Below are 56,925 nucleotides of genomic sequence, written 5' to 3' on the forward strand. Positions count from 1 at the left end.
AGGCAGCCTGTCAAGGTATTCGAAGAGTACCGTCAGGCGGCATAGGCGAGTGTCGCACTTCGAAGTTGAATTCGCGCTCTGCTTCCTCTGGCGGGTATTGATTTTGGCAGCCAGACCATCAAGGCCGTGACCATTACCGGTCGTCCCGGCAAGCTGCATCTCGAATCGGTGGCCGAAGTCGCCACTCCCAAAGGCACTCTGGTCGATTATCAGTTGCAGGATATCGAGCGGGTCAGCCAGTCTCTCAAGGCCCTCAAGCGCCTCATCTCGGGCAGCAGTCAATATGCTGCAACCGCCGTTACCGGCTCCAACGTGATCACCAAAGTCATTCTCGTTGATACCCGTCTTAGCGACAGCGAGCTGGAGAATCAGGTTCAGCTCGAGGCCGAGCAACTCATCCCCTTTCCCCTTGATGAAGTGAGCCTGGATTTCGAGATCTTGGGCAAGGTGACCGATCAGGAGCGTCAGGAAGTATTGCTGAGTGCGGCCCGCACCGAGAGCGTAAACGGGCGGGTGACCGCGCTGGCGGAGGCCGGCATGACCACCAAGGTAGTGGATGTGGGTGCCCATGCGCTGGGGCGTGCCGTGCTTGCCTGCTTACCGGAGCTACAGGAGTGGGAGAAACCGGTCGGCGTGATCGATATCGGGGCGAGTACCATGACGTTTGTTGCATTGGTCAAGGGGCAAACCATTTACTCCAGAATTCAAAATTTTGGCGGTGATCAATATAGCCATGCTTTAGCTTCTTTCTACGGCATGACGCAAGAAGAAGCAGAGATTGCTAAAACCAAGAACTCATTGCCTGCAGACTATGAACTCGATGTTTTAATGCCCCATATGAATACTTTGTTGCAGCATGTTCGACGCAATGTACAGCTGTTTTGCAGCTCCTCCGGGCACAGAGAGCTTTCCAGGCTGGTGCTCACCGGCGGTGGCAGCCTGCTGCCTGGGCTGGTGGCCCAGATTGGCAACGAGTTGAATTGTGAGGTATTGCATCCTGATCCCTTTGCTCTGTTCGGCAAGCCAAAAGGGGAGGGGGCGATCCACGGTGCCAAGTTCATGACGGCGCTGGGTCTGGCATTGAGGAGCTTCACTCCATGTCAAATATAAACCTCCTGCCCTGGCGTGAGGCCAGGGCCCAGCGGCAGAAGAAGCAATTCGGGGTCATGTTGGGCATCTTCATGGCCATCACGGCTTCTCTCGGCTTTGCCGCCGACTGGCTGGTGGAGCAGCAGATAGGCCATCAGCAGCAGCGCAACCAGCGTTTGCAGCAGGAGATGACCATTCTCGATGCCCAGCTTGGCGAGATCCGCCTGCTCAAGGAGCGACGCAAGGAGCTGATCGATCGCATGCAATTGATCGAGCACCTGCAGATGCGCCGCAATCTGCCGGTTCGTCTGTTCAACCAGTTGCCTTCGCTGGTTCCCAACGGGGTTTACCTCAATACGCTTGCCTTGCAGAACAACCAAATAGATGTGAATGGCAAGACCGAGGCCTATGGCAGGGTAGCCAGCATGATGCGTCGCATCGACGGCTCCGGCTGGCTGGGGCAGTCGCAGATCAGCACGATTTTTGCGGCCGATGTGGCGCCCGTTTCGCTCAGCCAGTTCTCCATGATGTTCCAGGTCGCGGGTGCGGCAGGTGCCACGGTCGATGTGGCTAAGGGGCAGCAATGAATCTACAACAGCTCAACGAACTGGATCTCAACAACATTGCCAGTTGGCCCAAGCTGGCCAAGGGGATTTTTATCCTGTTCTTCTGTGCCTTGCTGGGGGGAGCCATCTATTACTACGTGATTGCCAACTCACTGACCCTGTTGACCCAGGAGACCAACAAGGAGGCCGAGCTCAAGGCGCAGTTCGAGAGCAAGGCGATGCTGGCTGCTAACCTCGGTGCCTACAAGACTCAGATGGTGCAGCTCGAACAGCTGGTGGATACCCAGCTCAAGCAGTTGCCCAATACTCATGAAGTGGCCGGATTGCTGGATGACATCAGTTTCATTGCTACCGACAATGGGCTCAAATTGAATCGCATCAATTGGGAACCCGAGATCAAACACGAGTTCTCCACCGAGCTGCCCATGCGAATCGAAGTGGTGGGCACTTATCATGAGATAGGCAAGTTCACGGCCGACATGGCGGCCTTGCCGCGTATCGTCATCCTGGAATCGTTCACGCTGGGACAGGGCAAGGAACAGGGTGACATGATTGCCATGTCGATGCTGGCCAAAACCTACAAATACAATGGTAAAACCGTGGGGCAGACCAAATGAAGCTACTCTGCGTGCTGTTGCCTGCCCTGTTGTTGACCGCCTGCGGTGGGCAGGACGACATGGACAACTATGTGGCCGCAACCAAGGCCAGAAAACCAGTACCCATCGAGCCTCTTCCCGAAATCAAACCCTTTTCCCCGATGGCTTATCACCTCAGCGATCAGCGCAGCCCCTTCATCGCTCCCCAGCCTGAAACCAGCAGTGTCAAGGTGGATGCCAAGGTGAAGCCGGATTGCGCCCAGATCGTGGCCAACAGAGAGAAAGAAGTGCTGGAGCGCTATTCACTGGCCAGCCTGAGCATGCAGGGCTCACTTGGCAAGCAGGGACAGTTGTGGGCCTTGATCAGGACTCCTGATGGTCAATCCATCCGGGTGGGTCTCAATCAACACATGGGACTGGATCAGGGACGGGTGATCAGGATCACTGACACCTACGTGGATTTGATTGAGACTATACCGGATGGCAAAGGATGCTGGGTGACCCGAGAAACTCAGCTGGGCATGGCCAATCTTGAAGCAAAACGATAATCAGGGATGATGCGATGAAAACAACAATAGGTATGGTAGCCCGAGTTACCCTGCTGTTTTGCGCCGGAGCATGGAGCCAGGCTTGGGCCGTGGCAACCCTGCAGGAGGTCAAGGTCAATCCGCTGATGGCGGACCAGCTGTTGCTGGAGCTGAGTTTCAGCGAACCGGTCAGTGGATTTACCGATCGTCTCTCCTATGAACCCAATCAGCTGCTGCTGCACGTGCCGGGGGCAGTGGGGGCGCTCAATGTGAACCCGTTGCCCATCAAGCAGCAAGGGGTGGACAACCTCAAGGTCGAGGGCAAGGGGGCAGGTCTCGATATCAAGATCGCCCTCGATCAACTGACCCCCTATCAGGTGCATCAGCAGGACAACAAGTTGTTGGTGGCACTGGGAGAAAAAGCAGCCATGCCGCTGCCAGCCACCACAGCATCCTCCGGGCTGGTGGCCCCCCAGCCGACCTCCTCTGCACTTATCAATACCCAGCCGGCAGCCTCGTCCGCCCTGCTCAACAGTCAGCAGCTTGCTCGTCAGAGCGCCTCGGTGGCTGCGCCCGTGGCCAGCAAGCCGGTCTTGCCATCACCACAGACGGCGGCCAGTGGGGCCTACTTCAATTCCGTGAAGGGGGTCGACTTCCGGCGTGGCAAGGATGGGCAGGGGGAATTTCTGGTGACGCTGGATAACAGCTCCGCCGCCGTTGACGTCAGCAACCGTGGTCAGACCGTACTTGCCAAGTTTCACGGCACCCGGGTACCGGACGATTTGCTGAACCTGATCAACGTGCAGGATTTTGCGACCCCTGTCTCTCAGGTTGAGGTGTTCCGCCAGGGTAACGACACCCTGTTCGAACTCTCGGTCAACGGGCAGTTTGATTACCGTTACGATCAGGCGGACAGGATGTTCATCATCGAGGTGAAAAAGCGCACCGCGGCGACTGCTGGCAAGCAGTATCAGGGCAAACCCATCTCTCTCAACTTCCAGGATATCCCGGTGAGAACCGTGCTGCAGCTCATCGCGGATTTCAACAACCTCAATCTGGTGACCACGGACTCGGTGTCGGGCAACATCACCCTGCGGCTGGACGGGGTGCCCTGGGAGCAGGCACTCGACATCATCTTGAAGGTACGGGGGCTCGACAAGCGGCTGGATAACAACATCCTGCTGGTCGCGCCGGCCGAAGAGATTGCCGCTCGCGAGAAACAGCAGCTGGAGAGCCGCAACCAGGTCGCCGATCTGGCACCGCTTTATACCGAGTATCTGCAGATCAACTATGCCAAGGCATCCGAAGTGGCTACGTTGCTCTCGTCCAAGAGCACCAAACTGCTCTCTTCCAAGGGGGCGGTGAGCGTCGATGAGCGGACCAACGTGCTGGTGGTCAAGGACACTGCCGACGTCATCAGCAATATCAAGCGCATGCTGGATATCCTGGATATTCCGGTCAAGCAGGTGGTGATCGAGGCGCGGATGGTGACAATTGATGACGGCTTTGACGAGGCGCTCGGGGTGCGTTGGGGGGTAACCAAAAACGACGGTCACGGCAACAGTACTTCGGGCACCATCGAGGGCAATGACGGTTCCGGCAACAACAATGGCGGTTCGACCATCACCCGACCTGGGGTGGACGATCGGCTTAACGTCAATCTGCCGGTGACCAATGCGGCCGGTACCTTGGCCTTCCAGGTGGCGAGGCTGGCGGATGGTACTTTGCTGGATCTCGAGCTGTCGGCACTGGAGAAAGAGAGCAAGGCCGAGATCATCGCCAGTCCCCGGGTCACCACGGCCAACCAGAAACCGGCGCTGATTGAGCAGGGTACCGAGATCCCCTATGTGGAGTCCTCTTCCAGCGGGGCAACCTCGGTCACCTTCAAGAAGGCGGTGCTGAGCCTCAAAGTGACGCCGCAGATCACGCCTGACAACAGGGTGATCCTGGATTTGACCGTGACCCAGGATACCAAGGGTGAAACCGTGCCGACCGGTACCGGTGATGCCGTCTCCATCAACGCCCAGTCCATCACCACCCAGGTGCTGGTCAACAATGGCGAGACCCTGGTGCTTGGTGGCATCTATCAACAGACCATCAAGAGCGACGTCAGCAAGGTGCCCCTGCTGGGCGACATCCCGGGTCTGGGCGTGTTGTTTCGCAAGACAACCAGCGAGAACAAAAAGCGCGAGCTGCTGATTTTCGTGACGCCGAAGATAGTCACCGACGCCTTCTGAATACTTTACATGTGAAGGTAAAACACATATAACCTTACGCCCCAATGAGGCTGGGGCGTAAGGGCTGCGGTTGCCAGTCCTGATTTCTATTGAGATAATCCCCCTCCTGATCCATCGCAAGATAAGGTTCATAGGTACCCCGATCGAGAGTTTGTCGGGGTCGTACAGTTTGTAATTACTAACGAAAAGACATGGCTGAGAAACGCAATATTTTCCTGATAGGTCCCATGGGTGCGGGCAAGAGCACCATAGGTAGACATCTGGCAGAACAACTGCATATGGAGTTTTTCGACTCAGATCATGAGATTGAGCGCCGCAGTGGTGCCGATATCGGCTGGGTGTTCGATGTTGAAGGCGAAGAAGGTTTCCGGATCCGCGAAGAGAAGGTCATCGGTGACCTTTCCGAACAGCAGGGTATCGTGCTGGCGACGGGTGGCGGTGCCATCAAGAGCCGTGAAACACGCAACAAGCTCTCTGCTCGCGGCATCGTGGTGTACCTCGAAACCACCATTGAGAAGCAACTGGCACGTACGCAAAGAGACAAGCGTCGCCCCTTGCTGCAAACCGAAGAGCCGCCGCGCGAAGTACTCGAGCGTCTGGCACAAGAACGCAACGCCCTGTATGAAGAAGTGGCTGACTTTGTCATCCAGACTGATGACCAGAGCGCTAAAGTTGTTGCCAATCAAATCGTTAAGTTGATCGGCATGTAATATAGAGGACGTCCATGGAAAGGTTGAAGGTCGAACTGGGTGAACGCAGCTATCCCATCGAGATAGCCGCAGGTCTGTTACAGCACGCAGAGGTGCTGACGCAAACCATCAAGGGCAAGCGGGTCATGATTGTGACCAACACAGTGGTTGCGCCCTTGTATCTTGAGCGGATTGTCCAGTTGCTGTCGGGCTATCAGGTTGAACACCTGATCCTGCCGGATGGCGAGGCCTACAAGACCCTGGCTACCTTTGAGCGGATCATGTCCGCTCTGCTGGAAACCAACCATGGTCGTGATACCACTCTGATTGCCCTGGGTGGTGGTGTGATAGGGGACGTTGTCGGCTTCGCTGCTGCAAGCTATCAACGTGGCATTCCGTTCATTCAAGTGCCTACCACACTGCTCTCCCAGGTTGATTCCTCCGTTGGTGGCAAGACTGCCGTCAACCATCCCCTCGGCAAGAACATGATCGGGGCCTTCTATCAGCCCAGACACGTCGTGATCGATACCGAGTGCCTCCAGACCCTGCCTGCCCGCGAATTTGCCGCCGGCATGGCCGAGGTGATCAAATACGGCATCATCTGGGATGTCGAATTCTTCTGCTGGCTCGAAGCCAACATGTCCCGTCTGCAGGCGCAGGAGCCGGCCGCGCTGGCCTATGCCATCCGCCGCTGCTGCGAAATCAAGGCCGATGTGGTTGGCCAGGACGAGACCGAACACGGTGTACGTGCCCTGCTTAATCTGGGTCACACCTTTGGCCATGCCATTGAAGCCGAGAAGGGCTATGGCAACTGGCTGCACGGCGAAGCCGTGGCGGCAGGCACCATGCTGGCCGCCAATACCGCCCTGGCCCGTGGGGACGTGACCGAGCAACAGGTAGATCGTATCCGGGCCTTGCTGCTGGCAGCCAATCTGCCGGTGCAGGCGCCGCCAGAGATGGATTTTGCTGCCTTCATTCGTCACATGCGCCGCGACAAGAAGGTGCTGGAAGGCAAACTGCGTCTGGTGCTGCCGGTCGGCATAGGTCATGCCCAGGTGGTGGCCGATGTCTCCGATGCTGAACTGCTGGCGGTGATCGAGTCTGGTCGTGACGAATAAACTGCTGAAATTTCCTTCCCAGCGGCAGCTGGTTGACCGGCTGCTGCATCTGATTGAATTCAATCACCCTTTTATCTTTCTCTCCGGCAAACCCGGCAGTGGCCGTGGCACTTTGTGCGAATCCCTGCTGGGAGCGTTGCCGGAAAAAGTGCGGGTGGTCAGCCTGATCGGCAGTCCCGCCATGAAGATGGTGGACGTGCGCCAGCTGTTGCTGCCCCAGGTGGTGGCCCGGCCGTTGTTCAATCCGCAGGATGCGCTGGCAGACAGCTTTTTCCGCATGCTGGAAGGCAAACCCGCCACCCTGCTGCTGCTCATTGAGCGGGCCGACGAGCTGCCTGCCGAGCTGGTCGGCGAGTTGTGGAGCCTGTGTCGTCACAACGATACCCTGAAGATCCCCCATCAGTTGGCCATCGTGCTCTCCGGCAGTGACGTCTGGTGTCGCAATCAGAAGGCGCTGCTGAAAGGGCGGGCCATGCCCGCGCTGGAGCTGGAAGTTGCGCCGCTTGGCGCGCCCGAACAACGCATCTTCTTGTATGAGAAGGCCAAAGAGCTCAAGATCCCGACAGCCCTCTTGCCCAAGCCGAAAGTGGAAGAGATCCTGAAAGTGGCAAATGGACATCCGTCCACCATCATGCAGTTACTGGAGGATATCATGACCGACAGAAGGCCCAAGAAACGTCAGGCCGAGTTGCCCGTCAAGAAGATTGCGACCCTGCTGGCCCTGCTGGCCGGCGGTCTGCTGGCGCTGAGTTATCTGTTGCCGGCCCTGTTTGGCGGCGACAGCAAGAGCACCGCCCCCGAGCCCACCCAAACCACAGCGTTGCCCATCCCCGTCTCGGGTGGCGATCCGCTGACCATCGGTGGCAGCAACACCAGCCAGAATGGCAGCCAGAGTACGGCCAGTGATGGCGCCGCCAGCAATCCCGGCGGTGTGGTACGCGACTGGCAGCCGGATGCCAAGGTATTGCCCAAGGCGGTGGAGAGCGACACCGTGACCACCGAATCGACCAACTACGAAGGACGCCGGGTGGTGATCTCCGACGAGGTGGTCGAGAAGCTGATGAAGCAGCCCAACGTCAGCGGCGCCCTGCCCACTGCGGTGGTGGATGAGCTGACCGGCGCCGATTCGCAAGCAGCGGCCACTCAGGGGACCTCTGCCGAGAAGGCTGTCACACCCAATACCACCGCTCAGACTGCCCAGCCGGCAAACACCGCCAAGGCCCAACCCACGCCAGCGGCGAGCAAGCCGGTGGCCAAGCCAGTCGCGGTTGAACCGGTAGCGGCACCTGCTCCCAAGGTGGCGCTGACTCCCGCCGCCACTCTGAACAAGAAGCCCAGGAACCACTACAGCATCCAGCTGATGGGGGCGAGCAACACCAAGGCGGTCGACAAGTTCGTGGCCGAAAATGGTCTGGCCGGCAAGATCTGGGTCTATCAGACCAAGTTCCGCGGCAGCCCCTGGTACGTGGTGCTGCAGGGGGACTATGCCAGCAGCAACCAGGCCAAGGCCGCCATTCGCAAGCTGTCGCCCGCCTTGCTGAAGGGTCAACCCTGGCCCAAGTCGTTTGCGCAGGTACAAAAAGAGTTGAAGCAATAGCCATTTTGGCCGGGAAGGGGGTAGAATCGTCCCCCTTTTTTGGTCGATGCCTTCTTAACACCGGATTTCCATGAAAAAAACACGCGCTTTTTTAAAATGGGCCGGGGGAAAATACTCCCTGGTTGAAGAGATTGCCGAGCGTTTGCCGGCCGGGCGTGTGTTGCTGGAGCCCTTCGTCGGGGCCGGGTCCGTGTTTCTCAACACCGACTACGACGCCTATGTGCTCAACGACATCAATCCGGACCTGATCGGTCTTTACAATCATCTCAAGTTGACGCCGGATCGGTTCATCGCTGAGTCGCGCAAGCTGTTCGTGACCGAGCACAACCACAAGGCCGCCTACTACCGACTGCGCACCCAGTTCAACCAGACCGACACCAGCTTCGAGCGCGCCCTGCTGTTCCTGTTTCTGAATCGACACGGTTTCAACGGCCTGTGCCGGTACAACAAGAAGGGGGGCTTCAACGTCCCGTTCGGTTCCTACAAGAAGCCCTATTTCCCGGAAAAAGAGCTGTGGGCCTTCGCCGAGAAGGCGCAGAAGGCGACCTTCATCTGTGAAAGCTATGCCGATGCCATCCAGCGCGCGGAAGAGGATTGGGTGATCTATTGCGATCCCCCCTATGCGCCCCTCTCCACTACCGCGAGCTTTACCACCTATTCGGCCGGCGGTTTCACTCTGGACGATCAGGCCGTGCTGGCCAGGCTGGCCCGCCACACCGCGGCGCGCAAAGGGGTGCCCGTGCTCATCAGCAACCACGACATCGAGCTGACCCGCGAGCTTTATCGCGGCGCCCGTCTCGACGAGATCCTGGTCAAGCGCACCATCAGCCGCAACGGCGGCACCCGCAACAAGGTGGCCGAGTTGCTGGCGCTCTATCCGCCCGGCATCGAGCCGGAGCAGGGTTACTACCCGAGCGACGCTGAACTGGCGCCACTCGGCTGACACAGACGGCACCTCGAGGTGCCGTTTTTTATATCTGCCGCGGCCGATAATGGAGTTCGCTTTTTCCGTACCGAGTGCGGGTCGTTTTCAGCGTCCGTTTGCGGTGATGATGGCGTTCGCTTTTTCCGTACCGTGTGCGGGTCGTTTTCAGCGTCTGTTTGCGGTGATGATGGTGTTCGCTTTTTCCTACCCTGTGCGGGTCGTTTTCAGCGCCTGTTTGCGGTGATGGTGGCGTTCGGTTTTTCCGTACCCTGTGCGGGTCGTTTTCGGCGTCCGTTTGCGGTGATGATGGTGTTCGCTTTTTCCGTACCGTGTGCGGGTCGTTTTCAGCGTCCGTTTGCGGTGATGAAGGCGCTCGCTTTTTCCGTACCGTGTGCGGGTCGTTTTCAGCGTCCGTTTGCGGTGATGAAGGCGCTCGCTTTTTCCGTACCCTGTGCGGATCGTTTTCAGTGCCCGTTTGCGGTGATGATGGTGTTCGCTTTTTCCATACCCTGTGCGGGCCGTTTTTAGTGCCTGTTTGCGGTGATGATGACGTTAGCTTTTTCCGTACCGTGTGCGGGTCGTTTTCAGCGTCCATTTGCGGTAAAATTGCGCCGCTTTTTCTGCCACGCTGCCAATGGATGACGCTGATGAAAGACTTTCTGATTGCCCCCTCGATCCTCTCCGCCGACTTTGCCCGTCTGGGGGACGATGTCGCCAAGGTGCTGGCCGCCGGTGCCGACGTGGTCCATTTCGACGTGATGGACAACCATTATGTGCCCAACCTGACCATAGGCCCCATGGTCTGCCAGGCCCTGCGTGACTACGGTATCGAAGCCCCCATCGACGTGCACCTGATGGTCAAGCCGGTGGATCGCATCATTCCCGATTTTGCCAAGGCGGGTGCCTCCCTCATCACCTTTCACCCGGAAGCGTCTGACCACGTTGACCGCTCCCTGGGCCTCATCAAGGAGATGGGTTGCCAGGCCGGTCTGGTGCTGAACCCGGCCACGCCACTCACCTGCCTGGAGTACGTGATGGACAAGCTGGACGTGATCCTGCTGATGTCGGTCAACCCGGGCTTTGGTGGCCAGAGCTTCATCCCCGGCACCCTCGACAAGCTGCGCCAGGTGCGTCGCCTCATCGACGAGAGCGGCCGCGACATTCGCCTCGAGATAGACGGTGGGGTCAAGGTCGACAACATTCGCGAAATTGCCCAGGCTGGCGCCGACATGTTCGTGGCCGGCTCGGCCATCTTCAGTCGCCCGGACTACAAGGCGGTGATCGACGAGATGCGGGCGGAGCTCTCTCATGTCAAACGCTGAACGTGATTTTGACCTGGTGCTGTTCGATCTGGACGGCACCCTGATCGACAGCGCCCCACAACTGGCGCTGGCGGTCAACCGTACGCTGACCGAACTCGGGCTGGCCGAGGCCGACGAGGCCGTGGTGCGGACCTGGGTCGGCAACGGTGCCGACAAGCTGATCCAGCGTGCGCTGGACTATCGCGCGGCGCCCGAGCTGTTTGCCAGCGCCCGTTCGCTGTTTGATCGCCACTATCAGGCCTGCCTGCTGGAAGGGCTGGCCATGTATGACGGGGTTGAACAGAGCCTGCGCCGCCTGCAGGCGCTGGGTTACCAGCAGGCGATCGTGACCAACAAGCCGAGTCACTTCGTGCAGCCGATCCTCGATGCCCTCGGCATCGCCGATTGCTTTGCGCTCTGGCTGGGGGGCAACTGCGTGCCCGTCAAGAAACCGAGCCCGGAGCCGCTGCTGCTGGCCTGCCACGAGCTGGGTGTCAGCCCGTCGCGCACCCTGATGGTGGGCGACTCCGAAAATGACGTGCTGGCTGCTCAGGCTGCCGGCATGAAGGTGGTGGGACTGACCTATGGCTACAACTACGGCCGTCCCATCGCAGATTCCCGCCCGGACTGGGTATGCGAACAGTTTGCCCAGCTCGACGCGCTGCTGGCCGAATAAGCTGGCCAGGCAGGCCGAATAACAAGGATCAACACTCTGATGACTAAACCTATCGTATTGAGCGGGGCCCAACCGTCGGGCCAGCTGACCATCGGCAACTACATGGGGGCCCTGCGTCAGTGGGTCAACATGCAGGATGACTTCGACTGCCTCTACTGTATCGTCGATCTGCACGCCATCACCACCCGCCAGGATCCGGTTGCCCTGCGCAAGGCCTGCCTGGACGCCGCCGCCCTCTATCTGGCGGTCGGCATCGATCCGGCCAAGAGCACCGTGTTCATCCAGTCCCACGTGCCGCAGCACGCGGAGCTCGGCTGGATCCTGAACTGCTACACCCAGATGGGCGAGCTGTCGCGCATGACCCAGTTCAAGGACAAGTCCGCCCGCTTCGAGAACAACGTCAACGTCGGCCTGTTCGGTTATCCGGTGCTGATGGCGGCCGACATCCTGCTCTATCAGGCCAATCAGGTGCCGGTGGGCAACGATCAGAAGCAGCACCTGGAGTTGACCCGCGACATCTGCACCCGCTTCAACAACATCTACGGTGAGGTGTTCACCCTGCCGGAGCCCTTCATTCCGACCGAAGGCGCCCGGGTGATGAGCCTGCAGGATCCGACCAAGAAGATGTCCAAGTCGGACGACAACGAGGCCAACTTCATCGGCCTGCTGGAAGATCCCAAGCAGATCGTCAAGAAGATCAAGCGTGCGGTGACCGACTCCGACGAGCCGGCGGTGGTGCGTTTCGATCCGGAAAACAAGCCGGGGGTCTCCAACCTGCTGACCCTGATGTCCGGGGTGACCGGCCGTTCCATCCCCGAGCTGGAGCAGCATTTCGAAGGCAAGATGTACGGTCACCTCAAGACCGAAACCGCCGAGGCCGTGGTCGCCCTGCTGGAGCCGATTCAGGCCCGCTTCCACGAGCTGCGTCAGGATGAGGCTCATCTGCAGGCCATTTTGGCGGCCGGTGCACAAAAGGCGCGGGAAAGGGCTGAAAAAACCCTGGCCAGCGTATATGATGTAGTCGGCTTCGTTCCTCGAGCCTGACATACTGGGAAGGTGTAGTAGAAGAGAGCTGGGTATTTGCCTGGCTTTCTTTGTTTTACCCGACCTGCTATTCGTTATTTCATCTTCCAATTTCAAACGCGGGCGTCTGCCCCAAGAGTTAGCATGTCTGTCGAATCAAATACCACGATTGAAGAGTTGGGTGACAAGGGTCACTGGCTGCGCAAGTTTCGCAAGGCCAAAAACCTCAATACCCTGCAACTGATGGTCTCCAATGCCATCGACAAGCACCACAAAACCCCTGCCATCGCCGCCGCCATCTACCTGGCCGAGTGCCAGCGCGAGCGTGAAATGGAACAGGGTCGCTATCTGGATCGTTAATTCTCTGCTCTGGTTGACCCATGCTGTTGTTGATCGATAACTACGACTCCTTTACCTGGAATCTGGTGCAATATTTTGGCGCCCTGGGACAGGAGGTAGTGGTGAAGCGCAATGACGAGCTGACGCTGGACGCCATTGCCCGGCTCTCTCCCCGCTATCTGGTGATCTCTCCCGGTCCCTGCACCCCCAATGAGGCGGGTATCTCGCTGGCGGCCATCTCCCGTTTTGCCGGCCAGCTCCCCATTCTCGGCGTCTGTCTCGGCCACCAGTCGCTGGCGCAAGCCTTTGGTGCCAGGGTGGTACGTGCCCGTCAGGTGATGCACGGCAAGACTTCGCTCATTCGCCATCGCGGCGAGGGGGTATTCAAGGGGCTCAACGACCCGCTGCGGGTCACTCGTTACCATTCGCTCATCGTGGAGCGCGATACCTTGCCCGATTGCCTCGAGATCACCGCCTGGAGCGAACATGCCGATGGCAGCCCGGACGAGATCATGGGACTGCGCCATAAGCAGTTGAATATAGAGGGTGTTCAGTTCCATCCGGAGAGCATTCTGAGCGAGCAAGGTCATCAGTTGCTGGCCAATTTTTTGGCTAATCCCTGAATAGTTGTGATCGGCCTCCCAGAATTGAAAGGAGGCCAAAAATATTTTCCCTGACACTTTATTCACCTCCCTCCCTGTCCAAATTATCTCTTGCCAACACCCCCTGAGCCGTTATGCAATGCGGTTGCCTAAAATCTCACGGGCAGTCGAACATTGTTCCCTGTAACGCGCTTTGTTGCAGACTTTTAGCTTTTTTTCTGTGACAATGCCGATGTGTTTACATGGATTTAACTTTTGGGCGGTGGATTATTCTGTCGCCAGATCGAAGGAGAGCAATATGTCAGAGTTGTTGGCAGTGACACGTGAAGTGTTTGATGAAGTGATGGTTCCCAACTATGCGCCCGCCAAGATCATCCCGGTGCGTGGTGAAGGATCACGTGTCTGGGATCAGGAAGGCCGTGAGTATGTGGATTTCGCTGGCGGGATCGCCGTCAATGGCCTGGGCCATTGCCATCCCAAGCTGGTCGAGGCCCTGAAAACCCAGGGCGAGAAGCTGTGGCACCTCTCCAACGTGATGACCAACGAGCCGGCCCTGCGCCTGGCCAAGAAGCTGGTCGCCGCGACCTTCGCCGACAAGGTCTATTTCTGCAACTCCGGTGCCGAAGCCAACGAAGCCGCCCTCAAGCTGGCCCGTCGCTACGCCATCGAGAAATTCGGTGCCCACAAGACCCAGATCATCGCCTTCCACCAGGGCTTCCACGGTCGTACCTTCTTTACCGTCAGCGTCGGCGGCCAGGCTGCCTACTCCGATGGTTTCGGTCCCAAGCCCGCGGACATCACCCACGTGGCTTACAACGATCTGGCGGAGCTGGCTGCCGTCATCTCCGACAATACCTGCGCCGTGGTGATGGAGCCGCTGCAGGGCGAGGGCGGCATCATTCGTCCCACCGACGAGTTTGCCAAAGGGGTGCGCGAGCTGTGCGACAAGCACAACGCCCTGCTGATCTATGACGAAGTGCAATCCGGCGTCGGTCGTACCGGCGATCTGTTTGCCTACATGGGTCTGGGCGTCACGCCGGATATCCTCACCAGCGCCAAGGCGCTGGGCGGCGGCTTCCCCATCGGCGCCATGCTGACCACCACCGAGATCGCCTCCCATCTGAAAGTGGGCACTCACGGCTCCACCTACGGCGGCAACCCGCTGGCCTGCGCGGTGGCCGAGGCGGTGATCGACGTGGTCAACACCCCGGAAGTGCTCAATGGCATCAAGCAGCGCGAACAGCTGTTCCGCGAAGGGATCGAGGCCATCAATGCCAAGTACCACTGCTTCAGCGAAGTGCGCGGCAAGGGTCTGCTGCTGGGCGCCGTGCTGAACGACGACTACAAGGGCCGCTCGCGCGACTTCCTGCTGGCCTCCATCGATCAGGGTCTGATGGCGCTGGTAGCCGGCACCAACGTGGTGCGTTTCGCGCCGTCCCTGGTTATTCCGGAAGCGGACATCAAGGAAGGGCTGGTTCGGTTCGAGAAAGCGGTTGCCCAGGTGGTTAACGCCTGATCCAAATTGAGGTGGGGAGCCCTCCCGGCAGGAGCCGGGACCCCACCTGTCGTCAATGAAAGGGAGTTGTCATTTATGTTGGTTATCCGTCCCATCGAGCAAAAAGATTTTGCCGGTCTCAAGACCTGTGCCATCGAATCCGGCACCGGCATGACTTCGTTGCCCGTCAACGATGAACTGCTGCAGCGCAAGATAGACGCTTCCACCCAGACCTTTTCGGACAAGCCTGCGGGCAAGGGTGACTGCCTCTATTTCTTCGTCGCCGAGGATCTGGAGACCGGCGAAATGGTCGGTACCTGCGCCATCGATGCGGCCGTGGGCCTGTCCCAGCCGTTCTACAACTATCACATCGGCAAGGTGGTGCACTCTTCCCCCAAGCTCGGCATCTACAACGTCGTGGAAACCCTCACCCTCTCCAACGACTACACCGGAAATTCCGAGCTCTGCACCCTGTTTCTGCGCGAATGCGCCCGCGAGGGGCTCAACGGCCGTCTGCTCTCCAAGCACCGCTTTCTGTTCATGGCCGAACACCCCGAGCTGTTTGACGAGACCGTCTTCGCCGAGATGCGTGGCGTCTCCGATACCGATGGTCACAGCCCCTTCTACGAGTGGCTACAAAAGCATTTCTTCTCGATGGATTTTCCCACCGTCGACTATCTCACCGGCATCGGCAAGAAGCGCTTCATCGCCGAGCTGATGCCCAAGTACCCCATCTACGTCAATCTGCTGAGCAACGAGGCGCGCGCCGTCATCGGTCAGACCCACGAGAAGACCCGCCCGGCCATCAAGATGCTGCAGGACGAAGGATTCGTGAATCGCGGCTATGTCGACATCTTCGATGCCGGCCCCACCGTCGAGTGCGACGTGAAGAATATTCGCAGCGTGCGCCGCAGCCAGAAGCTGCGGGTACTGGTGGGGGAGCCCATCGGTGGCAAGACCCATCTGGTCTGCAATACCCGCTACGAGCACTATCGCGCCTGCTACGGCAACATCCGGGTCGATCTGGACAAGCACGAAGCCATCATCCCGCCCAAGATGGCGGCCGCACTCAAGGTGCAGGATGGCGACATGGTGCGCGCCGTTGATCTCGATTGAGCCATATCAGCAGTAAAACCGCATATGAAACAGGCAGCCAAGGCTGCCTGCGAACCACAGGGAGTGAAGGATGAGCCAGTTAGTTCAGTTTATTGACGGTCAGTGGCTGGCCGGTGCAGGCAAGCCGTTCGAGTCAAAGGACCCGGCCAAGGATCAGGTGATCTGGCAAGGGGAGGCCGCCAGCGCCGCCCAGGTAGAGGCCGCCGTCAAGGCCGCCCGCCATGCCTTCTATCATTGGTCCGATCTGGCCCTCGACGATCGTCTGGCCATCGTGCGCCGCTATGCCGACCTGCTCGGCGAGCACAAGGAGGCGCTGGCGCTGACCATCGCCCGCGAAACCGGCAAGCCGCTGTGGGAGACCCGCACCGAAGTGGCCGCCATGCAGGGCAAGATCGCCATCTCCATCCGCGCCCATGACGAGCGTACCGGCACCGTGGAGAACCCCATGCCCGGCGCCAAGGCGTTCGTGCGCCACAAGCCCCACGGCGTCGTGGCCGTGTTCGGCCCCTACAACTTCCCGGGCCACCTGCCCAACGGCCATATCGTGCCGGCGCTGATCGCCGGCAATACCGTGGTGTTCAAGCCCTCCGAGCTGACCCCCATGGTGGCCGAAGCCATGTTGAAGATCTGGCAGGAGGCGGGGCTGCCCAAGGGCGTGCTCAACCTGGTGCAGGGCGAGGTCGACACCGGCAAGGCGCTGGCCGGCAATCCGGACATCGACGGTCTCTTCTTCACCGGCTCGTCCCGTACCGGCCACTTCCTGCACCAGCAGTTTGCCGGCCAGCCGGGCAAGATCCTGGCCCTGGAGATGGGTGGCAACAACCCGCTGATCGTAAAAGACGTGAGCGACATCGACGGCGCCGTCCATGCCATCGTGCAGTCCGCCTTCATCACCTCCGGCCAGCGCTGCACCTGCTCGCGCCGCCTGTTTGTCGAACGTGGCGCGCGGGGCGATGCCCTGGTCAAGCGCCTGGTAGAGGTGGTCGGCCAGATCAAGGTCGGCCTCTATGACGCCGCCGAACAGCCGTTCATGGGCGCCATGATAAGCGAGAAGGCAGCGCTCGGCATGGTCGAGGCGCAAGCCAACCTGCAGCGCCTCGGTGGCGAGAGTCTGCTCACCCTCACGCACCTGGAAGCGGGCACCGGTTTCGTCTCCCCGGGGATCATAGACGTGACCGCGGTCAGCGCGCTGCCGGACGAAGAGTACTTCGGTCCGCTGCTGCAGCTCATTCGCTACGACGACTTCGATGCTGCCATCGAGAAGGCGAACGCCACCAGCTTCGGCCTCTCGGCCGGCCTGCTCGGCGACAGCGAGGCGGACTGGCAGCACTTCTTCAAGCGTATTCGCGCCGGCATCGTCAACTGGAACAAGCCCATCACCGGCGCCTCCAGTGCCGCGCCGTTCGGCGGCATCGGCGCTTCCGGCAACCACAGGGCGAGCGCCTACTACGCTGCCGACTACTGTGCGTATCCGGTGGCTTCCGTCGAAGACAGCAAGGCCGCCATGCCGGATCAGCTGTCTCCCGGCCTGACGTTCTAAACAAGGCAAAGGCGGGCGCTCTCTGTGTTGGCGCCAGCGCCTGACCACGACAATAAAAGGGGCACTGAACTGGTGCCCTTGTCTGTACCCGCAATCAAAGGAAAGAGAGATGCAAAAGGATATCGACACCCTGTTCGGTCATTTGTGGGATAACTACATTCAAGTCACCCCGAGTGCCCACAAGGTTCATCAACTGCTGGGGGGCGGCGAGCCCATCGTCAACGACCACGTGGCGTTTCGCACCTACAACCTGCCCAAGCTGGGGCTGGAGAAGTTGGCCGCCCACTTCCTGGCGCTCGGCTACGAGCAGAAGGGCGAGTACGTGTTCAAGGCCAAGAAGCTCTACGCCAAGCACTTCGAGCATAAAGACCCGGACGCGCCCAAGGTGTTCATCAGCGAGCTGAAGGTGGAAGAGCTCTCCGATGCAGCCCAGGCCATCATCCACAAGCTGGCGGCTCAGGTGCCCGATCACCTGACCGACACCCAGGCCTTCCTCTATGCCGGCGCCCCCTGGCAGGTCTCCTGGGCCGATTACCAGACCCTGCTGGCGGAGAGCGAGTATGCGGCCTGGATGGCGGCCTGGGGTTATCGTGCCAACCACTTCACCGTCAACATCAACCGCCTGAAGGACTTTGACACCATCCAGCAGGTCAACGCCGCCCTCAAGGCCGCGGGCTTCGTACTCAATGGCGTGGGTGGCGAGGTGAAAGGTGACCCGCAGGTGATGCTGGAGCAATCGTCTACCATGGCCGACAAGGCGGACGTGGCCTTCACCGACGGCGTGTGCACCATCCCGAGCTGCTTCTACGAGTTCGCCCTGCGCTACCCGCAGGCCGACGGCGTACTCTACCCGGGCTTCGTCGAAGCCTCGGCCGACAAGATCTTCGAATCCACCAACGCCATGTAAGGCGGGGCCGGGTCATCCCGGCACTGCTGCATGCAAAACGCCTCCCTTGCGGAGGCGTTTTCATTGGTGGCAGGGGCAGTGTGGCCTAGCGCTGGTAGAGCACCCCCTCCAGCGCCAGTACCTTCTCCATCCCGGCGGCGCGGCCGGCCTGCAGGCCGATCTGGGTATCTTCGAACACCAGGCAGTTGGCGGGGTTGGCGCCAAGCAGCTCGGCCACTTTCAGGAAGGTGTCGGGGTGGGGCTTGTGGTTGTCGATGTCATCGGCACTGACCAGCACGGGAATATAGGCATCCAGACCGGTGTTTTTCAGGATGTGCAGGGCGTGCTCGCGCGATGAGCCCGTGCCTATGCCCATCGGGACCTTGCCGTGGCAGCGCTTGACCAGCTCCCACATGGCGGGAAACACGCTGACCTTGTCGATATGCTCCAGATAGAGCGCCACCTTGCGCCGGGTGAAGGCGTCCACATCGATATCCAGCCCATGCTGCTCGGCCAGGATGGCGACTATCTTGCGGGTGGGAATGCCGCCGAATTCATTGAGCTGGGCACGATCGAAGGGCAGGCCGAACTCGGCGCTGGTCTCCTCCCAGGCATCCAGATGCAGGGGCATGGAGTCGACCAGGGTGCCGTCCATATCGAAAATCAGGGCATCGTATTGCTCAAACCGGAACTGCTCGGACATGGGGCTGCTTCCTCTTGGGGGGTGAACAGCCAGCCTACCAGAATGCAGGAGGCAATGCCGCGACCGGGGTCATGCTTGCCGCTCAGGGGCGGTTTTGGCCATCGGCTGATGATTTATGAGACAATAATAAGTTCTGCGCCGCAGATCTTGGCATTTCAAATTAGCGAGCCCCTATATGTCCCCAAAAACCATCTTCTCGAGCGTGGCCCTGGTGATCGCCCTGGGTTCACTGGAAAAGAGCATAGTCACCACCCCCTTGCCCATCATCGGGGCCGAGCTGAACGCCGGCGCCGCCCTCACCTGGGTGGTCACCGCCTACCTGCTGGCGGCCACTGCCGCCCTGCCCATCTACGGCAAGCTGAGTGACATGTTCGGCCGGGTGCGCATGCTCAACATCGGCATCGGCCTGTTTCTGGCCGGCTCCGTGGCCTGCGGCCTGGCCCAGGACCTGCCGACCCTGCTGGCGGCCCGGGTGCTGCAAGGCTTGGGGGGCGGCGGCCTGATCGCGCTCGCCTTCACCGTCATCGCCGACAGCATACCGCCGCGGGAGGTGGGCAAGTATCAGGGCTACATCTCGGCGGTCTATGCGGTCTCCAGCATCGCCGGGCCCCTGCTCGGCGGTTACTTCACCGAGCAGCTCAGCTGGCGCTGGATCTTCTGGATAAACCTGCCGCTCGGGGCGCTCGCGCTCTGGCTGGTGAACCGCAACCTGGGTCACCTCAATGTGCGCCGCCACAGTCGCTTCGACTGGAAGGGGGCGGCGCTGCTGATCACGGTCACCACCCTGAGCCTGCTGCTGCTCTCGCCAGAAACCGCCCTGCCCGCCATCTGGCTGGCGGCGGGACTGGCGCTGGCCCTGCTGCTGCTGATCTTGGTGGAGCGGCGCGCCCACGATCCCATATTGCCGGCCCATCTGGCCCGGCTGCCCGGTTATCTGGTGAGCGTGCTGCTGGCGCTGGCCTCGCAGTTACTGATGTTCGCCGTGCTGGTCTATCTGCCGCTGCAGATGCAGTGGCAGAAGGGGATGGGGGCCAGCGAGAGCGGGCTATACATGGTGATCTTCATGGTCTGCATCACGGCGGGGGCTTTTGTCGGCGGCAAGCTGATCGGCCGCACCGGCTACTACCGGCGTTTTGTGGTGGTGGGCTTCGCCCTGTCGGCGCTGGCGCTCTGGCAAATCCACTTCGACGTCTGGGCCAGACTGGGGCTGGGGTTTGCCGGATTGGGGTTGGGCCTGGTGCTGCCGGCGCTGTCGGTGGTGGTGCAAAACGCCCTGCCACGGGAAGATCGCGGCATCGGCATGTCGCTGTTCAACTTCGGCCGCGAGCTGGGGGGCGCAGTCGGGGTGGCCATCTGCTCCGTGCTGTTTCACTCCGCCCTGCCGGCGGGCAGCAGCCACAACCTGGCCAGCCTGAGCCCGGCCGAGTTGGCACCCGGTTTCAGCGCCACCTATATCGGTATGGCGCTGATCGCCACCGCCGCGCTGCTCATCACTCTGCTGGCGTTGAAACGCCACGAGCTGGCCAGCATCCACGCCTGATGGCGTCACGGCGACATAGCAACAGGGCTCCCCATGGGGAGCCCTGTTCGTTGGTGGGTCTGCGTTGCTACTCCTGGGCTGGCGCTTCCTTGCCGGCCAGCTGGCTCAGCCAGGCGAAGCGGCGGTTGGCGTCCAGCTCTGCTTCCCGATAGAGCTGGCTGGCGATTTCCGGCAACTGGCGCTCGAGGCGCTTGAAGCGGGGCTCCTGCTGCAGGGTCTCGGCCAGCGATGCGCTGGGGGCCCGGGAGTCCAGTGCCAGTGGCGCCTTGCCCTCCTCGCTGCTGCGCGGGTCGTAGCGGTAGAGCGGCCAGAAGCCGGTGGCGGTCAGCTGCTTCATCTGCTCGTGGCTCTGGGCCAGATCGTAGCCGTGCTCCTCGCAGGGGCTGTAGGCGATGATGAGCGACGGGCCCGGATAGGCTTCAGCCTCCTGAATGGCCTTCACCGTCTGGTTCATCTGGGCGCCGAGGGAGATTTGCGCCACGTAGACGTGACCGTACATCATCACGTTGGCGCCAAGATCCTTGCGCCCCTTGCGCTTGCCCTGCTCGCCAAACTTGGTGATGGCGCCGAGCGGGGTAGCTTTGGACTGCTGGCCGCCGGTGTTGGAGTAGCACTGGGTGTCGAGCACCAGCACGTTGATGTTCTCCCCCAGGCTCAGCACGTGATCCAGCCCGCCGTAGCCGATGTCGTAGGCCCAGCCGTCGCCGCCGATGAGCCAGACCGATTTCTCCACCAGGTAGTCCGCATCACGGGCCAGCTCCTGGGCCGCGGCGTCGGTGCGCCCCTGCAGCAGTGCGCGCAGCTGCTCGATATGGGCGCGCTGCTCGGAGACCGGCAGGCTGGCGTCTTGCAGCCCCTGTTGCAGCCCGGCCGGGACGGCGTCCCCCAGGCTCGCCAGCAGGCGGCGTACCCGCTCGCGATGCTGATCCACGGTGAGCCGGAAGCCCAAGCCAAATTCGGCGTTGTCCTCGAACAAGGAGTTGGCCCAGGCCGGCCCGCGCCCGTCGGCGTTGGTGGTGTAGGGGGTGCTGGGCAGGTTGCCGCCATAAATCGACGAACAGCCGGTGGCGTTGGCGATGAGTAGTCTGTCCCCGTAGAGCTGGGTCAGCAGCTTGATGTAGGGGGTCTCGCCGCAGCCGGAGCAGGCACCCGAGTATTCAAACAGCGGCGAGATGAGCTGGGAGGTGCGGATGTCGATGCGCTCCAGCTGCTCGGCGCTGCGCTCGGGCAAGTCCAGGAAGAAGTCGTAGTTGGCCTTCTGGGCTTCGAGGTGATCCAGCCTGGACTCCATGTTGATCGCCTTGCGGCTCGGCTCGGTGCGATCCTTGGCCGGGCACACCTCGACGCAGAGGTTGCAGCCGGTGCAATCCTCAGGCGCCACCTGCAGCACGTATTGCTGGCCGCGCATGTCGCGGGCCTTCACATCGAGGGCGTCCAGGGTGGTGGGGGCACCTTCCAGCGACGCTTTGTCCACCACCTTGGCGCGGATGGCGGAGTGGGGGCAGGCCGCCACGCAGTAGTTGCACTGGGTGCAGAGGTCTGCCTGCCAGATGGGCACCTCCTTGGCGATGTTGCGCTTCTCCCAGCGGGTGGTGCCCACCGGCCAGGTGCCGTCCGGCGGGAAGGCGGAGACCGGCAGGCTGTCACCCAGCCCTGCCAGCATGGCGGCGGTGACGGTTTGCACGAAGTCGGGGGCCTTGGCCGATACCACGGGTGGGCGCTGGTGGCTGGCGGGGTCAAGTGCTTGCAGCGGCACCTGAGTCATCGCCTCGCAGGTAGCGGCCAGGGCCTGCCAGTTGCGCTCCACCAGTGTCTGCCCCTTGCTGCCATAGCTCGATGCGATGGTTTGGCGCAGCAGCTCGGTGGCCTCTGCCGGCGGTATGATGGCGGTGAGCTGGAAGAAGGCCATCTGCATCACGGTATTGATGCGGTTGCCGAGCTGGCACTCGCGGGCAATCTTGGCGGCATTGATGGTGTAGAGGCGCGCACGCTTCTGGAGCAGGGCCTGTTGCACCTCCTGGGGCAGCCGCTGCCAGACCTGATCGGCGTCGTAGGGGGTGTTCAGCAGGAAGATGCCGTCGGGCCTCAGCCGCTCCGCCATCTGGTACATGTCGATGAACTGCCACTGGTGGCAGCCGATGAAGTCGGCCTCGTCCACCAGGTAGGCCGACTGCAGCGGCCGCTCGCCGACCCGCAGGTGGGAGACGGTGAGCCCACCCGCCTTCTTGGAGTCGTAGACGAAGTAGCCCTGGGGGTAGAGGTCGGTGTGGTTGCCGAGGATCTTGATGCTGTTCTTGGCCGCCGACACGGTGCCGTCGCTGCCAAGGCCGTAGAACAGTGCCTCCAGCTTGTGCTGGTTGCCAATGCCGGGATCCAACGTCGGCAGCGGCAGGGAGAGGCCGGTGACGTCGTCGAAGATGCCGACGGTGAAGCGCGGCCGTGGGTTATCCAGCGCCAGCTCGTCGAAGATGGCCTGCACGCAGGCCGGGTTGAACTCCTTGGAGGAGAGGCCGTAGCGCCCGCCGATGACCCGTGGCAGGCTGGCACGATCCCCTTGGCTGACCGCCTCAGCCAGCGCGCTCATCACATCCAGATAGAGGGGCTCGGCCAGGGCGCCCGGCTCCTTGGTGCGATCCAGCACCGCAATCTTGCGGGCGCTCTCTGGAATGACCGCCAGCAGGTGCGCGGCCGAGAAGGGGCGATAGAGCCGTACCTTCACCAGCCCCACCTTCTCGCCCTGTTCAATCAGCCGCGTGATCACCTCCTCGCAGGTGCCGATGGCGGAACCCATCAGCACCAGCACCCGCTCGGCCTCTGGGTGACCCACGTATTCGAATGGTCGGTAGTGGCGGCCAGTACGTTCACCAAAGGCGTCCATCGCCTCGCTCACATGGCGATACGCATCGTCATACCAGGGGTTGGTGGCCTCCCGGCACTGGAAATAGGTGTCCGGGTTGGCGGTGGTGCCGCGAATGACCGGTTTGTCGGGGGTCAGCGCCCGCTCCCGATGGGCACGGATCGCCTCGGCCGGCAGCAGGGCGCGCAGGGTGTCGTCATCGAGCGGCACTATCTTGGTGATCTCGTGGGAGGTGCGAAAGCCGTCGAAGAAGTGGATGAAGGGCAGCCGGCTGTTGAGGCTGGCCACCTGGGCGATCAGGGCAAAGTCCTGGGCTTCTTGCACATTGCTGGCGCAGAGCAGGGCGCAGCCGGTCTGGCGCACCGCCATCACGTCCGAGTGATCGCCGAAAATCGACAGGGCATGGGTCGCCACCGTGCGCGCCGCCACATGGAGTACGAAGGGAATGAGCTGACCCGCCAACTTGTAGAGGTTGGGGATCATCAGCAGCAGGCCCTGGGACGAGGTAAACGAAGTCGCCAGTGCGCCGGTCTGCAGGGCGCCGTGGACGGCGGCGATGGCGCCCCCTTCCGACTGCATCTCGACCACGCGTGGGACGTCGCCCCACAGGTTCAGGCCCCGCTCGCTCGACCAGGCCGACGCCTGTTCCGCCATGCTGGAGCTGGGGGTGATGGGGTAGATGGCGATGACTTCGCTGGTGCGGTAGGCCACCGAGGCGACCGCGTTGTTTCCGTCTGTGGTGATCATGAATTGCCCACTTGCTATGCCAGTTTGAATGACGGCTGCGATCAGCCGGCCATGGATAGGTCGTCGTCATAGTAAGAGTGGAAATTAACGCGGAACAAACGGGATAAATAATCAGGCCGAAGGCAGCGGCGGCGCGGGATGGCGGCTCACGGCCGATGACGAGGGCAAGCCGAAAGAGGGTCGGGCGGGATGGTTGTTGAGGGTAATTCGATTAACTGAATCGGCCGTAAAACGGGTCGATCCGGACCCGTCAATAAATAATCAAGCAGCAAATAAATTTGCGCCGTCGGGCGATGCGAGAGTGCTTCATGGCCGGGATGACAGGGTCATGGTGCGGGAGGGCCTTTCACATTAGTCATAGAAAGGGCTCCTGAAGGAGCCCTTTTGGGTCATGTTGACGGTCCTCTGTCCTAGCTACTCATTCTTGAGCCCGATGTGGACGCAAGGCGAGAATGGCCCCTCCAAACAGCAGCAGGGCCAGCAGGGCCATAGCCATGGGGCCGGCGCTGTAGGCAAAGCCGGCGACGGCGGACCAGAGCGCCACCCCGAGGTGCATCAGGGTCATGGCCAGCGACATCAGCATGCCGCGCTGGGCTGGGGCAAGCTGGGCGATGTAACCCTGCAGCGCCGGCGAGCCGATGCCGCCGGCCAGCGCCCACAGGCCCAGCGGCAGGGCGAGGCTGGCCAGGCTGCCGGCCGGATAGAGGTAGAAGAAGGCGCTGACCATGGCGCACACCACCAGGGCGCCGCGCATCAGGGGGCGGCCGCTCTCCACATACCTGGCCAGGCGCGGCATCAGCACGTTGCCGACCACGCTGATCACGCCAAGGGCGCCGTAGAGCAGCCCCACCGACCAGACGGGCAGCCCCTGGCTGTCGTGCAGGTGCTGACCGACCAGGTTGAACAGGCCGATGCCGCCCCCCAGTCCCAACCCCATGGCGAGCAGGGCACCGAGTGCCCCCGGAATGGCCAGCACCGAGCCCTGCGACGCGGGGTGCGTGCCGCTGGCATGCACTTGCTGTGTGCGCACCGTGAGCCAGGCCAAGGCCCCTGCCACGGCCCAGGCGCAGAGACCGAGCACGATGAAGGGGGGGCGCCAGCTACTGAGCTGGGCCAGCAGGGCGCCCACTGCCGGGCTCGAGATCATGCCGAGGGTGAGCCCCGACTGTACCCAGGCGATGCGCTTCATGGCATCGGCTGGTGCCCCGTCCGCCGCCATGGCGAAGGCGATGGGGAGCATGCCGGCGCTGGCCAGCCCGGTGATCACACGGGTCGCCAGCCCAACCTCGAAGCTCGCCACCAGACCGGTGGCCACCGAGGCGGCGCCAAACAGCAGGGAGGCAGGCAGCATCACCCTCAGCCGGCCGTGGCGATCCGACAGGCCGCCGAGCAGGGGGGCGATGAGGGCCAGCGCCACGCTGTAGGCGGTGATGAACAGGGTCACCCGCTCCGGAGCGACCCCCAGCTCGGTGCTGATGGGGGCGAGCAGGGGGCCGAGCATCAGTTCGTCGGCTCCGACCAGAAACGCAATCAAAAACAGCAGTACTTTCAGCAACATGATTTTTATTCCTCAGACTTGGGTCGGCGTGGCGGCGAACTGCTGGATGTCTACCACCCGATCCGGCCAGTCGGCCACAAAGGCCGGCTCGTGGCAGACGGCGAGCACGCTACCCGGGTAGTCGCACAGGGCCTGGCGCAGGGCGGCCTTGGTGCCGGCATCCAGGTGGGTGGTCGGTTCATCCAATATCAGCAGATGAGTGGGCTGCAGCGCCAGTCGGCACAGCTTGACCCGGGTCTGCTCACCACCGCTCAGGGCACTGATGGGCTGGATGGCCAGCTTGCCGCCGATGCCAAGGCACGCCAGCTGCTGGTGGGCACTCTTGTCATCCAGCCCGGGGGCGGCCGCCTTGACCAAAGCCAGCGGGGTGGCCGCAGGATCGGGCCAGTGCAGCGCCTGCTCGAAGTAACCCGATTTGAGGCCGGGGGCCAGGGCCAGTTCACCGGCGAGCGGTGCGAGGCGGCCGGTCAGGGTGTTGAGCAGGGTCGACTTGCCGATGCCGTTGAAGCCGGCGATCACCACCTTCTCGCCGCGGCGCAGCTGCAGGCTGAGCGGCGCCAGCAGGGGCTGGTGGTAGCCGATCTCCAGCTCGCTCGCGGCCAGCAACTGCGGGTGGCCCCTCTGGGCAGCGCGAAAGCGGAGGGTGACCGGTTTGGCCTGCTCGGGGGCGGCCAGTCGCTCGATGCGCGCCAGCTGCTTCTTGCGGCCGTTGGCGATGCTGGCGTTGACCCCGGCCCCGTTCTTGGCGATGAACTGCTCGAGCCTGTCGATCTGCCGCTGCTGGGCCTGGTATTGACGGGCGTGCAGCGCCTCGGCGGCGCCCTTCTGGGCCAGCGCCTGGTCGAGATCGCCGCGATAGGTGTGGATCTGCTGGCGGTCGATGTCGGCGATGGCGGTGGCGATGCGATTGACGAAGGCACGGTCGTGGGAGACCACTAGGAAGGCGCCGGGGAAGCGCTCCAGGTAGCCTGCCAGCCAGTCGACGTGGGCTGTGTCCAGATAGTTGGTAGGTTCGTCGAGCAGCAGCACCTCCGGCGTGCGCAGCAGCAGGCCGGCCAGCATCACCTTGTGGCGCTGGCCGCCGCTTAAACTGGCGAGCAGGGTCTGCATGCCGAGCTGGGTCAGGCCGAGGCCGGCTGCCACCTCGTCGATGCGCGGATCCAGCCGGTAAAAGCCCTGGCTCTCCAGGCGTGCCTGCAGGTCGGCCGCCCGGGCCAGCTGCCGCGGCCCCAGTTCGGGGTCGGCGTAGAGGGCCAGCATCTCAGCTTCCGCCTCATAGAGATCGGCAAACACCGACTGCAGGTAGCCCCGCAGGGTGAGGTGGCCATCCCGCGCGGCGTGTTGGTCGAGATAGCCCGCCTTGATGCCGGGCTGCCAGAGAATGTCGCCGCCGTCTGGCAGGCGCTCCCCCTGGATCAGCTGGAGCAGGGTGCTCTTGCCGGCGCCGTTGTGGCCGGTGAGGCAGACATGCTCGCCGGCGTTGAGACGAAAGCTCGCCTGCTGGTACAGGGTCTTGTCACCGATGTGATAGGTCAGGTTGTGGATAGTGAGCGCACTCATGGTTGTAACATCCATAAAAAAACGGGGGGCAGGTACGTGACGTACCGGCCCCCCGTCTCAGCAAGGTGAAACGCTGCCAAATGGCAGAGACAAAAAGGCCGGCGATGAAGCATCTCGCCGGCCTGTGTCTCCTGTTTTCATCAGATACGGGGCAGCCTCCCAAAGCGAGGGCATTCGCGCAGCTGATGAAGATTCAGTCGATGGGCTCCGGGCAACACTTCATCGTGTTAGTGCACGGAGCACAGCCTCCTGACCGAGCATTTGAACAGGATGTACAACATTGAAAAGCGGTCCAACAAAAATTCTGGTCGCAAAATACCCAGATTTTACCGGTGAGTCAAATCACCGACCCCGGTGCTACTCGTGGTGCTGGGTGATGCAATCCAGCCCGCCGCTGCCGCGCAGCAGGGCTTCCGCCTGGTTCAAGTCGTCCCGTCGGTTGCTGGCAGCCTGACCCACGAAATAGGGGGTGAGCCCGGCTACCTCGTGTTGCAGCCAGGCGGCGAAGGCCTGATTGAGGGGGGCGATGCTGGCAGCATTGGTGATGTAGAAGGGCTGCTGGCGGGTGCCCATGATGCCGTTCATCCAGTTCACCGGCCGCTTGCCCACGCTGAACACGCCGGGGGTGGCGATGGGGGTCAGGCCGGCATCGCTCAACTGCTGGCGGATGAGGGCGTGGATCTTGTGCCAGCGCTCGCTCTGCTGGTGCAGATCGGTCACGCTCTGGCGAAGTGCCTGCCGCTCGCTCTCGCTCAGGCTGCCGGCCTCGGCCAGCACCTGCTCGATCAGCGCTGCACTGGCCCCGTGATCGTTGAGCAGGATGCGACCGTCGGCCAGCGGGCGCATGGCCATGTCGAGGTGAAAACCGGGCTGGGCCAGGATCACCAGATCCCGCTTGGCTACCTTGAGCTCCTGCGCCATCAGGCGCTGGCTGATGGCCATCATGGCGAGGAAGCGGCGGGTCTGATGATCTTGCTCGGCGCCAGTCAGCCCTGTTCGCTGGTAGCCACCGGCCTGCAACATGCGGCCCAGCCGGGCCAGAGTGGCGGCATCGGCCGCCAGCGTCGGCAGTGCCTGGGCTATCTGCTCATCATTGAACTCGGAGTGAAGCTCGGCGGTTACCACCAGGCTGGCGTACTCCTGCTTGAGGCGGGTCAGCAGATCGAAGGAGGCCGGCAGCGGTTGGCCATGGATGGCGCGATAGCGCTCGGCAATCCGCTCCCCTTGCTGCGGGCTCAGAAACATCCGCTGCTCCGCGGCTTCCCGGGTTGACCCATCCATTTCGTACTTGGCGAGCTCTGCCTTGGCACGCGCGGTTCTGGCAAAGGCGTGGCGCTGCGGCTCATCCAGCCCCTGCGGCAGCAGGTTGGCCGCCTCCAGCAGGATGAGGTCCACCTCGGTGTCATGGCCCTTCTGGAAGGTATAGGGGCTGCCCAGCCACTCCTCTTCGTTCAGGTGCAGCCGAAACTCGCCGTCGCGCTCCATCTTCTCCTGCAAGGCGGCGATGCGCTCACTATCCAGCCGGCTGTGGTGCAGGGTGGTCTGCAGCAGGGCGTCGCGGCCGATCAGGGCATAGGGCGTACCGTCGGCCCGCTGGCCGGTCAGCATGTTGCCGCCATCGATGATGGAGAAGGTGGGGATGAGCTCGTGCCCCTGTGCCTCGGCGAAGGTGTTGGCCTGGGAGAGCATGCTCTCGTTGAGCCCCTGGGAGGCTTGGCTGCCGAGGCTGTGGTGCCCCTCCTGCTCGGCCTCCGGGTTCTGCTCGGTCAGGGCGGTGACGAAGGCGTGGTAGCTATCCTTGTCGGCCAGCGGCGCCCGGGGGCGGAAGATGAGGGCGCCATCGCGCGACAGCCACATGTTGTCCTCGGTCCAGGTGTACATGTCAGCGTGGGTGCTGACCGAGAACCCCTGTTCCCTGCCGATCTGCTCCAGCTCCGCCACCAGTTCCGGTTCGGTCTGGAGGGGCAGGTGGAGCTGGTGGATCCGGTTGCCCAGATCGTCCTGGGCCAGCTGGAAACTGCGAGAGAGGGCGGGGGAGTGCAGGCCGTCGGTGAGGGTAGGATCGTCCGGGAAGATCAGAGGGGCCGCCATGGCCGAGTGGAACCAGAAGAGGGTGGAGATGGCGAGTGCCACGCCGGTTTTGCGCATGATGATTTCCTGTTGTTATGGCGGGAGAGTACCCGCGAGCCTGAACGTCTGCGTGCGGCGCCGTGCCGCACGCTTCGGATGGAAACCATAAGGAGCCGGCGAAGAACCACAAGGGCGCAAATCTGAATTGACTTTTAACCCTGACTAAACAGCGTTTAATATCGCCAGTTGATGATGAAAAAGTTGTTTTTGATGGCAGTTATTGCCAATAAAAACAGGGTGTTGAGCTATTTCAATTGTTGATAGCAAGCCGTGGTTGGATATTGCCCGGCAAGGCGGTACAGGCGTGAAAACGTGAAGTTTTTAAGTGGGTAAATCGCCGGGGCGTATCGACCGCCGAGGGAAGGGAGAGCATCAGGGGGCAGGGGCCCCCCGTGGCGGAGGATGGCGCCTCCCGTTACTCCCGTGCTGGCAGCAGCCAGGCGGCCGCCTGATAGGGGGCAAAGGTGGCGGTGGGCTGCCCCGGGTAGTTGCTCATCAGCAGGGTGGCACCGGCCTCCACCTGGTCAAAGTGCGGCATGACCAAGGGGCGCGCTGTGAGGTTGGCGAGCAGCAGCAGGGTATGCCGCTCCGCGCTTGCCGGATCCTGCCAGCAGCGGCGATAGCCGATGCGATCCGGGTCGTCCCCATCCAGCAGCTCGAAGTTGCCGTGGCGAACGACAGGGTGAGCCTTGCGCAGGGCGATGAGCTGGCGATAGCAGTGAAACGGCGAGTCGGGGCGGGCCAGCTGCTCGGCGGCATTTATCTCGACGTGATTGGCATTGAGGGCAATCCAGGGGGTGGCCGTGCTGAATCCGGCGTGGGGGCCGGCGTCCCACTGCATCGGGGTGCGGGCGTTGTCGCGGCCGATGGCATCGAGCCGCCGACTCAGCTCGACAGGCGCCAGCTCCGCCTGGCTGGCGCAGTAGTTGATGGCCTCCACGTCGCGCAGCTCGTCCGGCTGCCAGTGGCGGTTGGTCATGGCCAACTCCTCCCCCTGATAGATGAAGGGAGTGCCCTGCATCAGCTGCAGCACCATGGCCCACAGCTTGGCGCTGGTTTCACGCCACTTGGGGCTGTCATCACCAAAGCGGGAGACGGCGCGCGGCAGGTCGTGGTTGCCGAGAAACAGGCTGTTCCAGCCTCGCCCGTGCAGCCCCTGCTGGTGACGGGCCATGGTCCGTTTGAAGGCGAGGGGATCGAAGCGGGAGGTCCACTTGTCACTGCCGAGCCCCAGATGTTCGAAGTTGAACACCATGCTGAACTCGCTGCCATCGGGGTTCGAATAGTTCTGCATATGGGCAAGATCCGCTGCCCAGGTCTCCCCCACCGTGATGATCCCCTGGCCGCCGAAGCTCTCGGCATTGAGCTCGCGAATATAGTCGTGCAGGCGGGGACCGTTGCTCATGGCAAGTTGGTCCCACTCCTTGCTCACCATGTCTATCACGTCGAAGCGAAATCCCTTGATCCCCTTGCCCAGCCAGAAGTTGATCACCTGTGCCATTTCGGCGCGCACCGCCGGGTTGTCCCAGTCCAGATCGGCCTGACTCGCATCGAAGTTGTGCAGGTAGTAGCGATCAAGCGCCGGCACGTACTGCCAGCCACTGCCGCCAAAGATGGAGGTGACCGGGTGGGCATCGACGAAGGCTTGATCCCGGAATACGTAATAGCCCTGATAGCGGGGATCGCCGGCCAGCGCCTGCACAAACCACTCGTGCTCGGTGGAGGTGTGGTTGGCGACGATATCCATCATGATGCCGATGCCGTGAGCCGCCGCCTCGGCTATCAGCTGCTCCATCTCGGCCAGGGTGCCGAAGGCGGGGTCGATGGCGCGGTAGTCCGCCACGTCATAACCGTTGTCCCGCTTGGGGGAGCGATAGAGAGGGGTGAGCCACAGCATATCGACCCCCAGGGTGGCCAGATAACCGAGGCGTTGACGAATGCCGTTGATGTCGCCCATGCCGTCGCCATCGCTGTCCTGAAAGCTCATGGGATAGATCTGGTAGGTGACGCACTGGTCGAGGTGGAGCGGGTCTCTGTTCATCAACTGGGCCGGTTGGGGGAAGCGATGGTTTATCTTACGCAGATGCGCGGGCCCTCGACAGAGCGGGGGAAGGTTTGAAAAGGGTTCCATAGTTGGCTGATTGCCAAAAGTGAGGGGAGGGTCACAACTGGGCCATCCCGAGCCATGGTTGTGGTCGGGATGGCTGGTACTTATTGCTGATGCAGTGCAAGGAAACGGGCTACTGGGCCGCCTTGGCCTGCTTGCTGCGCTGCTCCTGCAGGCGCTCTGCCTTGTCTTGCTGGCGTTCCGCTTGGGCTTCCAGCTCCTTGCCGAGGAAGTAGTTCAGGAAGGTGCGGATCACCGCGATGATGGCGAGGCGGATCAGCTCCTCCTTGCTCGGTGCCACCGTGGTGGCCAGGATGTCGGCGGCGAGCTGGAACTCCAGCGCCAGAATGAGCCAGCTGCCGAAACAGAGCCGGATATGGGGAAAGCCGGGCTCGTGATCCCGCACCCGTGCCGCCAGCCAGAGGGTCTTGCCCAGCCCAATCACCACGCAGGCGATGGAGATGATCTCCAGCAGCAGCTGGAACAGCTCGACCCCGTGCATCATGCCCTCTCGCAGGCTCGCTATCTCAAACACTCGGGTCACCTCCCTGATTCAAAAGAGGACACTATTAACACATCGCTCGGCAAAGACCAAATCCGGCTCAATCAAGCAGTTTGAATTCAATGACATAGAGCGGTGGCAGGGCGGGGTAGATGTCGCGGATGACCTGTTTGAGCTCGGGGAGAGTCATGTTCTCCTGGCGGGCGTGTTCGTCATTGAGCTCATCGAAGGCGACCGCCTTGACCGAGAGCACCTCTATGGTGCCAAAGGGCTGATGCTCCGGGTTGGTGAACAGGGCCAGCCGCTGGCCGGGTTGCCAGTTGGCCTCGCTCTCGTCGCGGATGGTGATGGTCTTGCGGCCGGCCTGGATGTCGGCGACGAAGCGGCTGAAGAAGGTGAACTCGGGATGGGTAGGCATGGCACTCTCCTGACAGGGTGAATCGAAATGGGGTGAATGGAAATCAAAGGTCAAGGTAGGCGCGCAGCCTGGCCAGATCGGCGATGACTGGGCCGTCGCTGCCGTCGGCAACTATGCCCTGTTCGATCAGCTCCTTGAGGGCGCGCCGATAGACCCGCTCGGTGGTACCGAAGCGCGCCGCCTCGTGGGCCCGCTTGCGCGAGCCGAGCATGGGGGTGCGCTGGCGCTCGCGCCACAGCTCGAAGGCGATGTTGTAGGCGATGGGGTGCAGCAGCCGGCTGGTGGTGATGTCCAGGGTATCCAGATAATCGCTGGCAAGCGCCGCGGCGAAGAAGAGGGTCAGCTCGGGCTCGGCCAGCAGCCGTTTGGCCAGCTTGTCGGCGCAGATGACGGCGGCGTCCAGCTCGGTCTCGGCCACCACGCTCCACTGCACCGGGGTGGCGCTGAAGAACTCCATCTCGCCGAAGATCTGCTGATGGCACTCGATTTCGCCGAGCTGAAACAACCGCCCTGAGTGCACCGCGCTATTGAGGGAAATCCTGCCCTGGGCCACCAGATAGAGCTGCTCGCACAACTCCCCTTGGCGCATGATGGGTTCACCGGGCAGATAGCGGCGCGAAAACAGGGTGCAGTCTGCCAGCGCCGCGGCAAAGCGCGGTTCGAGTGCGGCAAGCTCGGCGTGAAAGCGACCGAGCGGATAGGGTTGTTGCTGCATGGTGAAGGCCCGGCTTGACGAGGGCCATGAGGCTAGCAAGAGCGCAGGCGGGATGCCAGCTTTGGCGCCTCTGAATGTGCCGGGCTTAACGTTTTGCCGGGGCCGTTGCTGCCCCGGCAGACCCGGTCTATTGCGTCAGGGCGTGGAGAGCGGCGGCGATGGCCAGCCGCTCGCCGGTCATCATGGCGGCTTCGCTGGCTGCGTAGTCGCTCACCCCCGCTTGCACGTCCTGCTCGAAGGCCACCACGTTGCAGAGCACGGCGGCCACCCGCACCTTGCGCAGGCGCCCCACGGCGAGCAGGGGGGCGCTCTCCATGTCCGCCCCGAGCACGCCGCGCTGGTGCCAGTAGCGACAGACGTCCTGCTCGTCATCCCGGTAGAAGCTGTCGTGGGAGCGCACCAACCCGTGCCAGTGAGGCTGGCCGCTGGCGCCGAGATGGGCGAGCAGGGCGGCCTGCAGGCGGATGTCGGCGCAGGCGGGGTACTCGGGGGGCAGGTAGGCCAGCGAGGCGCCTTCGCTGCGCACCGCTCCCTCCACCACGATGAGATCCCCCAGCGCGATCTCATGCTGCAGGGCGCCGGCGGAGCCGACCCGGATGAGCGAGCGGGCACCCGCCTGCACCAGCTCCTCCAGCGCGATGACGGCGGAGGCGCCGCCGATGCCGGTGCTGCACACCGTGACGGGCAGCCCCCGGTAGCGGCCGTTGATCAGGCGAAACTCCCGGTGCTGGCCCAGCACGTCACACCCGTCGAGCTGACCGGCGATGCGGTCGACCCGGGCCGGGTCGCCGCACAGCACCACCCGTTCGGCGATCTGGTCCGGGCGGCATTGCAGATGGGGCAGCAGGCTCATGCGATCGCTTCCTGTTGCGGACGCTTGGCGCTGACCATCCACAGGCGCGTGCCGTTGGCGGCGATAAACAGCAGGATCAGGTACTCAAGGGACATGGCATAGACCCCCTGAGCGGCATAGACGCCGATGCTGATGATGTTGATGACCACCCAGAGGATCCAGTTCTCCACGTACTTGCGGGTCATCAGGATCTGGGCCACCACGGAGAGCACCGTCATGCTGGCATCCCAGAAGGGGAAGGCATCGGGGGAGGGCTCAGGAGTGGCGAGATTGGCGCCAAACAGGTTGAGCAGGGCGACCGAGGTGCGGGCCAGGGCGGCGAATACCGAGTCGATGTAGAGGGTCAGCAGGGCGATGGCCAGCACGCTCACGGCGGCGGTGGCGATGAGTTTGGACTTGCTGAGCCAGCGGATCTGCAGGGTATCCCCCTGGGCGTTGGCTGGCCGGGTCCAGGCGTACCATCCATAGAGGTTGGCGCAGAAGAAGAACAGCTGCAGCAGCAACAGGCCGTAGAGCTGGATCTGGAAGAAGATGATGGCGAACAGGCTGACGTTGATGAGCCCGAACAGGTAGTTGATGGTCTTCTCCTGGCTGGCGCACCAGATGCAGGCCAGCCCGAACAGGGTGCCGACGGCTTCAATCCACGACATGGCGTAACCACCGCCCAGCGGTATGGTCACCAGGGTGTGATTGATGCTGAACCACTCGAATATGCTCATTTTCGTTTCCTTTGAAAATTGGGGGCGTTAACCGGGCCTATTCTAGGGGCGATGGGGGGAGGCTGGCAGGACTTTTGTCCGACCCGGGCCGAGCCACCTCAAAGAATGGGCAAACAGCAGGGGCAACTTTAGGCCCCCGATGGCGCCCTGATATGCGATGATGCCCTGCCCCTTTATTGATATGTAACAAATCGGGGAGAAATGAGCTGTGGTCTGATGGAATCCGCTCCGGCCGGGGTGGAGCTGAACAAAAGGAGCAAGTGTGAATTCCGAGTTGGTCTGGGTCCTCTGCATGCTGGTGGGCGCCATTTATCTGTTTGTGAGCAACAAGGTCCGCATGGACGTGGTTGCCTTGCTGATCATCATATTGTTCGTGTTGAGCGGTACCCTGACCCTGCCGGAGGCGCTGGCGGGGTTCAGCGATCCCAACGTCATCCTGATTGCCGCCCTGTTCGTGGTGGGGGAGGGGCTGGTGCGCACCGGCATCGCCTATCAGGTGGGGGATGCGCTGGTGAAGGTGGCCGGCAGCAGCGAAACCCGCTTGCTGGTACTGCTGATGGTGGCGGTCGCCCTGCTCGGGGCCGTGATGAGCAGCACCGGGGTGGTGGCCATCTTCATTCCGGTGGTGCTGAGCGTGGCGAACCGGATGGGGATCCCGGCCGGCCGGCTGATGATGCCGCTCGGTTTTGCCGGCCTCATCAGCGGCATGATGACGCTGGTGGCGACGCCGCCCAACATGGTGGTCAACAGCGAGCTGATGCGCCACAACATCCACGGCTTCGGCTTTTTCGGCTTCACCCCCATGGGGGTCATCATTCTGGGGATGGGGATCCTCTACATGCTGCTGATGCGCACCTCCCTGGTGCGTGAAGGGGAAGAGGGCAAGAGCAAGCAGATCGGGCGCAGCACCATGCGCGATCTCATTCGCGACTACCGGCTGGCCGGCCGGGCGCGCCGGCTGGCGATCCGGCCCGATTCACCGTTGATCGGCCAGACCCTGGACGAGCTGCAATTGCGGGCCCGTTACGGGGCCAACGTCATCGGGGTGGAGCGCTGGCGCAAGTTTCGGCGGGTGATGGTCACCGTTTCCGGGGTGACCGAGTTCCAGGCCAAGGATGTGCTGCTCATCGACATGTCCGACCCCGAGGTGGACGTGCGCGAGTTCTGCAGCGAGGCGCGACTCGAACCCATGATCCTGCGCGGTGAATACTTCTCCGATCAGGCGCGCGAGGTGGGCATGGCAGAGGTGTCGCTCATCCCCGAATCCCGCCTGCTTGGCAAGAGCATCCGCGAGGTGGCGTTTCGCTCCCACTACGGCCTCAACGTGGTGGGCATTCGCCGTGCCGGCGAGGCGCTTGGCGGCAAGCTGGTGGACGAGGCGTTGCAGTTGGGGGATACCCTGCTGGTGGTGGGCAACTGGAGCCTGATCCGCCTGCTGCAGACCCACAGCCGCGACTTCCTGCTGCTGGGGCTGCCGGCCGAGGTGGACGAGATGGCGCCGGCCCGCAGTCAGGCCATTCACGCCCTCATCTGCCTCGGGGTGATGATCGCCCTGATGGTGACCGATCCGGTGCCCAACGTGATCGCGGCGCTGATCGCCTGCCTGCTGATGGGCAAATTCCGCTGTATCGACATGGAGAGCGCCTACAAGTCCATCCACTGGCCGACCCTGATCCTCATCGTCGGCATGCTGCCCTTTGCGCTGGCGCTGCAAAAGACCGGCGGGGTGGATCTCATCGTCGGCGCGCTGATCTCGGCGGTAGGGGAGATGGGGCCGCGGGTGATGCTGGCCAGTCTGTTCGCCCTGTGCGCCATCATAGGGCTGTTCATCTCCAACACCGCGACGGCGGTGCTGATGGCGCCGATTGCGCTGGGCACGGCGCAGCAGATGGGGATCTCCCCCTATCCGTTCGCCATGACCATCGCCATCGCGGCCTCGGCGGCCTTCATGACGCCGGTCTCCTCACCGGTCAACACCCTGGTGCTGGGCCCCGGCAACTACCGGTTCGTGGATTTCGTGCGCATCGGCGTCCCCTTCACCATGCTGGTGATGGTGGTGAGCGTCATCGCCATTCCCTGGTTCTTCCCGTTCTGACGACAGCAAACGACATGGCGGCCTGCGGGCCGCCTTTTTATTGCCCGCTGTGCTCTGTGACATGCAAAGGGTGGTGTGAAGCGAAAGTCGGGCATCAGCGCCGTCGTAGAGGAGAGCACAAGGCGCAGCCGTTGATACATGGGCGGTATTGCAGACGTGCGATGGCATGGAGAGGGGGAGGAAAACGGCAAACGCCGGATACAAAAAAACCAGCCTGAGCTGGTCTGTTTGGTACTGCTTTTTATGGTGCGGAAGGAGAGACTCGAACTCTCACGCCTAGGGCGCCAGAACCTAAATCTGGTGCGTCTACCAATTTCGCCACTTCCGCAGGAGTAATGGTGGCTATGACGGGATTCGAACCTGTGACCCCCGCATTATGAGTGCGATGCTCTAACCAACTGAGCTACATAGCCGTCTTGTGCGCGACTCGCGTCGAATACAAGCAAAAATGGCTGGGGCACTAGGATTCGAACCTAGGTATGGCGAGATCAAAACCCGCTGCCTTACCGCTTGGCGATGCCCCAACAGTGTTCTTTGCAATCAGATGATTGAAGGAACGTTTTCAAAAATGGTGGCTATGACGGGATTCGAACCTGTGACCCCCGCATTATGAGTGCGATGCTCTAACCAACTGAGCTACATAGCCGTTTGTTGTCAACCACGGTGTGGAAGAGAACAGAATAATGGCTGGGGTACTAGGATTCGAACCTAGGGATGGCGAGATCAAAACCCGCTGCCTTACCGCTTGGCGATACCCCAACAGCGATGCCTGACAGAGACTATCAAACATCTTTTAAAAATGGCTGGGGCACTAGGATTCGAACCTAGGTATGGCGAGATCAAAACCCGCTGCCTTACCGCTTGGCGATGCCCCAACAGCGATGCCTGACAGAGTCTATCAAACATCTTTTAACAGTGGCCGGGATACCAGGATTTGAACCTGGGCACATTGACGAGTTCAACACCCATCACTGCTTCCCTTGACCTGTCACCGACACTTGAATGCCGACAACTGAAATAATGGCTGGGGTACTAGGATTCGAACCTAGGGATGGCGAGATCAAAACCCGCTGCCTTACCGCTTGGCGATACCCCAACTAGAGATGGTGGCTATGACGGGATTCGAACCTGTGACCCCCGCATTATGAGTGCGATGCTCTAACCAACTGAGCTACATAGCCAACCTTGCTTCCAGTGCCTCGTTGCCTCGTCACTGTGCGGGCCGAATTATGCGTATCTGGCTCTGGGGCGTCAACCCTTTTTTTGTTTGAAAAACCGAATTTGGGTGCGTTTGGCGAGTTATTGGTCGCTGTCGTGCAAAAGCCCAACAATCTGGTTTTTTTTACGACATTTGCCAGCAGATACGAGCCTTGGCCAGTTAAAAAAGAGGCCAGCAAATGCTGGCCTCTCATGGGATTAGACGTTGAACAGGAAGTTCATGATATCGCCATCTTTGACGATGTACTCTTTCCCTTCGGCGCGCATCTTGCCCGCTTCCTTGGCACCTTGCTCACCCTTGTAGGTGATAAAGTCTTCGAAGGCGATGGTTTGGGCACGAATAAAGCCTTTTTCGAAGTCGGTGTGGATCTTGCCGGCCGCCTGCGGAGCGGTGGCGCCGACCGGAATGGTCCAGGCACGCACCTCTTTCACGCCGGCGGTGAAGTAGGTCTGCAGCTTGAGCAGCTCGTAACCGGAGCGGATCACCCGGTTCAGGCCCGGCTCTTCGATGCCAAGGTCAGCCATGAACTCGGCGCGGTCGGCATCGTCCAGCTCGGCGATGTCAGCCTCGATGGCGCAGCAGACGACCACCACAACCGCGTTCTCGGCGGCGGCGATTTCGCGCACCTTGTCCAGATAGGGGTTGTTCTCGAAGCCATCTTCCGCCACGTTGGCGATGTACATGGTGGGTTTGAGGGTCAGGAAGTTGAGGTGGCTGACGGCGGTCAGCTCATCCTTGTCCAGCTTCATGCCGCGGATCATCTGGCCGTTTTCCAGTGCCACCTTGATCTTCTCCAGCACTTCCACTTCCAGCTTGGCATCCTTGTCGCCGCCCTTGGCGCGCTTGGACTGGCGGTTGATGGCGCGCTCGCAGGCATCCAGGTCGGAGAGGGCCAGCTCGGTGTTGATCACCTCGATGTCGTCAGCCGGGGAGACCTTGCCGGCGACGTGGACGATGTTCTCGTCGTCAAAGCAGCGCACCACGTGACCGATGGCCTCGGTTTCACGGATGTTGGCCAGAAACTGGTTGCCCAGACCTTCACCCTTGGAGGCACCGGCCACCAGGCCGGCGATGTCCACGAATTCCATGGTGGTCGGCACAACGCGCTGCGGATTGATGATGGCCGCCAGCTGATCGAGGCGGGGATCCGGCATCGGTACCACGCCGGTGTTCGGCTCGATGGTGCAGAACGGGAAGTTGGCGGCTTCGATGCCGGCCTTGGTCAGCGCGTTGAACAGGGTGGATTTGCCTACATTGGGCAGGCCCACGATACCGCATTTAAAACCCATGGATTGTTACCTTACGTGATGGATGCTGTGTGAGGGCCGCGCGGGCAGCCCTGTCATATTGTTCGACCCTGACGCGTGTCAGGCATCTGTATTCAGACTTTCTCGGCCTTGAAGCTGTGCAGCCGATTCATGGCCTTGGTCATGTCCTGCTTGAACAGAATGTCGGTGGCGCGCAGGGACTCGTCCAGTGCGGCGTCGATCAGGCTCTGTTCGCTGCTGGGGGCCTTGGTCAGCACGAAACCAGCGACCAGCTCCTTGGCGCCCGGGTGACCTATCCCCAGCCGCAGCCGGAAGAAATTATTGTTGTTGCCCATCCTGGCAATGATGTCCTTGAGGCCGTTGTGGCCACCGTGGCCGCCGCCCTGCTTGAATTTGGCGATGCCGGGGGGCAGGTCCAGCTCATCGTGGGCCACCAGCATGGCTTCCGGCTCGATCTGGTAGAAGCGGGCCAGCGCGGCCACCGCCTTGCCGGAGAGGTTCATGTAGGTGTTCGGGATGAGCAGGCGCACATCCTGGCCATCCACCTGGATGCGGGCGGTGTGGCCGAAGAACTTGGGCTCTTCGCGCAGGCTGACGTTGTGCCAGCGTGCCAGTTGCTCCACATACCAGGCCCCGGCGTTGTGGCGGGTCTTGGCATATTCCGGGCCGGGATTGCCCAGACCCACGATCAGTTTGATTTGGCTTGTCACGCTTGATTTCTTCACTCGCTGCTTGCAATGGGCCGACTGCCCAGGGCAATGGGACGCAATATTCTAGCCGCCGACTGGCGATCACTCAACCAAAGCTCGGCCAGCACCGGGGAAAAGCGGGAGAACCGGTGGCCAATGGCAGCAAAACGGGCCCCTGCGTGGGGCCCGTGGTGTGGCTTGCCGGTGGCAGAGTCGACTTATTGGGCGGCCCGCACCAGGGTGACCGTCTCTTCCGCCAGCGCCGTCAGGGTCGGGCGCTGCTCGCGCACATACTGCACGAAGGAGGCAGCGTCGGTGCCGCAATCCAGGCCGCTTGCCTTGCAGTCAAGCTGATGGCCGGCGGTGTAGCGGGCGCTCAGCTGATCGCCGCTCTGCTCCACCCGCTCGACCGGGAACGCCGTCAATTTGCCATCCTGCCAGGCGAGATCCTGGCGCTCGGCGTGCTGTGCCTGGGCGCGGGCCAGCGCCTGCCAGCCGTCGTTGCCGTTGGCGCTGTAGGCGTTCATCACCACCCGGTAGCGCGTCGCATCCACCAGATCCTGCCACTGGCCGTCAGCGTCCTGCCACTGCAGCTGGGTCAGAGCGCCGCGCTTGCCCGGTGTGGTCTCAGTGAAGGTGTAGCGCAGGTGACCGCCGTAGGGGAACTTGCCGGCGTGGGCGCTGGCGGGCAGGGTGGCGGTGATGGTCTCGGTCAAGAGGGCGCGCACCTCGGCGCCGGTCAGGGTGAGCACCGAGAGCTGGTTCTTGAATGGCAGCAGGGTGAGCGCCGCATCCCCTTCACGCAGCTCGCCGGCCGGCAGATCGGCGCGCACACCGCCCACCGCCAGCAGGGCGAAGTGGACCGGGCCGCCGGTCAGCGCCTGCACCGCCGGGGTATTGGCCCAGTAGTACTGACCCTCGGCCACCAGCGGGGCAACGTCGGAGCCGTGGCTGTCGCTGCCGTTGTCGCCGGGGCGACGGGCATTTTGCAGGGCGGCCGGCAGGGTGGCGATGACGGGGCCGAAGGCCTGCTCGAGGGCGGGCTTGTAGTGGCTGTCGATGATGCCGCGCAGGCGGGGATCCTCATCCACGGTCACCAGGTTGGGCTGGGCGTCGATGAACTTGGCTGCCTGCTTGCTGCGGGCCTCGTCCAGTGCCTGCTTGCGAGCGGGATCGGCGAAGAAGTCGCGGCTGGCCAGCAGCTGGTTCTGGCCCTTGCAGGCGATGACCCGGCCCTGGGCATCGAAGCTCACCTGGGCCAGTCCGATGGCCTGGGCATAGGAGCCGGCCTGCACCACGCAGGTCATGCCGACCCCGTCCGGGTTGGTGACAAGCGCCGCGTACTCGCCGGTGTTGCCCCAGCCGATGTTGCGAAAATCGCCGAGCAGGCTGTGGGAGTGACCGCCGACGATGGCGTCGATGCCGTTCACCTTGGCCGCCAGCGCCAGATCCCGCTGGTTGCCGATGTGGGTGAGCGCCACGATCTGGTTGATGCCATGTTGGCGCAGCAGGTCCACCGTGGCCTGGGCGGAGGTGACTTCGTTGCCAAAGCGCAGCTTGCCGACGTTGGGGGAGATGTTGGCCATGTCCTCCAGCACTAGTCCCATCACGGCGACCAGCTGCTTGCCCTGGGGCAGGTTGTTGAGATCGCTGACCGGGCTCTTCTGGTTGCCGTCGAAGGCGTAGATGACGAACGGCTTGAGATTGGCGGCGTGGCGCAGATCCGGATCGTCGCGGGTATCCAGGTTGGCGGCCAGCACCGGGAAGTTGACCCCCTGAATGAAGCGGGCGAGCTTCTGGTTGTCGAGATCGAACTCGTGGTTGCCGAGAGCCATGGCGTCGAGGCCGAACTGGCTCAGCAGCTCGGCGTTGGCCATCCCCTCGTTGAGCTTGAAGTAGCCGCTGCCCTGCCAGGCATCGCCGCCGTGCAGCAGCAGGATTGGCTGGTTCTTGGCCAGTGCATCGGCCTGGAAGGATTTCGCCATGGTGAGCAGGCGTGGATAGCCGCCGAAGCGGGTGTAGAGGGTGTCGGTTTCCCCCTGCTTGCCAAAGATGGGCCCCTTCAGCTCGGCGTTGACCGGGTCAAACTGGGAGTGAGTGTCGTTCATGTGAGCCAGGGTCAGCACGAAGGGCTGGCCTTCATTGCCGGGCTGACAGGCGAACAGGAAGCTGCAGAAGGCAAGGAGTAGCAGCGGGCGCAAGCGATTCATGGAACAATCCTTAACCTGCGACGGGGCAGGGCAGTACCGGGTGTAACTGGGACTAAAAAGACAAAAACCGCCAGCTGGCGGTTTTTGTCACAACAGGGTCTATCAATGCTCAAACATGGCAGAGATGGACTCTTCGTTGCTGATGCGGCGAATGGCTTCGGCCAGCACGGAAGAGAGCGTCAGCTGCTTGACCTTGTCGACCGCCTTCATCTCCGCGGTGAGCGGGATGGAGTCGGTGATGATCAGTTCGTCGATCACGGAGTTCTTGATGTTCTCCACGGCGGAACCGGAGAAGACCGGGTGAGTGGCGTAGGCGAATACACGCTTGGCGCCGCGCTCCTTGAGGGCTTCTGCAGCTTTGCACAGGGTGCCGCCGGTGTCGATCATGTCGTCGACGATGATGCAGTCGCGGCCGGCCACGTCACCGATCAGGTGCATGACCTGGGAGACGTTCGGGCGGGGACGACGCTTGTCGATGATGGCGATGTCGGTATCGTCCAGCAGCTTGGCGATGGCACGGGCACGTACCACGCCGCCGATGTCCGGCGACACGACCACGGGGGATTCGAGGTTCTTGGACTTCATGTCTTCCAGCAGCACCGGGCTGCCGAACACGTTGTCGACCGGGACGTCGAAGAAGCCCTGGATTTGTTCGGCATGCAGGTCAACGGTCAGCACGCGATCCACACCGACGCTGGAGAGGAAGTCGGCGACGACCTTGGCGGTGATGGGAACACGGGCGGAGCGGACGCGGCGGTCCTGACGGGCATAACCAAAGTAGGGGATAACGGCAGTAATACGGCCAGCTGAAGCACGACGCAGAGCATCCACCATCACGATCAATTCCATCAAATTGTCGTTGGTCGGGGCACAGGTGGATTGAATGATGAAGATATCGCCACCACGTACATTCTCGTTGATCTGTACGCTGATCTCGCCGTCGCTAAAGCGACCTACGGCAGCATTGCCGAGTTTGATAAACAGGCGATCTGCGATCTTCTGGGCTAGTTCCGGCGTTGCGTTACCAGCAAACAGCTTCATGTCAGGCACGGTTTGAAACCTCGGGGTTGCATCCAGTATGTGGGGAGTCTTATTCAGACCCTTATCGTTTTGGGGCAAACGATTTATCAAGTTGACGGGTCAGACCACTATAGGCTGCTTTCAGGCCAGGTGCCCACGTTGCATGCGGCAAGTCGGTTGAGCGTCGTGCTGGTCGACGCCCCGTCATCCATGATGACCAGTGACCTCCCGACAACGAGAGGGTAACGATGGATGCTGCAACCGGCGAGGGGGAGTGTGCACTCCCGGCAAGACTGCTGCGGCAGGTGAATCGATATACCCTGTTCGATGTTCAGGAGATGGCTGGGGTACTAGGATTCGAACCTAGGAATGGCGAGATCAAAACCCGCTGCCTTACCGCTTGGCGATACCCCAATCACTGACTTGTTGCAATGCAGCGAAGAGTGGTGATATGTTCTCGCCCTTGGCGACAAACCCATCCCATCCTTTCGGCACTTTTGCCAACACTTCCCGAGCAGCCACTTCGTCTTCAAACTGAGCAAAGACGCAGGCTCCTGTGCCCGTCATTCTTGACGGCGCGTATTCTAGCAACCAGCCGAGCGCATTGGCAACCTCGGGGTGGCGCTTTTTCACCAGCAATTCGCAATCGTTTTTCCACTCCCCTTCCAGCAGATTGTGCAATGCCATTTTCGGGGTATCTCTGGGCAGGTCCGGATCCTGGAACACGGCGGCGGTCGCCACATGGCAATCGGGCTTGAGCACCAGATACCAGGTACTCGGCAGCTCGACCGGCTGCAACCGTTCACCGACCCCCTCGGCAAAGGCGGCCTTGCCGCGCACGAACACCGGCACGTCGGCGCCCAGCTGCACGCCGAGCTCGGCCAGCTCGTCTTCACTCAAGCCGGCTCGCCACAGGTGGTTGAGGGCGACCAGGGTGGTGGCGGCGTCCGACGAACCGCCGCCTATGCCACCGCCCATGGGCAGTACCTTCTCCAGCCGGATATGGGCTCCCTGCGGGCTTGGCAGCCTGGCCTGCAGCAGGCGGGCGGCGCGGATGATCAGGTTCTGCTCGTCGGGCACGCCGGGAATGGCCGGGCTCAGGGTGAGCAAGTCGGTATCGGTGAGCGGATCGAACTCGAGCCAGTCGCCGTGGTTGAGGAAGATGAACAGGGTCTGCAGCTCGTGGTAGCCGTCCGGGCGACGGCCGTTGACGTGCAAAAAGAGATTCAGTTTGGCCGGAGCCGGCCAGCGCATGGCGCTCATGGGGGAGTCCTTGTCGATGGCCGCCATCAGAGGGTTATGGTCCACTGGTTGATCTGCAGCTTGAGGCGACTGCCCTGGCCGGTCATGGTGAGCAGGTGCGGCAGGCGGTAACCGTCCTGATCCCGGTAGTCGCCATAGACGATCTGCCACTGACCATCCCGCACGCTGGCCAGACTGCGGTCGGGGTTGAGCTCGAATTCGGCCTGACCCGGCAGGCCCTTGATCCACTCCGGCAGCCCGGCCACCGGAATGTTCCAGCCGGTGAGCTGATAGATGAGCGCCTCGGCATCCTGGCTCTGGTGCGGGTTGCCCTCGTTGTCGATCAGGGTGATCTCGCCCTTGCTGCGGGAGAGCTCGAGGATGTGAGTGCCGATCAGGCTGGTGAGGTTGAGACGGTAGTCGTCGCCATCCTGCTGCCAGTTGACCCGGGCGCTGCCCTTCTGCTGGGCGGTGATGATGGCCATCTTGCCCGACAGCTGCCAGTGGCTGAGCTGCTCGAGACGGGTACGTTCCTGCTGCCAGTTGACCTGATCACGCTGGGGTTGGGTAGTGGCGCAACCGGCCAGCAACAGCAGGCAGCCAAGGGTGAAAAGACGCAACAACAAGGTCATGCTCCGGAAAAGGTGATTTGCCACAGTATACGGGGCGGCCGTATCGCTTTTAAAGACTTACCCTTTCTCGTACAATTGGCAGCCTTTACTCCCAGCGCACAGATACGATCCACGCCCACTCATGAGTTTGCTTGCCCTCGGAATCAACCACAACACCGCCAGTGTCGCCTTGCGGGAGCGGGTCGCCTTCGGCCCGGACTGCATCGATCGCGCCTTGCGTGAGCTGGTCGCCCAACCCGGTGTAAGCGAGGCGGTGATCGTCTCGACCTGCAATCGCACCGAGCTTTACTGCAGCCTGGCGCAGGGGCAGGGCGAGCAGGTGTTGCAGTGGCTGCAGCGTTTCCACGGTCTGAATGCGGCCGAGGTGGTCTCCGCCATCTACCAGCATCAGGACGAGGAGGCGGTCCGTCACCTGATGCGGGTGGCCTGCGGGCTCGACTCCCTGGTGCTGGGGGAGCCGCAGATCCTTGGGCAGATCAAGCAATCCTACGCCCATGCCCAGCAATCCGAGGCGGTGAAGGGATCGCTGGAGCGGCTGTTCCAGAAATCCTTCTCGGTGGCCAAGCGGGTGCGTACCGATACCGAGATTGGCGCCAGCGCCGTGTCGGTGGCCTTTGCCGCGGTGAGCCTGGGACGGCGGATCTTCTCCGATCTCTCCCAGACCAAGGTGCTGCTGGTCGGCGCCGGCGAGACCATCGAACTGGTGGCCCGCCACCTGCGCGAGCAGAACGTCACCCAGATGATGGTGGCGAACCGCACCCTGCAGCGGGCCCAGCTGCTGGCCGAGGAGTTCGGCGCCCAGGTGATGACGCTCGAAGAGATCCCGGACTACCTGCACGAGGCGGACATCGTCATCAGCTCCACTGCTAGCCCGCTGCCCATCATCGGCAAGGGCATGGTGGAGCGCGCGCTCAAGGCCCGCCGCTTCAAGCCCATGTTCCTGGTGGACATCGCGGTGCCCCGCGACATCGAGGCGGAGGTGGACGAGCTCTCGGACGCCTATCTCTACACGGTGGATGACCTGCAGGGCATCATCGAGCAGAATCTCGAGACCCGCAAACGGGCCGCCGCCGAGGCCGAGCTCATCGTGCAGGAAGAGCGCGACGACTTCATGGGCTGGTATCGCAGCCAGCACTCGGTGGATCTCATCCGCGATTACCGCCACCAGTCCCAACAGGTGGCCGACGAAGAGCTGCAGCGCGCCCTGCTGGCCCTGCAGCAGGGCGAGAATGCCGAGCAGGCGCTCAAGGCGCTGGCCCACCGCCTCACCAACAAGTTGATCCACGCACCGACCCAGGCCCTGCGCCATGCCGCGGCCCAGGGGGATCACCACCAGCTGGCCCAGTTGCGCCAGGTGCTGGGGTTGTCACAAGAGTCATAGTTTTGGGGCGACCAGCCGGTCGTCCCGTCCTCCATCGAGAACACAAGATTTATGAATCCGTCACTGATCAGAAAGCTGGAAGGCCTCATCGAGCGCCACGAAGAAGTACAGGCCATGCTCGGCGAGCCGGACGTGGCCGCGGATCAGGATCGCTATCGCGCCCTGACCCGGGAATATGCCCAGCTGGAAGATATCGTTCACGCTTTCCAGCAATTCCGCCAGGCCGAAGAGAACCTGGACGCCACCCGCCAGATGCTGGAAGAGGATGATGCCGACCTGCGCGAGATGGCGCAGGAGGAGCTGCCGCTGGCCAAGGCGACCTTCGAGGAGCAGGAGCAGGCGCTGCAGGTGATGCTGCTGCCGCGCGACCCCAAGGATGACAACAACTGCTACCTGGAGATCCGCGCCGGTGCCGGCGGTGACGAGGCGGCGATCTTTGCGGGCGATCTGTTTCGCATGTATTCGCGCTACGCCGAGCGCCAGGGCTGGCGGGTTTCCATCGTCAGCTGCAACGACGGCGAGCATGGTGGCTACAAGGAGGTGATCGCCAAGGTGGAGGGTGAGCACGTCTACGGCCGCCTCAAGTTTGAATCCGGTGGTCACCGGGTGCAGCGGGTGCCGGAAACCGAATCCCAGGGCCGGGTGCACACCTCCGCCTGTACCGTCGCCGTGCTGCCGGAAGTGCCGGAAGCCGAGCAGATCGAGATCAACCCCTCGGAGCTGAAGATCGACACCTTCCGCGCCTCCGGGGCCGGCGGTCAGCACGTCAACAAGACCGACTCCGCCATCCGCATTACCCACCTGCCCACCGGGCTGGTGGTGGAGTGCCAGGATGAACGCTCCCAGCACAAGAACCGCGCCAAGGCGATGTCGGTGCTCTCAGCCCGTCTGCAGGCGGCCGAGGATGAGCGCCACCGCGCCGCCGAGCAGAGCACCCGCCGCAACCTGGTGGGGTCGGGAGATCGCTCCGAGCGCATCCGCACCTACAACTACCCGCAGGGGCGCCTCTCCGAGCACCGCATCAACCTCACCCTCTATCGCCTCGGCGAGATCATGGAAGGGGATCTGGACTGCGTCATCAGCCCGATGATCCAGGAGTACCAGGCCGATCAGCTCGCCTCCCTGGCCGAGAGCAACTGATGCAGATCCAGCAGGCTCGCGCCCACATCATGGCGACCCTGGCAGGTGGGGAATCCCCCCGCGCCGATGCGGATGCGCTGCTCTGCCATCTGCTGGAGTGCCGGCGCAGCTACCTGATGACCTGGCCGGAGCGCGAGCTCGATGCCGCCCAGCAGGCGACCCTGCAGGGCTGGCTCGAACGCCGTCTCAATGGCGAACCCATCGCCCACCTGATCGGCGAGCGGGAGTTCTGGTCGCTGCCGCTCAAGGTGAGCCCGGCCACCCTGATCCCGCGCCCCGATACCGAGGTGCTGGTCGAGCAGGCGCTGGCGCGGCTGCCCGCAGGCCCCTGCGCCGTGCTGGATCTGGGCACCGGCACCGGCGCCATTGCACTGGCGCTCAAGTCGGAGCGACCGGATGCCGATGTATGGGCGGTGGACAGGATGCCGGCAGCGGCAGCCCTGGCCCGTGCCAACAGTGCCGCCCTTGGTCTGCCCATCGAGGTGCGCGACGGCAGCTGGTTTGAGCCGCTGGTCGCGCCCTCGTCAAGCAAGGCGCCGCGCTTTGCGATGATCGTCTCCAACCCGCCCTACATCGACGGGGCGGATCCGCACCTCGATGAGGGGGACGTGCGCTTCGAACCCCGCTCCGCCCTGGTGGCGGACGAGCAGGGGCTGGCGGATATCCGGCTGATCGTGGCGGGCGCGCCAGCCCATCTGCTGCCGGGCGGCTGGCTGTTGCTGGAGCATGGCTGGCAACAGGGGGAGGCGGTGCGTCAACTCCTGTTGCAACAGGGCTACCTTCAGGTGGAAACCGTGCGCGATTACGGCGATAACGAGCGGGTGACCCTGGGGCGGCTGGCTCGGTGATGATGACGGGCGGGCCGGGCCTGCCTTTGTTCAAGGACACGTTATGTATTTTGCTATCAAACATCTGCACCTGCTGCTGATAGGCTTGGCCGTGCTGATGTTCATGTTGCGCTTCTATTGGCTGCAGACCGGCTCGAGCCGCGCTGCCAGCGCCCGTACCCTCAGGTTGAGCGGCTGGCTCAACGGCCTGGTGGTGCTCTCCGGTGTGCTGCTGTGCATGGTGCTGGATCTCAACCCGCTCAACAACGCCACCCCCTGGCTCAGCGAAAAGCTGACCGCCATCCTGGTGGTGGCCTTTCTGGCCATGATGGCACTGCGCCTGGCCCGCAGTAACGGCATCCGCTGGTTTGCGTTTCTGGGAGCCCTCGGCTGGGTCTTCTTCATCGCCAAGCTGGCCGTCTACAAGCAGGCCAGCCTGTTCGGTTAAGGATGATGACGATGATACGCGTAGACGAATGGACCGATTTCGAAGCCCATGACATCGCCGAGCTGGCGCTGTCAGTGAGCGACGAGATCCATGGCATCAGTGGCCGCGGGACGGCGGAGCTGGCCCGGCTCGACGCCTGGCTGGACGAGGCCATCGAGGAAGGGGATTGCGACCAGGTGCGCCGCCAGCTGTTGCAGGGCTTCTACCAGACCTTAGGCTTTCATGGCGACTGGCAGGACTACTTCTCGGTGGCCAACTGCGATCTGGCCCAGGTCCTGGCCCGCAAGCAGGGCATTCCGGTCAGCCTTGGCATCCTCATTATTCAGCTGGGGCGCAAGCTCGGGCTGGACGTGGAGGGGATCTGCTTCCCCGGCCACTTCCTGGTGAGCTTTGCCGGTAGCGAGGGGGAGGTCTATGTGGACCCCTTCACCGGCGACGAGCTGAGCCTGCACCACATCGAGCTGCTGCTGCGCGGGGCTCTCGGCAATCTGGCCACCCTCAGCTCGGATCACCTGCAGCCTGCCGGCCAGTGGGAGATCATCGAGCGGCTGCTCAACGTCAGCAAGGGCGCCCTGCTGCGGGAAGACCGGATGACCGAGGCGCTGCGCTGCAGCGAACTGCTGCTGCGGATGAAGCCCGGCGACCCGCTGGAGACGCGGGATCGCGGCTTCATCTACGAGCAGCTCGATTGCCCGCGCTTTGCCGCCGACGATTTTGAATACTTTATTGAACAGTGCCCGGACGATCCGGTGGCCGACGTGCTCAAGGCCCAGCTGGCTGCGCTGGATCTGAGCCCCAAGCCCCTCCACTGAGGGGCGGGTAACGGCCCCGCTGCATGGCGAGGCCCTGGCCGAATTTAAAGTCCCATGCCGTTGCATGCAAGGCCTGGGAGATGCAACTAACGAGTATCGAGGCCGCGCTGCCCTGGGCAGCGCGGCCGGATGTGGATTCAAGCCCTGCAAGCCCTTTTACCTAAGGAAGCCTGAGATGGAACAGAAGAATATCAAGGTCAATGGCATCGACGTCGCCAACGACAAACCGTTCGTGTTGTTCGGCGGCATGAACGTGCTGGAATCCCGCGACATGGCGATGGCGGTGTGCGAGAAGTACGTGGAAGTGACCTCCAAGCTGGGTATCCCGTTCGTGTTCAAGGCGAGCTGGGACAAGGCCAACCGCTCCTCCATCCACTCCTACCGCGGTCCGGGTCTGGAAGAGGGGATGAAGATCTTCCAGGAGCTGAAAGCGACCTTCGGCATGCCGGTCATCTCCGATCTGCACGAGCCCCATCAGGCCAAGCCCGTGGCCGAGGTGGTCGACGTCATCCAGCTGCCCGCCTTCCTGGCGCGCCAGACCGATCTGGTGGAGGCCATGGCCCGCACCGGCAACGTCATCAACATCAAGAAGCCGCAGTTCCTGAGCCCAAGCCAGATGAAGAACATCACCGACAAGTTCGAGGAGTGCGGCAACGACCGTCTGATCCTGTGCGAACGCGGTGCCAACTTCGGGTATGACAACCTGGTGGTGGACATGCTGGGGCTGGGCGTGATGAAGAAGAGCACCGGCGGCTACCCGGTCATCTTCGACGTGACCCACTCCCTGCAGTGCCGCGATCCCATGGGCGCGGCCTCCGGCGGTCGCCGTGAGCAGGTGACCGAGCTGGCCCGTGCCGGCATGGCGGTCGGTCTGGCCGGTCTGTTCATTGAATCCCACCCGGACCCCAAGATTGCCCGTTGCGACGGCCCGAGCGCGCTGCCGCTGGAGAAGCTGGAAGGCTTCCTCAAGCAGATGAAGGCCATCGACGATCTCATCAAGGGCTTCGAGCCGCTCGATACTTCCATCTAAGTCCGGCTTTGCTTGCCCAATAAAAATGCCCCGCACTGCGGGGCATTTTTATTTGCGGCCTGTTTTTATTTCTTTGGCCAGCATAAATCAATCGCAGAATAAATACAGCCAGGTTTCCGTGGTGTTAATGTTGTTAAATCTGTTGTGTGATTGATGTCTATTAATTGCTTTTTTTAACATGGGAAAGTAACCCCTGTTGTGATGAGGGAACGGCACGAACCGGGCGAAATAACACTATTTCGTCACGGATTGCTGCATGCGTATTTCTGCCATGACACATCTCATTAAATTGACAGGACGTTAAGAATGCAGAAAAGAATAGTCAGCAGCCTGTATTTTCAGGTGTTGTTAGCGATCACCCTCGGGGTCATTCTGGGACATATATATCCCGACCTCGGAGCGGACATGAAACCGCTGGGGGATGGTTTCGTTAAATTAATCAAAATGATCATCGCCCCGGTTATATTCTGCACGGTGGTGACCGGTATTGCCGGCATGGAGAGCATGAAAGCGGTGGGTAAAACCGGCGCCATCGCGCTGCTCTATTTTGAAGTGGTCAGCACCATCGCCCTCATCATCGGGCTGTGCGTGGTCAACCTGCTGCAACCGGGGGCGGGCATGAACGTCGACCCCGCCACGCTGGACGCCAGCGCCATCTCCGCCTACGCCGAGCAGGCCAAGGCTCAGGGCATCATCCCCTTCCTGCTGGACGTGATCCCGGGCAGCGTGATCGGCGCCTTTGCCAGCGGCAATATTCTGCAGGTGCTGTTATTTGCGGTGCTTTTTGGCTTCTCCCTGCACCATATCGGCGAGAAGGGAAAAGTGATATTCAATGTCATCGACAGCTTCTCCCAGGTTATTTTCGGGATCATCAACATGATCATGCGGCTGGCACCGGTTGGGGCATTTGGCGCGATGGCCTTTACCATCGGAAAATATGGTATCGGCTCGCTGGTTCAGCTCGGACAATTAATCGCCTGCTTCTACATGACCTGCCTGCTGTTTATTTTCCTGGTGCTGGGCAGTATTGCCAGAGCGAATGGCTTCAGTATCCTGCGCTTTATTTCCTATATCCGGGAAGAGTTGCTGATCGTGCTGGGAACTTCCTCTTCTGAATCCGTATTGCCGCGCATGCTGGTGAAGATGGAGGCGCTCGGCTGCAAGAAGTCGGTGGTGGGGCTGGTGATCCCGACCGGTTACTCCTTCAACCTGGACGGCACCTCCATCTATCTGACCATGGCGGCCATCTTCATCGCCCAGGCCACCAACACCCCGCTCGACCTGTTCCAGCAGATCACCCTGCTGGTGGTGCTGCTCATCTCTTCGAAGGGGGCCGCCGGGGTGACCGGCAGTGGCTTCATCGTGCTGGCGGCCACCATCTCGGCGGTGGGACACCTGCCGCTGGCCGGGCTGGCGCTGATCCTCGGCATCGATCGCTTCATGTCGGAGGCCCGCGCCCTGACCAACCTCATCGGCAACGGGGTGGCAACCCTGGTGGTGGCCCGTTACTGCGATCAGCTCGATGAGCAGCAGATGCACGAGGCGCTGAGCAACCCGCCGCAAGCCGTCAAGCTGGATCAGCATTGAGCCGCCGATGCCCGCACCGTGCGCTGCCAGTCTGTCGTTCAAGGGCGGCGAGCGCGGGTGGGTGAATTCAAGCCATAAAAAAACGGCCCGTTTGGGCCGTTTTTCATGATACCGGTTGCTGCAGAGCGACTTACAGGCTCTGGGTGAAGGTGCGGGTCACCACGTCACGCTGCTGTTCCGGGGTCAGTGCATTGAAGCGCACGGCGTAGCCGGAGACACGGATGGTCAGCTGCGGGTACTTTTCCGGGTTGGCGATGGCGTCTTCCAGGGTCTCGCGACGCAGGACGTTGACGTTCAGGTGCTGACCACCTTCGACGGCCGGCTCGGCTTGTACCGGCAGTTCACGGTATTCGAACTGGCCCAGGTCAGAGACGCTGACTTCCTGATCGGCGGCGAAGGTGTCGCCTTTGGCGCAGATGCAACGAGCCTGTTGCTTCTCTTCGTCCAGCAGCCAGAACGAGTTCAGCAGAGCGGCGTTGGCAGACTGGGTGATTTGGATGCCCTTGATCATGGTATGACTCCTCATAGGAAAGCGGATTCAACTGTAAGGAAATTACCCTGATGTATTTAAACCACCGGGATGATTTAAAGGGCCCTTGCCTTACACCTTTACTTTGTTGGGTCATATATACCACGATGGTAATATTACGAAAATTGATCTAAATCAAAAAACGCGCGATTTGCGCGAGCTGGAAGGGATTAAATTATTGAGATTAATCAAAAAGAGGTCATTTTTCTGATTATGTAAGATATCCGAATTATGCATCTTCTATTAATTAAATCTAGTAATTTAACTACATGTTTTGAAGTTTGTGTCATGCATGAGCCGACCTCATCTCCCCTGTGGGGGCATCGGGGCCAAGCCTGCGGTTAAGGTGGCGGGGCCAGGTTTGCCCTCTCTCTGCTGCTCACACAGCTATATAAGGTTGCCTTGGCATAAGGCTGCCTCAGCCGAGCCGCCGATTGCCACGGTCACCATGACCCCGTTGCCCACAGTGGCAGGGAGAGCTGGGTGCGCGGGAGCTTGCCATACCGTTGCCATGCAGTTGCCATTCGGGGGCGAGGGGACTCGGAAGAGGGTGCCAAGGTTGCGTCCTGGGGGCTGGCCCCCTATCCTGAGCCCCTTGCCGCATTAATGAGGGCATGGTGATGCCAGCACTGGCCCAGCACCATGTCCTGCCGCATTCAGCGAGGATGGCGGCGTGCTTGCTCGCATGGCCCGGCATGGGCCAAGCCGCATGCCGCAAAACCCGCCGTATTCATCGAGGATGGTGGCGCGCCGACCCGCATCAGGCGGTGTGACCCTGCACGGGGTAACAGGGCGTCCATCCGGACAGATTCAATGAGGAGATTGGGGTGCAGACCTGGACTGATGTAATTGGCTCCGAGAAGGAGCAGGACTATTTCAAGGCGACCCTGGCGACCGTCAGGAGTGAGCGGGAGGCGGGCAAGGTGATCTATCCGCCGGCGACCGACGTGTTCAATGCCTTCAAGCTGACCGAGCTGGATCAGGTCAAGGTGGTGATCCTGGGTCAGGATCCGTATCACGGCCCCAATCAGGCGCACGGCCTCTGCTTCTCTGTGCTGCCGGGGGTGCGCACGCCCCCCTCGCTGGTCAACATCTACAAAGAGATGCAGCGGGATCTGCCGGGTTTTGTCACACCCAGTCACGGCTTTCTGGAGTCTTGGGCCAAGCAGGGGGTGCTGCTGCTCAATACCGTGCTGACGGTCCAGGCGGGTCAGGCCCACTCCCATGCCCATCTGGGCTGGGAGACCTTCACCGACCGGGTCATCGAGCAGATCAATGCCAGCTGCCAGGGGGTGGTTTTCCTGCTGTGGGGCGCCCATGCCCAGAAGAAGGGTCGCTTCATCGACAGGCAGCGTCATCATGTGCTAAGCGCGCCGCATCCCAGCCCGCTCTCTGCTCATCGCGGCTTCATCGGCTGCGGCCACTTCTCCGAAACCAACCGGCTGCTGAGTCAACAGGGGATGAGCCCCATCAACTGGCACTCGGTCTGCGAGTGAGGGGCCCGACGGCTGGCGAGCGGGGGCATGAACAGGGGGGCGGCATTGTGCGTTACCCGCTGTTTTGTCTGCAGATGACTTGATTGAGTGCAAAGTTGGCGCGATAAATGACCGTATACTCGAAACAGGATCGTCTCATTTCAGCGCAAGGAGTGCCCATGCTAGCCAGTCTGCACAAGGACCATCTCAACATCGCCAGGTTGCTGGATCTGCTCAAACACAAGCTCGCCGCCATTCGCGACGAACAGCGGGTCAGCTATTTCCTGATCCGCGATGTGGTGGACTACCTGAGGGAGGTGTCGGACAAGTATCACCATCCGAAGGAAGACATCATTTATGACTACTACCTCAAGTACCGGGTCGTGGAGGGGGACGTCGCCAACCGGCTGCAGGCTGAGCATGCCAAGTTGCTGGAAGCCGGCGCCGAACTCAAGGAGATGGTGGAGATGATCCTGATGGATGCGGTGATCCCGCTCGATCAGTTTACCGCCAAGCTGGAGCAGTTCGTGGCGCTGCAGGAGGCGCACATGAACTACGAGGAGTGGGTCATCTTCCCCCATCTGCGCGATTCGCTGACCGAGGATGATTGGCGTCACCTCGAACAGATCTGGCAGAACCGCGCCATCGGGGATCCGCTGTTCGGGCCCGAGATCAGCCAGCACTTTCAGGCACTGGCCAAGCGCCTGTCGCTGCCGCTCTCTTCCTGAGGGGTGACACTCTCTTAAAAAACAAGGCCCCGGTTAACCGGGGCCTTGTTTTTACAGTTCGATCTCGTCTGAGAGACCTTCGTAGGCGATGTCGATGGATTGCAGCTCCTTCTGCAGGCGGTGCTTGTCTTTCAACGCCTCAATCTCACGCCATTTACGTTTCTTTCCCGTTGTCCCGCGGCTACGTGAACCGAGCTCAACTACATCGTCATATTCGAAGTTGAACATTTCCATGGCTCCCTCCTTGGTTATTCTCGTTTTCACCATCCGTATAACATAACGGCATTGAAAATAAAACGTTTTCGTGACGAACACATGACAAGGGTCCGGCGCCCATAAAAAAACCGGGTTCCCTTGCAGGAACCCGGTTTTCATCGGCTCATGACGGCTCTCATCAGAGGCGGCTGGCCAGCATGGTTTCCAGCTTGCCCTGGTCGATGGCAAACATGCGGATGCCTTCGCCGAGCTTCTCGTGGGCCATGGCGTCCTGGTTCAGTTCCCAGCGGAATTCGGCTTCGGTCATCGGAGCCGGTTTGGCTTTGCGCTCGCCGGTGTAGTTCAGCTTGCGTACCACGGCGCCTTCGGTCTTGCTCAGCTCTTCGAGCAGGGCCGGGCCAATGGTCAGACGGTCGCAGCCGGCCAGTTCCAGGATCTCGCCGGTGTTGCGGAAGCTGGCGCCCATGACCACGGTCGGGTAGTCGTGCTGCTTGTAGTAGTCGTAGATGGAGGTGACGGAAACCACGCCCGGATCTTCGCTGGCGGTGTAGTCACGGTTGTGCTTGGCCTTGTACCAGTCGAGGATGCGACCGACGAACGGGGAGATCAGGAAGGCGCCGGCTTCGGCACAGGCACGGGCCTGGGCGAAGGAGAACAGCAGGGTCAGGTTGCACTGGATGCCCTCTTTCTCCAGCACCTCGGCGGCACGGATGCCTTCCCAGGTGGAGGCCAGCTTGATCAGGATGCGATCGTTGCTGATACCGGCTTCGTTGTAGAGACGGATCAGTTTGCGGGCCTTGGCGATGCTGGCCTGGGTATCGAAGGAGAGACGGGCATCCACTTCGGTGGAGATGCGGCCTGGGACGATTTTCAGCACTTCCAGGCCGATGTTGACCGCCAGCTTGTCGCCCGCGTCGATGATTTGCTGTGCCTTGTCCTGGCTCTGGGCTTTGGCCCAGTTGATGGCGTCTTCGATCAGCGCCGCGTATTCGGGGATCTCGGATGCCTTCAACACCAGAGAGGGGTTGGTGGTGGCATCGATGGGCTGGTAGCGCTTGATGGCTTCGATATCACCGGTGTCGGCGACAACTGTGGTCAGGGCTTTCAGCTGGGTTAATTTATCGGCCATGGCAAATATCATCTCTTTATGAGGGCGCACTCTCCTGCGGAGGGTGCTGGCTCGGGGGTGGCGGGCGTGAGACGACAGTTCTGAAATAAAATTACAAAATCCCGGCGACTCAGGCTCAGAAAAGCGCGATGGGTGTGTCCCATCGTCATTGCCTGCCTAATTAATACGGATGTGGCTCATCCTGCAATAGGGGGGGCTGTATGCTTATCAGCCACTCCCTGGCCGCAGTGGGAAAGAGTGGCTAAAAGTATTTGATAAAAAACGATTTTTATCCTTTTTGCCGGAGTGAATTTAGCGGCCGCCAAAAACAACTTTTTTGGTTGATTATCGGTTTTGTGGCATCGATCACACAAATTGTCCGATCAGCCTCTTGAAATTTTATTACGTGTAAAACGTTTGGCGAAACAAAGGGGTTTTGGCTGCCCGGATGGGTAAACGCTTGCGTAATGGTTTGCCCCCTTCTCTGCTTGCTCTACCTCTATATAGATAATTGCCAAAAAGTGCTCTTTTGGGTCTA

The 56,925-nt window shown here is 61.6% G+C and carries 50 protein-coding genes and 9 tRNA genes; 30 read left to right on the forward strand and 29 right to left on the reverse strand.

Annotated features, from left to right (window positions below; all coding sequences use genetic code 11):
- Positions 1-69: 69 nt before the first annotated feature.
- The 19 genes from tapM (at position 70) to OKC29_RS16345 (ending at position 18,343) form a co-directional block, all read left to right on the forward strand.
- A complete protein-coding gene (tapM, locus tag OKC29_RS16255) occupies positions 70-1,110 on the forward strand; it encodes a PilM family type IVa pilus assembly protein TapM (protein ID WP_270669422.1) in 1,041 nt (346 codons plus the stop codon).
- A complete protein-coding gene (gene tapN / locus OKC29_RS16260) occupies positions 1,098-1,676 on the forward strand; it encodes a PilN family type IV pilus biogenesis protein TapN (RefSeq protein ID WP_011706969.1) in 579 nt (192 codons plus the stop codon). Before tapM ends, tapN begins: the two co-directional genes overlap by 13 nt.
- Positions 1,673-2,272: a PilO family type IV pilus biogenesis protein TapO gene (gene tapO, locus OKC29_RS16265; RefSeq protein WP_011706968.1), complete on the forward strand. Its 600-nt coding sequence runs from the start codon at positions 1,673-1,675 to the stop codon at positions 2,270-2,272. Before tapN ends, tapO begins: the two co-directional genes overlap by 4 nt.
- Positions 2,269-2,799: a pilus assembly protein PilP gene (locus tag OKC29_RS16270; RefSeq protein ID WP_073351254.1), complete on the forward strand. Its 531-nt coding sequence runs from the start codon at positions 2,269-2,271 to the stop codon at positions 2,797-2,799. The genes tapO and OKC29_RS16270 overlap by 4 nt, the downstream gene beginning before the upstream one ends.
- A 14-nt stretch (positions 2,800-2,813) precedes the next feature.
- Positions 2,814-5,015 (forward strand): type IV pilus secretin PilQ, encoded by a 2,202-nt coding sequence (locus OKC29_RS16275; RefSeq protein WP_073351252.1) that lies wholly within the window; start codon positions 2,814-2,816, stop codon positions 5,013-5,015.
- Between the two features lie 191 nt (positions 5,016-5,206).
- Positions 5,207-5,725: a shikimate kinase AroK gene (gene aroK, locus OKC29_RS16280; RefSeq protein WP_005298388.1), complete on the forward strand. Its 519-nt coding sequence runs from the start codon at positions 5,207-5,209 to the stop codon at positions 5,723-5,725.
- Between the two features lie 14 nt (positions 5,726-5,739).
- Positions 5,740-6,822 carry a 3-dehydroquinate synthase gene (gene aroB, locus OKC29_RS16285; protein WP_016351628.1) on the forward strand — a complete coding sequence of 361 codons (1,083 nt, stop codon included), beginning with the start codon at positions 5,740-5,742 and terminating at the stop codon, positions 6,820-6,822.
- Entirely contained in the window at positions 6,812-8,419 is a 1,608-nt protein-coding gene (locus OKC29_RS16290; protein WP_073351250.1) for an SPOR domain-containing protein, read from the forward strand. The genes aroB and OKC29_RS16290 overlap by 11 nt, the downstream gene beginning before the upstream one ends.
- Before the next feature lie 70 nt (positions 8,420-8,489).
- A complete protein-coding gene (locus tag OKC29_RS16295) occupies positions 8,490-9,362 on the forward strand; it encodes a Dam family site-specific DNA-(adenine-N6)-methyltransferase (RefSeq protein ID WP_011706963.1) in 873 nt (290 codons plus the stop codon).
- 18 nt (positions 9,363-9,380) lie between these two features.
- Positions 9,381-9,872, forward strand: coding sequence for a hypothetical protein (locus OKC29_RS16300; protein WP_162275555.1), 492 nt, complete (start codon positions 9,381-9,383; stop codon positions 9,870-9,872).
- Positions 9,873-9,991: 119 nt separating this feature from the next.
- Positions 9,992-10,666, forward strand: a complete 675-nt coding sequence (rpe, locus tag OKC29_RS16305) for a ribulose-phosphate 3-epimerase (RefSeq protein WP_024945916.1) — start codon at positions 9,992-9,994, stop codon at positions 10,664-10,666.
- Positions 10,653-11,321 carry a phosphoglycolate phosphatase gene (locus OKC29_RS16310; protein ID WP_073351248.1) on the forward strand — a complete coding sequence of 223 codons (669 nt, stop codon included), beginning with the start codon at positions 10,653-10,655 and terminating at the stop codon, positions 11,319-11,321. Before rpe ends, OKC29_RS16310 begins: the two co-directional genes overlap by 14 nt.
- Positions 11,322-11,360: 39 nt before the next feature.
- Positions 11,361-12,365: a tryptophan--tRNA ligase gene (trpS, locus tag OKC29_RS16315; RefSeq protein ID WP_073351246.1), complete on the forward strand. Its 1,005-nt coding sequence runs from the start codon at positions 11,361-11,363 to the stop codon at positions 12,363-12,365.
- A gap of 123 nt (positions 12,366-12,488) precedes the next feature.
- Entirely contained in the window at positions 12,489-12,704 is a 216-nt protein-coding gene (locus tag OKC29_RS16320; RefSeq protein ID WP_011706959.1) for a hypothetical protein, read from the forward strand.
- Between the two features lie 20 nt (positions 12,705-12,724).
- A complete protein-coding gene (locus OKC29_RS16325; RefSeq protein WP_029304205.1) occupies positions 12,725-13,306 on the forward strand; it encodes an aminodeoxychorismate synthase component II in 582 nt (193 codons plus the stop codon).
- A 277-nt stretch (positions 13,307-13,583) separates the two neighbouring features.
- Complete coding sequence (locus OKC29_RS16330) at positions 13,584-14,801, forward strand: aspartate aminotransferase family protein (protein WP_041218447.1); 1,218 nt, start codon at positions 13,584-13,586, stop codon at positions 14,799-14,801.
- Between the two features lie 75 nt (positions 14,802-14,876).
- Positions 14,877-15,896 (forward strand): arginine N-succinyltransferase, encoded by a 1,020-nt coding sequence (gene astA / locus OKC29_RS16335; RefSeq protein ID WP_042064928.1) that lies wholly within the window; start codon positions 14,877-14,879, stop codon positions 15,894-15,896.
- A 70-nt stretch (positions 15,897-15,966) separates the two neighbouring features.
- Positions 15,967-17,436 (forward strand): succinylglutamate-semialdehyde dehydrogenase, encoded by a 1,470-nt coding sequence (gene astD, locus OKC29_RS16340; RefSeq protein ID WP_073351244.1) that lies wholly within the window; start codon positions 15,967-15,969, stop codon positions 17,434-17,436.
- 109 nt (positions 17,437-17,545) lie between these two features.
- Positions 17,546-18,343 carry a DUF1338 domain-containing protein gene (locus OKC29_RS16345; RefSeq protein WP_073351243.1) on the forward strand — a complete coding sequence of 266 codons (798 nt, stop codon included), beginning with the start codon at positions 17,546-17,548 and terminating at the stop codon, positions 18,341-18,343.
- Between the two features lie 85 nt (positions 18,344-18,428).
- Here OKC29_RS16345 and OKC29_RS16350 read toward each other — a convergent pair whose 3' ends face one another.
- The gene (locus OKC29_RS16350; RefSeq protein WP_270669409.1) at positions 18,429-19,025 is read right to left on the reverse strand and encodes an HAD family hydrolase; all 597 of its coding nucleotides are present in this window, start codon (positions 19,023-19,025) and stop codon (positions 18,429-18,431) included.
- Positions 19,026-19,200: 175 nt separating this feature from the next.
- Here OKC29_RS16350 and OKC29_RS16355 point away from each other — a divergent pair, with 175 nt between their 5' ends.
- A complete protein-coding gene (locus OKC29_RS16355; protein WP_024945923.1) occupies positions 19,201-20,565 on the forward strand; it encodes an MDR family MFS transporter in 1,365 nt (454 codons plus the stop codon).
- Positions 20,566-20,632: 67 nt separating this feature from the next.
- Here OKC29_RS16355 and nifJ read toward each other — a convergent pair whose 3' ends face one another.
- From nifJ to pnuC, 10 genes are all read right to left on the reverse strand, one after another.
- Entirely contained in the window at positions 20,633-24,169 is a 3,537-nt protein-coding gene (gene nifJ / locus OKC29_RS16360; protein ID WP_073351242.1) for a pyruvate:ferredoxin (flavodoxin) oxidoreductase, read from the reverse strand.
- A 418-nt stretch (positions 24,170-24,587) separates the two neighbouring features.
- Positions 24,588-25,727, reverse strand: a complete 1,140-nt coding sequence (locus OKC29_RS16365) for an MFS transporter (protein ID WP_073351240.1) — start codon at positions 25,725-25,727, stop codon at positions 24,588-24,590.
- Between the two features lie 12 nt (positions 25,728-25,739).
- The gene (locus tag OKC29_RS16370) at positions 25,740-27,287 is read right to left on the reverse strand and encodes an ABC-F family ATP-binding cassette domain-containing protein (protein ID WP_073351238.1); all 1,548 of its coding nucleotides are present in this window, start codon (positions 27,285-27,287) and stop codon (positions 25,740-25,742) included.
- Positions 27,288-27,644: 357 nt separating this feature from the next.
- Complete coding sequence (locus OKC29_RS16375) at positions 27,645-29,435, reverse strand: hypothetical protein (protein WP_073351233.1); 1,791 nt, start codon at positions 29,433-29,435, stop codon at positions 27,645-27,647.
- Positions 29,436-29,832: 397 nt separating this feature from the next.
- The gene (locus OKC29_RS16380; protein ID WP_270669410.1) at positions 29,833-31,458 is read right to left on the reverse strand and encodes an alpha-glucosidase; all 1,626 of its coding nucleotides are present in this window, start codon (positions 31,456-31,458) and stop codon (positions 29,833-29,835) included.
- Between the two features lie 199 nt (positions 31,459-31,657).
- Positions 31,658-32,059 carry a DUF1622 domain-containing protein gene (locus tag OKC29_RS16385; protein WP_162275754.1) on the reverse strand — a complete coding sequence of 134 codons (402 nt, stop codon included), beginning with the start codon at positions 32,057-32,059 and terminating at the stop codon, positions 31,658-31,660.
- Between the two features lie 67 nt (positions 32,060-32,126).
- Positions 32,127-32,444, reverse strand: coding sequence for a N(4)-acetylcytidine aminohydrolase (gene yqfB / locus OKC29_RS16390; protein WP_073351230.1), 318 nt, complete (start codon positions 32,442-32,444; stop codon positions 32,127-32,129).
- Positions 32,445-32,487: 43 nt separating this feature from the next.
- Positions 32,488-33,159, reverse strand: coding sequence for a Crp/Fnr family transcriptional regulator (locus OKC29_RS16395; RefSeq protein WP_029304194.1), 672 nt, complete (start codon positions 33,157-33,159; stop codon positions 32,488-32,490).
- A gap of 127 nt (positions 33,160-33,286) precedes the next feature.
- On the reverse strand, positions 33,287-34,012 hold the full coding sequence (locus OKC29_RS16400; RefSeq protein ID WP_073351227.1) for a nucleoside phosphorylase: 726 nt from the start codon (positions 34,010-34,012) through the stop codon (positions 33,287-33,289).
- The gene (pnuC, locus tag OKC29_RS16405; RefSeq protein ID WP_073351225.1) at positions 34,009-34,731 is read right to left on the reverse strand and encodes a nicotinamide riboside transporter PnuC; all 723 of its coding nucleotides are present in this window, start codon (positions 34,729-34,731) and stop codon (positions 34,009-34,011) included. The genes OKC29_RS16400 and pnuC overlap by 4 nt, the downstream gene beginning before the upstream one ends.
- Before the next feature lie 262 nt (positions 34,732-34,993).
- Here pnuC and OKC29_RS16410 point away from each other — a divergent pair, with 262 nt between their 5' ends.
- A complete protein-coding gene (locus OKC29_RS16410) occupies positions 34,994-36,826 on the forward strand; it encodes an SLC13 family permease (RefSeq protein WP_073351223.1) in 1,833 nt (610 codons plus the stop codon).
- A gap of 244 nt (positions 36,827-37,070) precedes the next feature.
- Here the strand turns inward: OKC29_RS16410 and OKC29_RS16415 are convergent.
- The 15 genes from OKC29_RS16415 to lolB all read right to left on the reverse strand — a co-directional run bounded on the left by OKC29_RS16415 (position 37,071) and on the right by lolB (position 45,106).
- A tRNA-Leu gene (locus OKC29_RS16415) sits at positions 37,071-37,154 on the reverse strand.
- Positions 37,155-37,162: 8 nt separating this feature from the next.
- Positions 37,163-37,239 (reverse strand) — tRNA-Met (locus OKC29_RS16420).
- Positions 37,240-37,275: 36 nt separating this feature from the next.
- A tRNA-Gln gene (locus OKC29_RS16425) sits at positions 37,276-37,350 on the reverse strand.
- A gap of 45 nt (positions 37,351-37,395) precedes the next feature.
- Positions 37,396-37,472 (reverse strand) — tRNA-Met (locus OKC29_RS16430).
- Between the two features lie 38 nt (positions 37,473-37,510).
- Positions 37,511-37,585, reverse strand: a tRNA-Gln gene (locus tag OKC29_RS16435).
- A 41-nt stretch (positions 37,586-37,626) separates the two neighbouring features.
- Positions 37,627-37,701 (reverse strand) — tRNA-Gln (locus OKC29_RS16440).
- Positions 37,702-37,847: 146 nt separating this feature from the next.
- A tRNA-Gln gene (locus OKC29_RS16445) sits at positions 37,848-37,922 on the reverse strand.
- A gap of 8 nt (positions 37,923-37,930) precedes the next feature.
- A tRNA-Met gene (locus OKC29_RS16450) sits at positions 37,931-38,007 on the reverse strand.
- Between the two features lie 235 nt (positions 38,008-38,242).
- A complete protein-coding gene (gene ychF / locus OKC29_RS16455; protein ID WP_073351221.1) occupies positions 38,243-39,334 on the reverse strand; it encodes a redox-regulated ATPase YchF in 1,092 nt (363 codons plus the stop codon).
- Positions 39,335-39,426: 92 nt separating this feature from the next.
- Complete coding sequence (gene pth / locus OKC29_RS16460) at positions 39,427-40,023, reverse strand: aminoacyl-tRNA hydrolase (RefSeq protein ID WP_005298460.1); 597 nt, start codon at positions 40,021-40,023, stop codon at positions 39,427-39,429.
- 197 nt (positions 40,024-40,220) lie between these two features.
- The gene (locus OKC29_RS16465; protein ID WP_073351219.1) at positions 40,221-42,212 is read right to left on the reverse strand and encodes a bifunctional metallophosphatase/5'-nucleotidase; all 1,992 of its coding nucleotides are present in this window, start codon (positions 42,210-42,212) and stop codon (positions 40,221-40,223) included.
- Between the two features lie 102 nt (positions 42,213-42,314).
- Positions 42,315-43,262, reverse strand: coding sequence for a ribose-phosphate pyrophosphokinase (locus OKC29_RS16470; RefSeq protein WP_005298464.1), 948 nt, complete (start codon positions 43,260-43,262; stop codon positions 42,315-42,317).
- A gap of 309 nt (positions 43,263-43,571) precedes the next feature.
- Positions 43,572-43,646 (reverse strand) — tRNA-Gln (locus tag OKC29_RS16475).
- Complete coding sequence (ispE, locus tag OKC29_RS16480) at positions 43,626-44,495, reverse strand: 4-(cytidine 5'-diphospho)-2-C-methyl-D-erythritol kinase (RefSeq protein WP_073352544.1); 870 nt, start codon at positions 44,493-44,495, stop codon at positions 43,626-43,628. The genes OKC29_RS16475 and ispE overlap by 21 nt, the downstream gene beginning before the upstream one ends.
- 26 nt (positions 44,496-44,521) lie before the next feature.
- Positions 44,522-45,106: a lipoprotein insertase outer membrane protein LolB gene (gene lolB, locus OKC29_RS16485; RefSeq protein WP_073351217.1), complete on the reverse strand. Its 585-nt coding sequence runs from the start codon at positions 45,104-45,106 to the stop codon at positions 44,522-44,524.
- A 121-nt stretch (positions 45,107-45,227) separates the two neighbouring features.
- Here lolB and hemA point away from each other — a divergent pair, with 121 nt between their 5' ends.
- From hemA to OKC29_RS16520, 7 genes are all read left to right on the forward strand, one after another.
- Entirely contained in the window at positions 45,228-46,487 is a 1,260-nt protein-coding gene (gene hemA / locus OKC29_RS16490) for a glutamyl-tRNA reductase (RefSeq protein ID WP_073351216.1), read from the forward strand.
- A 51-nt stretch (positions 46,488-46,538) separates the two neighbouring features.
- On the forward strand, positions 46,539-47,627 hold the full coding sequence (gene prfA / locus OKC29_RS16495) for a peptide chain release factor 1 (protein WP_011706935.1): 1,089 nt from the start codon (positions 46,539-46,541) through the stop codon (positions 47,625-47,627).
- Positions 47,627-48,475 carry a peptide chain release factor N(5)-glutamine methyltransferase gene (prmC, locus tag OKC29_RS16500; RefSeq protein WP_073351215.1) on the forward strand — a complete coding sequence of 283 codons (849 nt, stop codon included), beginning with the start codon at positions 47,627-47,629 and terminating at the stop codon, positions 48,473-48,475. The genes prfA and prmC overlap by 1 nt, the downstream gene beginning before the upstream one ends.
- Before the next feature lie 43 nt (positions 48,476-48,518).
- A complete protein-coding gene (locus OKC29_RS16505; RefSeq protein WP_017409175.1) occupies positions 48,519-48,902 on the forward strand; it encodes a SirB2 family protein in 384 nt (127 codons plus the stop codon).
- 11 nt (positions 48,903-48,913) lie between these two features.
- Positions 48,914-49,714 (forward strand): SirB1 family protein, encoded by an 801-nt coding sequence (locus OKC29_RS16510; RefSeq protein WP_010633228.1) that lies wholly within the window; start codon positions 48,914-48,916, stop codon positions 49,712-49,714.
- A gap of 175 nt (positions 49,715-49,889) precedes the next feature.
- A complete protein-coding gene (gene kdsA / locus OKC29_RS16515; protein WP_011706931.1) occupies positions 49,890-50,744 on the forward strand; it encodes a 3-deoxy-8-phosphooctulonate synthase in 855 nt (284 codons plus the stop codon).
- 306 nt (positions 50,745-51,050) lie between these two features.
- Positions 51,051-52,331 (forward strand): dicarboxylate/amino acid:cation symporter, encoded by a 1,281-nt coding sequence (locus OKC29_RS16520; RefSeq protein WP_029304184.1) that lies wholly within the window; start codon positions 51,051-51,053, stop codon positions 52,329-52,331.
- A 130-nt stretch (positions 52,332-52,461) separates the two neighbouring features.
- Here OKC29_RS16520 and grcA read toward each other — a convergent pair whose 3' ends face one another.
- Positions 52,462-52,842, reverse strand: a complete 381-nt coding sequence (gene grcA, locus OKC29_RS16525; RefSeq protein WP_011706929.1) for an autonomous glycyl radical cofactor GrcA — start codon at positions 52,840-52,842, stop codon at positions 52,462-52,464.
- Between the two features lie 845 nt (positions 52,843-53,687).
- Here grcA and ung point away from each other — a divergent pair.
- Complete coding sequence (gene ung / locus OKC29_RS16530) at positions 53,688-54,356, forward strand: uracil-DNA glycosylase (protein ID WP_011706928.1); 669 nt, start codon at positions 53,688-53,690, stop codon at positions 54,354-54,356.
- Between the two features lie 158 nt (positions 54,357-54,514).
- Positions 54,515-55,063, forward strand: coding sequence for a hemerythrin domain-containing protein (locus OKC29_RS16535; protein ID WP_270669412.1), 549 nt, complete (start codon positions 54,515-54,517; stop codon positions 55,061-55,063).
- 51 nt (positions 55,064-55,114) lie between these two features.
- Here OKC29_RS16535 and OKC29_RS16540 read toward each other — a convergent pair whose 3' ends face one another.
- Together OKC29_RS16540 and tal are read right to left on the reverse strand one after the other, a co-directional pair.
- Positions 55,115-55,297 carry a DUF3545 family protein gene (locus OKC29_RS16540; protein ID WP_016351599.1) on the reverse strand — a complete coding sequence of 61 codons (183 nt, stop codon included), beginning with the start codon at positions 55,295-55,297 and terminating at the stop codon, positions 55,115-55,117.
- Positions 55,298-55,457: 160 nt separating this feature from the next.
- Positions 55,458-56,408 (reverse strand): transaldolase, encoded by a 951-nt coding sequence (gene tal / locus OKC29_RS16545; RefSeq protein WP_016351598.1) that lies wholly within the window; start codon positions 56,406-56,408, stop codon positions 55,458-55,460.
- Between the last annotated feature and the right edge of the window lie 517 nt (positions 56,409-56,925).

Origin of the sequence: Aeromonas sp. QDB34 (assembly GCF_027705405.1) — a bacterium.
Classification (GTDB): Bacteria; Pseudomonadota; Gammaproteobacteria; order Enterobacterales; family Aeromonadaceae; genus Aeromonas; species Aeromonas hydrophila.

What these genes read in the sequence shown, in the direction of transcription:
- tapN (WP_011706969.1), top strand. Translation starts at nt 1,098, where the DNA reads ATGTCAAATATAAACCTCCTGCCCTGGCGTGAGGCCAGGGCCCAGCGG.
- tapO (WP_011706968.1), top strand. Translation starts at nt 1,673, where the DNA reads ATGAATCTACAACAGCTCAACGAACTGGATCTCAACAACATTGCCAGT.
- OKC29_RS16270 (WP_073351254.1), top strand. Translation starts at nt 2,269, where the DNA reads ATGAAGCTACTCTGCGTGCTGTTGCCTGCCCTGTTGTTGACCGCCTGC.
- OKC29_RS16275 (WP_073351252.1), top strand. Translation starts at nt 2,814, where the DNA reads ATGAAAACAACAATAGGTATGGTAGCCCGAGTTACCCTGCTGTTTTGC.
- aroK (WP_005298388.1), top strand. Translation starts at nt 5,207, where the DNA reads ATGGCTGAGAAACGCAATATTTTCCTGATAGGTCCCATGGGTGCGGGC.
- aroB (WP_016351628.1), top strand. Translation starts at nt 5,740, where the DNA reads ATGGAAAGGTTGAAGGTCGAACTGGGTGAACGCAGCTATCCCATCGAG.
- OKC29_RS16295 (WP_011706963.1), top strand. Translation starts at nt 8,490, where the DNA reads ATGAAAAAAACACGCGCTTTTTTAAAATGGGCCGGGGGAAAATACTCC.
- rpe (WP_024945916.1), top strand. Translation starts at nt 9,992, where the DNA reads ATGAAAGACTTTCTGATTGCCCCCTCGATCCTCTCCGCCGACTTTGCC.
- OKC29_RS16310 (WP_073351248.1), top strand. Translation starts at nt 10,653, where the DNA reads ATGTCAAACGCTGAACGTGATTTTGACCTGGTGCTGTTCGATCTGGAC.
- trpS (WP_073351246.1), top strand. Translation starts at nt 11,361, where the DNA reads ATGACTAAACCTATCGTATTGAGCGGGGCCCAACCGTCGGGCCAGCTG.
- OKC29_RS16320 (WP_011706959.1), top strand. Translation starts at nt 12,489, where the DNA reads ATGTCTGTCGAATCAAATACCACGATTGAAGAGTTGGGTGACAAGGGT.
- OKC29_RS16325 (WP_029304205.1), top strand. Translation starts at nt 12,725, where the DNA reads ATGCTGTTGTTGATCGATAACTACGACTCCTTTACCTGGAATCTGGTG.
- OKC29_RS16330 (WP_041218447.1), top strand. Translation starts at nt 13,584, where the DNA reads ATGTCAGAGTTGTTGGCAGTGACACGTGAAGTGTTTGATGAAGTGATG.
- astA (WP_042064928.1), top strand. Translation starts at nt 14,877, where the DNA reads ATGTTGGTTATCCGTCCCATCGAGCAAAAAGATTTTGCCGGTCTCAAG.
- astD (WP_073351244.1), top strand. Translation starts at nt 15,967, where the DNA reads ATGAGCCAGTTAGTTCAGTTTATTGACGGTCAGTGGCTGGCCGGTGCA.
- OKC29_RS16345 (WP_073351243.1), top strand. Translation starts at nt 17,546, where the DNA reads ATGCAAAAGGATATCGACACCCTGTTCGGTCATTTGTGGGATAACTAC.
- OKC29_RS16350 (WP_270669409.1), bottom strand. Translation starts at nt 19,025, where the DNA reads ATGTCCGAGCAGTTCCGGTTTGAGCAATACGATGCCCTGATTTTCGAT.
- OKC29_RS16355 (WP_024945923.1), top strand. Translation starts at nt 19,201, where the DNA reads ATGTCCCCAAAAACCATCTTCTCGAGCGTGGCCCTGGTGATCGCCCTG.
- nifJ (WP_073351242.1), bottom strand. Translation starts at nt 24,169, where the DNA reads ATGATCACCACAGACGGAAACAACGCGGTCGCCTCGGTGGCCTACCGC.
- OKC29_RS16365 (WP_073351240.1), bottom strand. Translation starts at nt 25,727, where the DNA reads ATGTTGCTGAAAGTACTGCTGTTTTTGATTGCGTTTCTGGTCGGAGCC.
- OKC29_RS16370 (WP_073351238.1), bottom strand. Translation starts at nt 27,287, where the DNA reads ATGAGTGCGCTCACTATCCACAACCTGACCTATCACATCGGTGACAAG.
- OKC29_RS16375 (WP_073351233.1), bottom strand. Translation starts at nt 29,435, where the DNA reads ATGCGCAAAACCGGCGTGGCACTCGCCATCTCCACCCTCTTCTGGTTC.
- OKC29_RS16380 (WP_270669410.1), bottom strand. Translation starts at nt 31,458, where the DNA reads ATGAACAGAGACCCGCTCCACCTCGACCAGTGCGTCACCTACCAGATC.
- yqfB (WP_073351230.1), bottom strand. Translation starts at nt 32,444, where the DNA reads ATGCCTACCCATCCCGAGTTCACCTTCTTCAGCCGCTTCGTCGCCGAC.
- OKC29_RS16395 (WP_029304194.1), bottom strand. Translation starts at nt 33,159, where the DNA reads ATGCAGCAACAACCCTATCCGCTCGGTCGCTTTCACGCCGAGCTTGCC.
- OKC29_RS16400 (WP_073351227.1), bottom strand. Translation starts at nt 34,012, where the DNA reads ATGAGCCTGCTGCCCCATCTGCAATGCCGCCCGGACCAGATCGCCGAA.
- pnuC (WP_073351225.1), bottom strand. Translation starts at nt 34,731, where the DNA reads ATGAGCATATTCGAGTGGTTCAGCATCAATCACACCCTGGTGACCATA.
- ychF (WP_073351221.1), bottom strand. Translation starts at nt 39,334, where the DNA reads ATGGGTTTTAAATGCGGTATCGTGGGCCTGCCCAATGTAGGCAAATCC.
- OKC29_RS16465 (WP_073351219.1), bottom strand. Translation starts at nt 42,212, where the DNA reads ATGAATCGCTTGCGCCCGCTGCTACTCCTTGCCTTCTGCAGCTTCCTG.
- ispE (WP_073352544.1), bottom strand. Translation starts at nt 44,495, where the DNA reads ATGAGCGCCATGCGCTGGCCGGCTCCGGCCAAACTGAATCTCTTTTTG.
- lolB (WP_073351217.1), bottom strand. Translation starts at nt 45,106, where the DNA reads ATGACCTTGTTGTTGCGTCTTTTCACCCTTGGCTGCCTGCTGTTGCTG.
- hemA (WP_073351216.1), top strand. Translation starts at nt 45,228, where the DNA reads ATGAGTTTGCTTGCCCTCGGAATCAACCACAACACCGCCAGTGTCGCC.
- prfA (WP_011706935.1), top strand. Translation starts at nt 46,539, where the DNA reads ATGAATCCGTCACTGATCAGAAAGCTGGAAGGCCTCATCGAGCGCCAC.
- prmC (WP_073351215.1), top strand. Translation starts at nt 47,627, where the DNA reads ATGCAGATCCAGCAGGCTCGCGCCCACATCATGGCGACCCTGGCAGGT.
- OKC29_RS16505 (WP_017409175.1), top strand. Translation starts at nt 48,519, where the DNA reads ATGTATTTTGCTATCAAACATCTGCACCTGCTGCTGATAGGCTTGGCC.
- OKC29_RS16510 (WP_010633228.1), top strand. Translation starts at nt 48,914, where the DNA reads ATGATACGCGTAGACGAATGGACCGATTTCGAAGCCCATGACATCGCC.
- kdsA (WP_011706931.1), top strand. Translation starts at nt 49,890, where the DNA reads ATGGAACAGAAGAATATCAAGGTCAATGGCATCGACGTCGCCAACGAC.
- OKC29_RS16520 (WP_029304184.1), top strand. Translation starts at nt 51,051, where the DNA reads ATGCAGAAAAGAATAGTCAGCAGCCTGTATTTTCAGGTGTTGTTAGCG.
- grcA (WP_011706929.1), bottom strand. Translation starts at nt 52,842, where the DNA reads ATGATCAAGGGCATCCAAATCACCCAGTCTGCCAACGCCGCTCTGCTG.
- OKC29_RS16535 (WP_270669412.1), top strand. Translation starts at nt 54,515, where the DNA reads ATGCTAGCCAGTCTGCACAAGGACCATCTCAACATCGCCAGGTTGCTG.
- OKC29_RS16540 (WP_016351599.1), bottom strand. Translation starts at nt 55,297, where the DNA reads ATGGAAATGTTCAACTTCGAATATGACGATGTAGTTGAGCTCGGTTCA.
- tal (WP_016351598.1), bottom strand. Translation starts at nt 56,408, where the DNA reads ATGGCCGATAAATTAACCCAGCTGAAAGCCCTGACCACAGTTGTCGCC.